This is a genomic window from Tenacibaculum agarivorans (assembly GCF_001936575.1).
Taxonomy (GTDB): domain Bacteria; phylum Bacteroidota; class Bacteroidia; order Flavobacteriales; family Flavobacteriaceae; genus Polaribacter; species Polaribacter agarivorans.
Genome location: NZ_MSMP01000040.1, coordinates 1 through 43,835 on the forward strand (window position 1 = coordinate 1; position 43,835 = coordinate 43,835).

Sequence of the window (43,835 nt, forward strand, 5' to 3'; positions counted from 1 at the left end):
CCCAGCCATAGCTGGTGCTAAGTTTGTCGTATCAGACATTGGTGACATTTTATCTCCAAAGTAAGCTCCAGAAATTACTGCTCCTGCTATCATTCCTGCAGGAATTCCTAATGCGCTTCCAATTCCTACTAATGCTATTCCCACCGTAGCAGATGTAGTCCAAGAACTACCTGTAGCTATAGAAATTATTGCTGCAATAATTACTGATGCTGGTAGAAAAATAGATGGACTCAATACTTGTAAACCATAATATACCATAGCTGGTATTACACCGCTCACTAACCAAGTACCAGCTAACGCTCCAACTAAAAATAAAATCATAATAGGTACAAAAACACTCTTCCAGTTTTCCCAAACTTCCATAACCATTTTCTGAGCTGAAGTTTTATTATAAAATCCTACAACTGCTGCTACTACACCTCCCATCAATAGAATATATTGATTTGAATAATCTCCCAACCAAGCTCCATCTTTCGCAAAAATATTATAGGCTAATAACCCTACTAAAATGATAACAGGAATTAAAGCTTCCCATATACTCAATTCTTTATTTTGTTGGATTTTTTGATCTTTTATTTTTATCTCAGAAGAATTGTTAGTTTCTTTCATTATTTGATTTTTTCGGAGTGTAATGTTACGATTTTGTTAAGAATCCTACAAGTTAAATACGCTATAAAAGCATAAGGTGTAGCCATATGAAGCTACACCTTACTGTAAAAAAAGACAAATTGGGGGAAAATTATATGGTTTCTGCTTCTTGCATCATAATCCCAACTTCTTCCATACATGATTTCATCATGTTATATGTTCTTTCTATATCATTGTCTAAACCAATAGAGAAACGTATTAATCCATCTGTTAATCCCATTTCTTCTTGCTCTTCTTCAGGAATTTCAGAAGATGTTGATGTTCCAGGTGCTGAAAATAAAGTTTTATAAAAACCTAAACTTACTGCTAAATATCCTAAGTTCTTATGCTGCATTAACTCCATCAGTTCATTTGCTTTCTCTAATGAACCTACATCAATAGTTAACATTCCTCCATAACCATATTCTTCATTCATCATTGAAGAAAATAATTCATGAGAAGGATGAGATGCCAAACCAGGGTATACTGTTTTTAATCCATCAGCTTCAAACTTCTCTGCTAAATACATCGCATTCATACTATGTTGTTTCATACGAATATGTAATGTTCTCATATTCTTTAATATCGATGATGCACGTAAACTATCCATAGTGGAACCTAACAACATACACGCTCCATCATTCACATTTCTAAGATCATCTATAAATTGTTGTGTACCACAAACTACTCCACCTACAGTGTCTGAAGATCCGTTAATGAATTTTGTTAAACTATGAATAACAACATCTGCTCCTAATTGTGCTGGAGATATTGACAATGGTGAGAACGTATTATCTACAACTAATTTTAAGTTATATTTTTTGGCTAGAGATGCCAAACCTTTAATATCTGCTACTTCTAATAAAGGATTACTTACTGACTCACAATATAGTACTTTTGTATTTTCTGTAATTGCTTTTTCGACTACATCTAGTTTTGTGATATCAACAAATGATGTTGAAATATCCAATTTCGGTGTAAAATTCTTTAAAAAAGCGTATGTTCCTCCATAAATTGTTCTACTAGACACGATATGGTCTCCTGACTTACATAACTGTAATAAAACAGGTGTGATAGCACCCATACCTGATCCAGTAACGTTAGCTGTTTCTGTACCCTCCATTTCCGCCAATGCTTCTCCTAAATATAAATTTGAAGGTGACGTATGTCTTGAATATAAATAACAACCATCAGTATTTCCTTCAAAAGTATCAAACATTGTTTTTGCTGAAAGAAAAGTATATGTTGATGAATCTGAGATTGATGGATTCACTCCTCCAAACTCTCCGAAATATTGTAAATCTTGAATTTTATTAGCTGGCTTAAATTTCATTAGAACTAGTATTTGTTTCTTCAAAAAAACACAAAAACTAAATATTATTCAATACCTATAGATTATTATAGATTTTAAATCTAAAAAATACATATTTTAAAATAAAAAAATCTAAATCAAAATAAAAACAAATAACTTTACTGAAATTTTTTCAAAATGAAATTAGATCATATTGACACCAAACTAATTAACCTTTTACAGGAGGATAGTAAACGTACTAACAAACAGCTTTCTTTACTTTTAAATTTATCAGTTACCGCAGTTTATGAACGAATTAAAAAGTTAGAGAAAGAACAAATTATAACAAACTACAGTGCAAAGATTGATCCTCAAAAAGTAGATAAATCATTTTTAGTTTTTTGCCATGTAAAATTAATACAGCACTCTAGAGAATATCTATCAGTTTTTGAAAGTAAAATTTTAAAACTAGATGAAGTTTCGGAATGCTTTCACGTTAGTGGAGACTACGATTATATTTTAAAAATATATGTGAAAGATATGGAGGAGTATAGAGAGTTTATGGTTAACAAATTAACTTCAATCAAATATATTGGTAGTACTCAAAGTTCATTTATGATAGGAACTATAAAAAATTCAACTAAAATTGTTGTATAAAAAAAGCCACTGCATAGAGCAATGGCTTATCATTTATAAAGTACTATTCTTTATCTGTTATGGGTACTAATTCTTTGGTCTTACTATCATTGATCGCCACTGAAGCTTTAGGTTTTTCGATTTTCATTTCTTTTTTCACTTCAGTATCACCATGTTTTTTTGAAGAGTGTCCTCCTAGAATTGGAGCAATTACTAATCCAACTAAACAGGTAAGTTTAATTAAAATATTCATTGAAGGTCCAGAAGTATCTTTAAATGGATCTCCAACTGTATCTCCTGTTACCGCTGCTTTATGTGCATCAGAACCTTTAAATGTCATTTCACCGTTAATCTCTACTCCTGCTTCAAATGACTTTTTTGCATTATCCCAAGCTCCTCCTGCATTATTTTGGAAAATAGCCCACATAACTCCACTCACACAAACACCAGCCATATAACCTCCTAAAGGTTCGGCTCCAAATAAAAGACCAATAATGATTGGAGTAATAATAGTAATTAATCCTGGTAAAATCATTTCTTTTAAAGCTGCTTTTGTTGAGATATCTACACATTTTGCATAATCAGGAGTTCCAGTACCTTCCATGATTCCTGGAATTTCTTTAAACTGACGACGTACCTCTTGTACCATTTCCATAGCTGCTTTACCTACAGATTCCATTGCTAATGCAGAAAAAATTACTGGAATCATACCTCCAACAAATAACATAGCTAGAACATTCGCTTTGAAAATATTGATTCCGTCAATTCCTGTAAATGTAACGTAAGCAGCAAATAATGCTAAAGCTGTTAAAGCTGCAGAAGCAATTGCAAAACCTTTACCTACAGCAGCGGTAGTATTTCCTACTGAATCTAAAATATCAGTACGTTCACGTACATGATCTTCCAACTCACTCATTTCTGCTACTCCTCCTGCATTATCAGCAATAGGGCCAAACGCATCTATCGCTAATTGCATTGCCGTTGTAGCCATCATTGCTGACGCTGCCAGTGCTACACCATAAAAACCTGCTAAAGCATAAGAACCATAAATTGCAGCTGCAAATAAAATAACGGATAAAAATGTAGATTTCATTCCCACTGCTAATCCGGCTATGATATTAGTTGCTGCTCCTGTAGAACTATTTTGTACAATATCTAATACTGGTTTTTTTCCTAAACTCGTATAATAAGCCGTTACTGTAGAAATTAATGCTCCAACTGCTAATCCGATCATACAAGCATAAAATACGTGACGAGAAGGCACTTCTTTTAACCCTTCTCCAAAGTAATTCATTTGTAAAGTTTCTGGTAACATCCAACGAATTAAAAACCAACTTGCGATTAATGTTATTAATATTGAGGTCCAATTTCCTAAATCTAACGCTTTTTGAACCTGAGCTTCTTTAGCTGTATTATCTTTTATTTTCACTAAAAATGTTCCTACAATAGAAGCCACAATACCAACACCAGCAATAACTAATGGTAACAAGATTGGTCCCATTCCGTTAAAAGCATCAGTAAATTGTGATACTGAAGACATATCTCTTATTAAATAATTTCCTAAAACCATAGCAGCCAATACTGTCGCTACATAAGATCCGAATAAATCGGCTCCCATACCTGCAACATCACCTACATTATCTCCAACATTATCTGCTATAGTAGCTGGGTTTCTTGGATCATCTTCAGGAATTCCTGCTTCAACTTTCCCAACTAAATCTGCACCTACATCTGCTGCTTTAGTATAAATTCCACCTCCTACTCTAGCAAATAAAGCAATACTTTCAGCTCCCAAAGAAAATCCAGCTAATGCCTCTAAAGCTACTGTCATTTCATTATAAAAACTTCCTTCTCCAGTAACAAACATCGAAACGAATAACAAAAAGAAAAGACTTAATCCTAAAACTGCTAATCCTGCAACTCCTAGTCCCATTACGGTTCCTCCTCCAAAAGACACTTGCAATGCTTTTGGTAAACTCGTTTTTGCAGCTTCTGTAGTTCTTGCATTCGCATCAGTAGCAATACGCATACCTATATTTCCTGCCAATGCTGAAAAAATTGCACCTATAATAAAGGCAATTACAATAATCCAATGGGTGGTTTCTACAATTTGAGATATAATAAAGAGTGCTATTGATGCTATTATTGAAAATATTAAAAGGAGCTTGTATTCTGCATTTAAAAACGCTAAAGCTCCTTCTTTAATACTTTTTGAAATTGATTTCATTTTATCATCTCCTGCATCTTGTTTCTTCACCCAAGACATTTTGATGAACATAAAAATCAATCCTAAGATAGCCAGTATAACTGGTAAAAACACTGTGTTTGATTTCATAATAGTTAATAATTTGATTAATTTGATGCATTAAATATAACAAAATCAAACTCTAAATAAAAAAAGCTCACCACATAAGTGATGAGCTTAAAAATTATATATTATTAAGAATATTAAATCTTAAAACTTCCTTTTTCGTTGTGTTCACTACTTTGGTAGCGCTCTATACATTTATCAAGAATTGAGTATGCTTCATCTGCATCTCCCCAACCTCCAACATCAACTTTCTTTTTTTCTAAATCTTTATATACCTGAAAGAAGTGTGTTATTTCTTCTTTTCTATGTGGATTTAAATCAGATAAATCATTGTATTTATTCCAAATTGGATCAGAGATTGGTACACATACTAATTTCTCATCTGGACCTTTTTCATCTGCCATATGGAAAACACCTATAGGTTTTACTTCCATAACGCACATTGGAAAACATGGCTCTGCTCCTAAAACTAAAACATCTAAAGGATCTCCATCTAAAGCTAAAGTTTCCGGAATAAATCCATAATCTCCAGGATACATCATTGATGAGAATAACATTCTATCAAAACGAATCTTTTTTAAATCGAAATCGTATTCATATTTATTTCTACTTCCTTTAGGTATTTCTATTAATACATCAACAGTTTGTTTCTCTTTTGCTGTCATATTTATTTCTTTTCTAAAAATCAGGTTGCAAAACTAGGTATAAATTATAGTTTTTGGGTAAAGTTTATAAGTTATTTTTAGGTTAAATTACATTTATAGCCCCGGCTTAATACCAATTCTAATTGCAAATTTTGGCGTAGGTAATGCAATACTATTAGTAGGAGGAGTATAATTACTTCTCCAAATAGCATCTACACGTAAAAAACGAAGATTTCCATAACCTATATTTTCTAACCCAAAACCATATTCATAGTATCCATTAGTTGGCACATTATATCGAATATTTTGAGTTCCTAAAGCATTTACAACAGGATCATTTATATCCCTATTCTTTTGTGAAATGCTTCCAAAGGTAGCTCTAAATGTAAGTAAACTTCTTAGGTTTAGTTTTTTTACAAATGGAATCCTATTTAGTAAAAAACCATTAAAATGATGCTCTAAATGAGTAGAAAAATAAGAGTCTGTTACAAAATCATAAAAATTTAATAACGAGAATGTATTAGGTACTAACGAAAACGACTGGTTGGCAGGAATCGCACTTAATAATGAAGATGGTACTGTACCAAAAACTTTACCTCCTTCTACTGTAGTATCTAATAACCCAAATTTTCCTAATAAAATAGGTTGGTTGTATCTTACTTGGATTTTATCATAATCATGTGTACCATTAAAGAAACCTTTATATCCGTGACGGAAATTAACTACTATAGAAGGAAAAACATTTCTTCCGAAACGTTGTTCTACTCCTAAACCATACACAAATCTTCCTGGTGTAAAAGCTACATAAAAATCTGAAGCAACATCCACAATACTTGATTGACGATTTCCTAAATCATCTAAGTAACTAACAGAGAAGTTTTCTGGACTTGCTGATTTAATTGTAGACCTAGATAAGTTCACTCCTATGTGAAAGTTATTATGAATAGCATAATCAAAATTACTTGCTATTCTTTCCACTCTAGATAGAAAGAAGTTATTACCTCTCGAAAATAATGCTGTAGATCCAAATGTTGATCCTAATAATTGGGTTGTATTTAATAAAGCACTTCCTAATTGTTCTATATCATTTTGATACGCTAAACTCATAGAGATTCTAGGTTGATAAGAAAGTAAATATCGAGCTTCTACTCCATATTTTAAATCCTTATCTTTAAAACCATAGGCTAAGTGTCCAGACATTCTAAAGCGATCATCTTTAGTTTTAAAAGTTCTAAAACCTAATCTAGTTCTTAAACCTTCAACTTCGTTACTTGCAAGTGCCGTCCAGAAAGGCCCAAATTGAGCATTGATGAATGGTAAATTTATATACCCACTAGAAATCGTATTTATAAAACCAGTAAGTCTTTTAATTTCTTTCTTCTTTTTTACGCTACCTATAAGCTTGTAAGTATCTTTATTCTCTTGATCGTTAAACTCCTCCCAGTACTGTTCTGATTTAGTATACTGATCAGGTCGTATCTTTTTAGCTTCAATATCATAAAACTCATCAGAAAAAGACCTTTCCAAGACATAGTCCTTGTAACTTATTGTCTTTTTTATAGCTAACCCTTTATTAGACTCACTTTTATCTAAAAAAGTAAAATCTCCCTCATAAGCATTCTTTACAGGTAAATAAATACTATCTTTTTTAACTTGAAATTCCTTCTCAAAAGTTAATCCTCTAACAAAATTCAAATTAGCTTTTTTTACTACTTCCATTCTTATTTTTCGAAGTGTAAATGCCTTATCAGCAACCCAGAAATTACCTTTAAAAGCTAAATCTTGATCTCTAATAGGAAAGAAATAAATATTGTATAATTTCTTATTGTTATCTACTATACTGTCGTATAAAACATAATCGTATGTAGCAAAACCATCAGTAGATAAAGGACTTACAAAAGATTTATTTAACAATGTAATATTATTCTTAAATACATCTATATTTTGAAATGTTCGAGACATTCTATCAAAAACAAAACCTTGAGCCCCTAATCCTTCGTCTTTTTCCGCTTCAATATCTTCTTTTTCTTTACCTATTTTATTGTTACCATATACCTTAGAAACTTGCTGACTTAAGTAGATAGGCATATAATAATTTACACCATTACTATCATAATCAATTTCTCCTATAGCATCCTCATATTGATCTTTAAATAAACGTTTGATAAAAACCGTATCCAAGTTATTTAAACCTATTTCTATAGTGGTTTGCTTCTTATATTGATAATAATCAACTAACTCAACTCCATTTTTACGTTTACGTTTCCAAATTTCCTGTAAAATTTTATAGGCTGGATTTTCTTTCTTTTTTAGTCTCTTTTTAGGCTTTGTAACAATAATTACTTCTTCTAAAACATTAGAACCTTCTTTTAGCACAATGTTTAAAAATTTTGCTTTGGAAGTGATATTGATTGTTTGTGTTTGGAAACCAACAAATGATACTTCTAGTATTCCTCTCTTCTTTTTCATTTGAAAAGCGAATCTTCCATCATCATCTGTAGTTGTTCCGTTTGTGGTACCTTTAATGTAAACATTTACAAAAGGCATCGGGTTTTCAAACTCATCAACCACTCTTCCTTTCACTACTGTTTGCGCACTAGCAAATAAACTTAGCAAAACTAGTAGTGTAAAAATTCTAATCTTCATAGTTATTTAATAATTAAAATTCTTTTAGCTTGATTAAAGAGCTAAAAGAATTTTAAATCTACTTTGTTAATTTTATAATTTACTTAACGTACATAACGTCTTTCACAGCTTGTATTACATCATTTGCGTTAGGCAACCATTTTTCTAATAATACAGGCGAATATGGTGCTGGCGTATCTGCTGTTGTTATTCTTTTTATTGGAGCATCTAAATAATCAAATGCTTCATCTTGTACCCTAAATGTAATTTCTGAAGCTACACTTCCAAAAGGCCAAGCTTCTTCTAAAATTACTAATCTATTTGTTTTTCTAACAGAAGTAAGAATTGCTTCATGATCCATTGGACGTACTGTCCTTAAATCAATAACTTCTACTGAAATACCTTCTTCTGCTAACTGATCTGCTGCTTTGTATGCTTCTTTAATGATTTTTCCAAAGGAAACTAAAGTGACATCTGATCCTTCTCTTTTTATATCTGCAACACCTATTGGTAACACATACTCTCCTTCAGGAATTTCCATTTTATCACCGTACATCTGTTCTGACTCCATAAAAATAACCGGATCATCATCTCTAATTGCAGCTTTTAATAATCCTTTAGCATCATAAGGGTTTGATGGTACGATAACTTTTAACCCAGGACAATTTGCATACCAACTTTCAAAAGCTTGTGAGTGTGTTGCTGCTAACTGACCAGCAGAAGCTGTAGGTCCTCTAAATACAATTGGACAATTGAATTGTCCTCCACTCATTTGGCGAATTTTAGCTGCATTATTAATAATTTGATCGATTCCTACTAAAGAGAAGTTAAATGTCATATACTCAACGATAGGTCTATTTCCATTCATAGCAGAACCTACTGCTATTCCTCCAAAACCTAATTCCGCTATTGGTGTATCTATTACCCTTTTCTCACCAAACTCATCTAGCATTCCCTTACTAGCCTTATAAGCTCCATTGTATTCCGCTACTTCCTCCCCCATTAAATAAATACTCTCATCACGACGCATTTCTTCACTCATCGCTTCGCAAATAGCCTCTCTAAATTGAACTGTTTTCATATGTTTTATTAAAAGTAGTTGTTTATCAATTGACAAAAGTAAAAAATTAGTGGTAAATAAATACTTTTAAAAACTATAAAAACATACATACTTATAATAATGTAAGACTTTAGATATAAAACTACAGGTGTTATTTTAATTAACTCAGCAAAATTCTAGCTATTTTACCTGTAAATGTCTTCAATTTTTAACTCTCGAGACAGAATAAATTTATTATGCATGCATAATAAATCAAAAAAAATACGTAAATTCGTGCCACAAATTAAGCGTTTAAAATTAACAACATATGAAAATATTAGTTTGTATCAGTCATGTCCCTGATACCACTTCAAAAATTAATTTTACGGACAACGATACCAAGTTTGATACTAATGGTGTTCAGTTTGTCATCAATCCATATGACGAATTCAGTTTAACACGTGCAATGTGGTTTAAAGAAAAACAAGGAGCTTCTGTAACCGTAGTTAATGTAGGTGGTGCTGAAACTGAGCCTACCTTACGTAAGGCTTTAGCTATTGGTGCAGATGATGCTATTCGTGTTAATGCGGTTCCAACTGATGGAATGTTAGTAGCTAAAGAGTTAGCTGAAGTTGTAAAAAACGGAGGGTACGATTTAGTGTTAGCAGGAAAAGAATCTGCTGATTATAACGGACAAATGGTTCCTGGTATGTTAGCTTCTTTATTAGATTTTAACTTTGTTAATGGTTGTGTTGGTTTAGAAGTAGAAGGTACTTCAGCAACATTAGAAAGAGAAATTGATGGTGGTGAAGAGAAAGTATCATCAACATTACCTTTAGTTGTAGCTGGTCAGAAGGGAATAGTTGAGGAAAAAGATTTGAGAATTCCTAACATGAGAGGTATCATGATGGCTCGTAAGAAACCATTAAACGTAGTTGAACCTACAAGTAGTTCTGCTGCAACAAGTACTCAAAGTTTTGAAAAGCCTGCTCCTAAAGGAGATGTAAAATTAGTGGATAATGTAGATGATTTAATCAATCTTTTACATAACGAAGCTAAAGCAATTTAAAGTTTAAAAAATCAATTCATTTTGATAGGTATTATCATAATACACTATCAAATATTAAAAAATTAAAAATATGTCTGTATTAGTTTTTGCCGATTCTTCGGAAGGAAAATTTAAAAAAACAGCTTATGAAGTTGTTTCGTACGGGAAAAAAGTAGCTGAACAGTTAGGAACTAATGTAGTTGCTTTAACAGTGAACGGTGGTGATGCTTCTGAATTATATACTTATGGTGCTGAAAAAGTTGTTGAAGTAAAAAATGACTTAACTTCTTTTAATGCTAAAGGATATGCAGCTATTATTAAGCAAGTAGCAGAAGCTCAAAGTGCTAATGTTGTTGTTATCGATTCTAGTGTTGATGGCTTAACTGTAGCTCCTTTAGTAGCTGTAGGTTTAGAAGCTGGATATGCTTCTAATGTAGTAGAGGCTCCAAGTAGCACTAATCCTTTTGTAGTTAAGCGTAAAGCGTTTTCTAACAAAGGGTTTAATAACACTGAAATTCTAACTGATAAAAAAGTTATTGGAGTGGCTAAAAATTCTTATGGTGCTCATGAAAATCCAGTTTCTGGTACTAGTGAGGCTTTCGATGCTTCATTACCAGAATTAGGTGTTTCTTCTGTTTCTATTGATAAAGCAACAGGAAAAGTTACTATTGCTGATGCTGATGTGGTAGTTTCTGCCGGACGTGGATTAAAAGGTCCTGAAAATTGGGGAATGGTTGAAGAATTAGCTGATGTTTTAGGTGCTGCAACTGCATGCTCTAAACCTGTATCTGATTTAGGATGGAGACCACACAGTGAACACGTAGGACAAACTGGTAAGCCAGTAGCTTCAAATCTATATATCGCTATTGGAATTTCTGGAGCAATTCAGCACTTAGCAGGAGTTAATGCTTCTAAAGTGAAAGTAGTAATTAATAATGACCCTGAAGCTCCTTTCTTTAAGGCTGCTGATTATGGTATTGTTGGAGACGCTTTTGAAGTTGTTCCTCAATTAATTGAGAAACTGAAAGCTTTTAAACAAAGCTAAAAACGATTAAATATATATTGAAAACTCTAGAAACCAATTGGTTTTCTAGAGTTTTTATTTTTTAACATTTAATCTTTCCGTAGTCATATTTTTTATTAAATTGTGGCACCCTAAAGTCAGTCTAATGAAAGACGGCTTTTTTTGTATGAAGACAGATACATGAGCTTAGTAAGATTAACCATTAAAGGAATTTCATATAGCCAAACTCAGAGCGGAGCTTACGCGTTAGTGCTTAGTGAAATGGAAGGAACACGAACTTTACCAATTATTATCGGAGCATTTGAAGCACAATCAATTGCCATTGCTCTAGAAAAAGAGATAAGACCCCCAAGACCTCTTACTCACGATTTATTTAAATCTTTTGCTGAACGATTTTCTATTGGAGTAAAACAGATTATCATACATAAATTAGTAGATGGTGTCTTTTTTTCAAGTTTAATTTGTGAACGTGACGGTATAGAAGAAATTATAGACACAAGAACATCAGATGCAATAGCGCTAGCTGTACGTTTTCAAGCTCCAATTTTTACTTATGAGAATATATTAGATAAAGCTGGAATCTACCTAAAGACTGAAGAAGAATTAGAAATCAGCGAAGAAAGTGATGCTGATGAATATGAGCTGGAAACTGAAATTGAAATTATTAATGAAAATGATTTTTCTTCATTATCTTTAAATGATTTAGAACAACAACTTTCTGAAGCTGTAAATAATGAAGATTATGAGTTAGCTGCTAAGATCAGAGATGAAATTAGTAAACGTTCTTAAAAACACTTAGAAATGAAAAATATATTTGTAGTACTTCTCTCTTTATTATCATTTATTGGTGTTGCTCAAAACTTAGAAAAAAACTGGAAGTTCAAATCTATCGAACAAAATTCTGGTGAATCTATTATTGAAATTAAAGAAGGAGATTATTTTAATCTTAATAAAGGAAAATTCTCTTATTTTTTAACTTCAAAAGATAGCTTATTAGCTAAAGGAAGTTATATTCATCAAAATAACTTATTAATATTTAACTATAACTTACCTAAAGATACTGTTAGGTATTATAACATTGTAGAATTAAACGATAGTATATTAACTATCTCTGAAAAAAATATTAATTATAAGTTTTCTACTAATACAAGCAATACTACTACTGTTGTTAATGCTGAAATAGAGAATAGTTCTAAACAAAATGATCAGTTAATTCCAAGTAAAGGTTTTTCATTGCAAAGTTTATGGAGAGGTATACTAGGTATGATTGTATTAATCGTCATTGCTTTCCTTTTTAGCTCTAATAAAAAAGCAATTGACTGGAAAACTGTTGGTTTAGGTTTAACTTTTCAACTATTAATAGCGTTTGGAGTACTTAAAGTATCTTTGATTCAAAAAATATTTAATGCTATTGGTCAACTTTTTGTTAGTGTTTTAGACTTTACAAGAGCTGGAAGCAAGTTCCTATTTGAAGGCTTAGTTGTAGATATGGATACCTTTGGATTCATTTTCGCTTTCCAAGTACTACCTACAATTATATTTTTCTCCGCTTTAACTTCTTTATTATTCTATCTTGGAATAATTCAAAAAGTAGTAAAAGTAATGGCCTGGACGCTATCTAAAATTTTAAAAATTTCTGGTGCTGAAAGCTTATCTGTTGCAGGTAATATTTTCTTAGGTCAAACAGAAGCTCCTTTGCTGATTAAAGCGTATCTAGAAAAAATGAATCGCTCAGAAATGTTATTGGTAATGATTGGTGGAATGGCTACAGTTGCTGGTGCTGTTTTAGCTGCTTACATTGGCTTTTTAGGAGGAGATGATCCAGTTTTACGACTGCAATTTGCTAAACATTTACTAGCGGCCTCAGTTATGGCTGCGCCTGGTGCTATTGTTATTTCAAAAATTTTATACCCACAAACCGAAGAAATAAATACTGATGTAAAAGTATCTTCAGAAAAAATAGGTTCTAATATTCTAGATGCGATTGCAAATGGAACTACAGAAGGCTTACAATTGGCTATGAATGTAGGAGCTATGTTATTAGTTTTTGTTGCTTTTATAGCAATGATTAATGGAATACTAGGTTGGGTTGGAGATGTTACTAGTCTAAACGAATGGATGGCTGTGCACACTCCTTATGAAAAATTCTCTTTAGAAGCCATTTTAGGTTACATTTTTGCTCCGCTAATGTGGTTGATTGGTGTAGCTAGTGAAGATACAGCTTTAATGGGACAATTGTTAGGAATTAAACTTGCTGCGAGTGAATTTGTAGGTTATATTCAACTTGCAGAATTAAAGAATGTTGCTAGTGCAACTCACCTCACATACAATAAATCTGTAATTATGGCTACGTATATGTTGTGTGGATTTGCTAACTTTGCATCAATTGGTATACAAATCGGAGGTATTGGATCATTAGCCCCAGGTCAGCGTAAAACATTATCCGAATTTGGTATTAAAGCATTAATAGGAGGAACTATTGCCTCATTAATGTCTGCTACAATAGCTGGTATGATTATCGGTTAGAATTAAATAGAAGTGTAAATAAATGTTGGAATCAATAATTGTAATTCTTATTGGCTTTGCTGTCATTGCCATTTTCGATATTATAGGCTCTATACTATCCAGAATATTGGATTTTGAATATGTATGGTTTGCTTTTGGTTCCTTTATTATTTATGGTTTTATCGCCCTATACTTACAACTTTACGGAAGCTTTGTTTCTGCCATAATAGGTTCTTTTATTGTTGGTGCTTTTGATTCAACAGTTGGATTATACATAGCTAAAATTTTCAAAGCAAAAATCTTAGAAAGTGATAAAGAAATTATAAAAATCACACCCAAATTAATAGTACATATGGGAACACTAGCTTCTATTATAGGTGCTCTAACCATTGTAGTATTTAAATAATTTTTATAACAGCTAAAACAACAACATTTTTGTTTTTTCATTATATTTAAAGAACCCGAAAAACCAAATATGATGAAAAGCTATCTACACTATCAAATACCACCTTTCTTCTCAACTAAATTGAATAATGTTTACTTGTTAATTAATTTTCACAGTGAACCAATGAGCACAACATTTTAAACTAAGTGTTTTCAACACATAGCAAGTAACATAAGCTTTCATTAATAAACATCTAAAGTTAGATGTAAACAGTAATGTAAATTAACCTTTAAATATTCATAAAATGAAAACAATTAAAAACCTTAATGGAGTAAAAATCTTATCTAAAAAAGAATTAAACGAAATACATGGTTCTCTTACAGTGTACAGACCTTATTGTAAAGGAACTAACATGTGTTGTGTACGAACTTCTCAGGGAGAGGAATTCTGCGATTTTGGATATTGTATCAATCGTAGATGTATTTGGGCATAACCAATAATTGTAATACTAAATAGAAAACATCAATACTTTGCCAAGTATTGATGTTTTTTATTTTTTATCCTCATCATAAGATCGAAACACCACATAGTGGAGTCAAAACTCCACTTTAAAACAATTACTATTGAACTTTTGTCTAAATTTCTCGTAAACTCTTTAAAACTAAATTAATCATGAAAAATCTAGAAAACTTAAACGGAATTAAAATTCTATCGAAAAAAGAGCAGAGTGAAATTAATGGGACATTTAACTTCAACGGGTATTGTAGAGGTACAGTATGCTATGTTTCTTTACCAAATGTAGGAGAAGTAGCAGTAGGAACTTGCTTACCTCCTCTGTACACTTGTAGATGGCATTAAAAATCTAAAATACACTATTAAATCGAGTTAAATATTATCGTGTTAACAGTTGTTTTATGCTCAGCATAGAGAACAATAAAACTAGTTAGTTAATAACTTACTGAAAACAATTTTAAAAGCATTAATGATAAAAGTTGATGCTTTTTTATTTTTACCAAAATTTTTAAAGGGAATATGCAGCAGTATTTAGATTTAGTAAAACATGTTTTAGCCAACGGTAATGAGAAAGGTGATAGAACTGGTACAGGAACTAAGAGTGTTTTTGGTTATCAAATGCGTTTTGATTTAAGTGAGGGTTTTCCTATGGTAACCACTAAAAAATTACATTTAAAGTCGATAATTTATGAATTATTATGGTTTATAAAAGGAGATACAAATGTTAACTACTTACAAGAAAACGGAGTTCGTATTTGGAATGAATGGGCAGATGATAATGGTGACTTAGGACCTGTTTATGGACACCAATGGAGAAATTGGAATAGTGAAGAAATAGATCAGCTTAAGGAAGTTATAGACACGTTAAAAAATAATCCTAATAGCAGACGTATGTTAGTTTCTGCTTGGAATCCTAGTGTACTACCAGATACTTCTATCTCTTTTGCAGAAAATGTAGCTAATGGTAAAGCAGCATTACCTCCTTGTCATGCTTTCTTTCAGTTTTATGTAGCAGATGGGAAATTATCTTGTCAATTATACCAACGTAGTGCAGATATCTTTTTAGGAGTTCCTTTTAACATTGCTAGTTATGCTTTATTTACAATGATGGTAGCCCAAGTTTGTGGATATGAAGCGGGTGAATTTATTCATACTTTTGGTGATGCACATATATACAACAATCATCTAGAGCAATTGGAATTACAACTTACACGAGATCCAAGACCATTGCCTACCATGAAAATTAATCCTGAAATACAAAACATAGAAGATTTTACATTTGACGATTTTGAATTATTAAATTATAATCCTCATCCACATATAAAAGGGACTGTAGCTGTTTAATTTTTAACGTCGTTTTTGTAAAAGTTTATCTTTTTATTTCTAATAATCTAGTAAATTAGTAGTCAAAACAAATTCACTAAAAATGATCGCAGAAATTGATACTATAAAAGAAGATATTTACGACATTGTTGCAGAAATTGATGACGAAAATGTGTTACTCGCTATAAAGACAATTATTCAAAATATACACTCAAATACTATTGATGAAGACGTTACTGACAAAAGAGATTTAGTCGGTTACATTAAAGAATGGGTTAAAAATATGTAATTTTGTTCTTTTTAATATAATTTATGATAGTTATTATTGCCGCCATTGGTAAAGAAAATGAATTAGGAAAGGATAATGATTTAATTTGGCATTTACCAGCAGATTTAAAGCGTTTTAAAAAAGTTACTTCAGGACACCATATTATTATGGGTAGAAATACTTTTGAAAGTATCGGTAAACCTCTTCCTAATAGAACTAGCATAATTATTACTAGAAATAACAACTATTTCCAAGATGGATGTTTGATAGCTAATAGTCTAGAACAAGCTATTGAGCTAACAAATGGGAATGATGCTTTTATTATAGGTGGTGCACAAATTTATAAAGAAGCCTTAGCTAAAGGATTAGCTGACCGTTTAGATATTACTTTAGTACATCAAAGTTTCGATGCTGACGTGTTCTTTCCTGAAATTGACCAGAGTATTTGGAAAGAAGTAGCGCGTGAAGATTGTATAGCTGATGAAAAAAATAAATACGACTATAGTTTCGTTTCTTATATAAAGAAAAATTAAAAGAGATCTTTTCTATAGATATTCTTTAATTTTAAAAACAATATACATGTCAATCCAACTTACATCTGTCACAAAAACTTATGGCACTCAAAAAGCTGTGAATAATATTTCTTTTGCTGCTCAAAAAGGAGAGATTGTTGGCTTTTTAGGTCCTAATGGTGCAGGAAAATCTACTACAATGAAAATATTAACAGGTTTTATCGATCCTGATGATGGAACTGTTATTGTAGATGATATAGATGTAAAAACAGATACGATTGCTACTCAAAAAAAAATAGGTTATCTACCTGAACATAACCCATTATATACAGACATGTATGTAAAAGAATATTTACAGTTTCATGCTGATATACATCAAACCGAAAAAACTAAAATAACTGAGGTTATTACTAAAGTTGGATTGGAAAAAGAAGCACATAAAAAGATCCGTCAGTTGTCTAAAGGATATCGTCAACGTGTAGGCTTGGCTGCTGCTATTTTACATGATCCTGCAGTATTAATTTTAGACGAACCTACTACGGGATTAGATCCTAATCAACTTATTGAAATTCGTAGTTTAATTAAAGAATTAGGTAAAGATAAAACTGTACTACTTTCTACGCATATTATGCAAGAAGTGGAAGCTGTTTGTGATCGAGTTATTATTATTAATAACGGAGAATTGGTATTAGATAAAAAGTTAGCCGATTTAAAAGACGATAATCTTCAAACCATAAAAGTAACATTCGATTATAAAATAGAAGAACAGTTTCTACAAAGACTAGCTAATATTAAAGAAATTAAAAATAACTATGATAATTCTTGGACATTGGTTTTTGAAAGTCAGGAAGACATGAGACCTAAGTTATTTGACTTTGCTCAAGAATACGAATTAAAAATCCTAGAATTGAACTCTGAAAATAAAAATTTAGAAAGCTTATTTATAGAATTAACGAAATAGCTAAAATTTAAATAACCACTACAACTTTTAACTATAAAAAAAAGCATCTGAATTATCAGATGCTTCGTGTTTTGATAAGAATTGTTTTATTAACAAAAACTAATTCTTAGCTTTCTTCATCATTTTCAATTAAACTAAACATTAATCCCCCAATTCGTGTTTGTCTAATATTTTCTAGATTCAACTAAATGACTAGTCTAAAATTACAGAAATATTAATCATAACACTTTTAAAAATGTTACCTCTTCAAAAAAAACACAAATCACTTAAATACAGTAAATTAAAAATATTTATTATACTAATGTTACTTAAAAACCAATTCAATATTTAAAAAAGTTGATTACTGATTTACTTTCTGTATTTCGTGTTATAAAAAACTAAATTTAATAAGCATCTTTGATATGTAATTAAAACTGATATAAGTGATGATTTTCCCCCAAGTTAATCCTTAGCTTAGTTTTACGATTCTATTGCTGGATTTCCATCCTCATTTATATCAGTTTTGAATATTTCATAAAGTACAAGAGACTAAAAGTTAGTGTTATCAGAAAATCTTATATTTCCCCCAACACTTAGAATGTTTCCCAGCTAATTTTTAGCCTAAAGTTTAAACACCTCTCTCTACAAAGGAGGTGTTTTCAATATAAAGGCTTTTAAAAACTGAAATGAAAAAATATTATTTTAAAACTTTGTCTAAACTATAGAAGTAAAAATTTTTGTTGTCGTTCATAGCAACAAAAAGTCCTTTTGAAAATTTATCTCCTAAATTAGCTGTAACAACATCACATCCGTCTGTTTCAACGGTACTAAGATTAACTGCCTTAACAAATGAATTATCTTTTCTATCAAAAATATTAAACTGTCCTTTTTGTTGATCAGAAACTAAAATATAGCCTGTTCCATCTCCTGTATTTGCTATAGCTATACCTTCAATGTCTTCGTAAAAATAATCTCCTCCAAAACAAGATAGTTCTTCATTACCTTGATCAGGCTCTGCATAGTATTTTCTTACACAAACGCCTTCATCAGAATAATAAACCACACCATAATTATCATCTACAGCAATAGCTTCTATCTCCTTATTCCCACTAAATTTACCAAAGCTTCTAACTAATTTACTCTTTACTCCAATACTATCTACAGTAAATTCGTATTGATGTAAATAATTATCCCTTGGACCAATTTTTCTACTCACAATAGCATATACCTTGCTATTTTTAGGAGACTTATACAAACTTACTCCCATTGGTAAATTATATTCTGGCTTTATTTCTCCTTCAAAAACTTTAAAACCTCCCTGATCTAGTGGCTTCATATCTGGAACTGAAAACATTCTTATTTGTTGCTTTTCACGTTCCGTAAACACCATTATATCTACCTCAGTAGAATCATTTAATTTAAATCCATATTCAATATCAACATTATTAGGACGTCTAATATTGCGGATTGTTTTTTCGTGAATGATTTTACCTCCAAGATCAAATGCATAAATAGCTCCATTTGTTTCTTTATCAGTACCGAAAACAATACTTTTAGATGGATCTTTATGATTAATCCATATTGCAGGATCATCAGTATCATTTAAAGTACTTTCTGTAATTATATCTGGAGTAATTGGTGTTAGTTTACTTTTCTGATTACATCCAGAAAAAACAATACTAAATACAGTAATTACTATCATTTTAATCTTCATCATGATCTCTCTTCTATTTTTTACTCTTGAATAGATCATATTTTAGTCCAATCGCTAACCTTCTACCATAAAATTCAACTTGCTGTGTACGGTTACTTACACTCTGAAAATAACGTAGAGGTTGATCTGTAATATTGGTTACGTCGGCATAAACTCTTAAATTATCATTAATTGCATATCCTACATTGAAATCTAAGAAAAATTGCTCATCATAATATCTATCTTCAAAAGCACTACCTCCTATTTCATCTATGTAAGCATCCGAATAATTTGCTGATAAACGTGCAGTAAACTTTTTATCTGCATAACTTAAAGATCCATTAAACATATATGGCGCTGTATTTGGTAAATCTAAATCTTCTCTTACATCTCCATCTTCATTTCTAATTCCATCTGCGTTAGATGTTAAATAAGTATAATTTAAATACAGGCTGAAGTTTTTTGCAAATCCTGGTAAAAAATCTAACTGACGTTGAAAAGCTATCTCTGTACCAAATATAGAAGCATCATCTCCATTCAAAGGTTGAAAAATATCAAAGTCTGTAGTCCCCACTCCAAAGGTATCATCTGTAGTTTTTGTTTGGAACACATAGGTGAAATCTTGAATTTTTTTGAAGAAAATTCCTGCAGAAATAATCCCAACATTTTTAAAATAATGTTCTCCTAGCAGATCAAAATTCATAGAAGTTGCAGGATCCAAATCTGGATTTCCTAAATAAATTTCTTCATCTCCAGTAACTACATCAGTAAAAGGTACTAAATCTGCATAATTTGGTCTAGCAATAGTATTTGTCCATGCAAAGCGCACAACTGTTTTATCTGTCGCATCATATTTTAGGTGTATTGCCGGAAGTATATTTGTGTAGCTATTAGATCGTGTGATATCTCCTTCATCTTCGTCTTCATCTAAAATATTATTTCCAGTTGCTTCAATATTAGTCGCTTCTAATCTTACTCCTGCTAAAACACTAAGCTTATTCGATAATTTTTGATTAGCCATTACATATCCAGCCCAAACATCTTCTGAAACATTAAAATTATCACGTAAAAACTCATCTGGTACAGTATCACCTCCATTAAGATCTAAACTACCTAACCAAGTTTCATCGGCATAAAAACCTGCTTGATACTGGCTTCCTGCTAAATAATTTCCATCTGTATAATCCTTAGTAGGAATAGATGCTAGTGTAGGAAAAGTACTTTCTAGATCAAACTCAAAGAAGTTATTATCTCTAAGTTTCTTTTTTAAACGACCTCTTGCACCAAATTTTACAGTTCCCTCTCCTTTATTAAAAAAGTCAGCTGGTAGTTCGAAATTAACAAATAGGTTAATATCTTCTTCTTCTGTATACTGATTTTCATTAGTAATTTCACCAAATTCAAAATTAGCTAGATCATTAGCTTCTTGTGCATTTACAGCTGTAAATAATGGAAACTCAGAATTTGAAATATCATTATTAATAATGTATTCTGACTCATACTCTGCATAACGCTCATCTAAACGTTCTTCTGATGCTTTTGCATAAGATGTCATCCAATCCATTTTTAAATTTCCGAATACGTGATCTCCACCTAACGTATAGTTCTGCATACGTTGATCTTCAAGTCTTCTGTTTTTATTTCTACCATTATCAATTCCTCCTTTAGTTTGGCGCTTTACTTCTACTGGAAACCTTGTAGGGGTTCCGTTAGTAATTGTAAAATCTCCTACTTCTATATCTTCAGCATCTAATATTTCATGCTCTAATCGTAAACGATTTTCACGATCATCTCTCCAATTATACATTGTTTTCAAGTATAGATTGTTGTTAGCATTAATCTGGTAATCTAAATTTGCAGAAAAACTACGTCTTACACGCTGTACTAAATATGTTCTTTGTTCAAGGACATTAGTATATGGATTTACCTCAATCTCTTCTTCATCTGTACCATTAAAAAATCCAAACTCGTTTGACCATTCTGCTTCTACATTATCTGATCCAAAATCGTTATCATTTATAGAGGCAGCAAACATCCATCCAAACTTCTTATCCTTTGTTCTATCACCTACTAAAAAAGATCCATTTAAAATTCTTCTATTGGTAATAAAACTAATTCCTGAGCCTAAAGTAGCTGCAACTCTAAATCCTTGAGGAGCTGTTCTAGTCACTAAGTTTACAGAACCACCAAGGGCATCTGCGTCCATGTCTGGTGTTACTGCTTTATTTACTTCTATAGTTTGAATCATATCCGAAGGGATTAAATCCATTTGAATATTTCTGTTGTCTCCTTCTGCTGAAGGAATTCTACTTCCATTAAGCGTTACCGAATTTAACTGTGGAGATAAACCTCTTACAATAATATTTCTGGCTTCTCCTTGATCTACTTGCATGGTGATACCTGGAATTCGTTTTACTGCATCTCCAATATTAGCATCTGGAAATTTACCAATCTGGTCTGTAGACACCACATTAGTAATATTCATATTATTTTTTTGTGTATTTAATGCTCTTGCTTGACCGCTTAAACCAAATGCTGTGATTTCTACCTCATTTAATTGAAATGCATCAGGAGTTAAAGTTAATGCAACTGAAGTAGTCTGATTTTCCGTTACTGAAATTTCTTGCTCTATGTCTTTATATCCTAGATATGAAATCTTTAGTTTATAATTTCCTTGGGGTATAGCAACAAAAGTAAAACGACCATCAAAGTTAGATACTGCTCCTTTTTTTAAAAAAGGTAATAATACATTTGCTCCTGGAACATAAATTCCATTTTCATCAGTAATTATACCTTGAATTGTTCCACTTTGTGCAATAATATTTGCACTGAAGAATAGTGATAGTAGCGTTACAACACTACAAACTAGTTGTTTTTTTAGTTTCATAATAATACATGTTGATTTATCAACAAATTTAGATTTGACAGGGGTTACAGTATCTTAAAACAAGGCAATAAAATAGCTACGAAACGTTTTTTTTTGTATACAACAAGGCAACATTAACTTGGACTTTACTTTCAGATAACAGAGAAGAAATCTCACTTCCTTTTTCTATAAATCTAGCATGAAATTGACTAATTCTTTCTTTGAATTTATAGGAAGTTTTTTTCGTAATCTATATCGAGCTACTCGAACGCTATCAGGAGTTACTCTTAATATAGATGCTATTTCTTTAGATGACATATTTAAACGTAAAAGCATTCCTAATTTGAGTTCTGATGGTGTTAAATTCTCATTAGAAATTGTAGATAGTTTTCTTATAAAATCTGGATGTACTTCACTAAAAATACTATTGAATTCAGTCCATTCGTTTTCTTGATTTAAATTAAAATCAATATCCTTAGCTAAAGATTTAATTGTAGTTCTTTGATCAATATCTTTTCTAGCAACTATGTTTTTTAAATCTTTAGAAACTTGTTCTAAAATTTTATTCTTTTGTGCTACGTGAAGACTATATTTAGACAATGCTGCTGTTTTTAGCTGTACTGCTTTTTGTAAATCTTTTTCTTCTATAGCTTTTTTATCTAACTGAGCTTTCAGCATCCTTTGTTTATACTCCTGAATTTTGAGATTTGCTCTTCTCTTTTTGTAGTAATAAAACATGAATACAACTACTAGAAATAATATAAATAGAAATAAAATCATTAGAATTCTCTGATTTGCTCTACTCACCTTATTTTGTTCTAATAGCAATTGTATTTGAGCTTCCTTTTTCTTACTATCATATTCAGCCTGTAGTACGCTTAGCTGTCCTTGATTTTGATCGACTAAAGCTTTTTGCCCATACTCTTCAGATAACACTCTGTTTGCATATGCTTTTTCAAAATCGTTAGTCAGTGCATATATTTTTGATAGATCTTTATAAGCACTTTCTATTAAATGACTGTCTTTTAATTCTAAAGATAAATCAATGGCTTTTTGTGTAAAAAGAATTGCTTTGGTATAATCTTCCTTTTTTCTATAAATATCTCCTATATTATTAAGTACATTAACTTCAGATTTAGAATTTGTACCTTTAAAAAAAACATATGCCTTTATGAAATATGTATATGCCTTGTCATATTGTATTAAATCTTCATAAATACTTCCTATATTTTCATTTACGGTGGCAACTCCAATATGGTCTTTCAATTGTTCGAAAAGCTGTAAACTCTCTTGTTGATATTTTAAGGCCTCTAAATATTCTCCTTGTTTTTCATGATAATGTCCTAAAAATGACTTTGAGGTAGCTACTCCTTGTATATCATTCATAATTTCGGCATTTTTCCATGCTTCCTCAAAAAAAGTTTTAGCTGAGTTATAATTATTCATGGCTAAATAAGCCTGCCCTAGTTTATTATGTAAAGCCACATAAAAACGTTGTTTTTTTAAACTGTTAGCATGTATAAGTGCATTGTTATAATAAGCTATAGCTTGGGTAAATAAGCCCGCAGAAAAATAATAATTTCCAAATTCAAAGTTACTTTGGGCTATTAGTTTAGAAGAAGAAATTACTTTAGCTTTTTTTAAATTTTCAGTAAGTGTATTGTATAACGCATCATTATTTTGATCAAAGTTTTGCGTATTTACTTTTAAAAAAGATAGTAGTAAAAAACTTACTAAGTATATATTTTTTGCTCCCCACATACATTCACAAATAAATATATTTTGTTGTTAAGTTTTTAAATTAAGCGTTTTATTAAATCGTTATAATTTAATGTTTCTATGATATTAAAAATAGCTTAGGTTCTCCAACCTAAGCTATTTACATCGAATTAAACTTATATTTACATCTGCTCACGCAGATATTCATGAAAAAATTACAATAGCTTCCAATAGTGGAATCGGAAGCCATCATATTAATTTTACTCTATAATAATTTGTTTAACAACTGTTTCTTTTCCAGCTGTAAAATTAAATAGATATTTTCCTTTTGGTAAATTAGTTTGGAAGTTGTAGTCTGACGACTTCTCTTTACCTTCCATATTTTCAATAGTCTTAACCAAAGTTCCTTCAATAGTAAAAATCTGTAATGTAATATTTGATGGATCTTTTACAGTTAACTTAACGTTTACCTCTCCTCTACTAGGGTTCGGATATACCACTACTTGTTCTTTAGTTAATTGTATATCGATATCGTCATTCACTAATATAGGATAATGACATAATTGTTTAGAAACTGAAGACTTAGTTCCATCTGCACATACTGCTATCACTTGCCAAGCAAAACAGCTTCCTTGCAATCCGTTAGATAATAAAACATTAGTATTTGTAGTGTATATTGGAGCTATAGAAATACTCACTTTACAACATTTAACTTCTATATTTCCTGGTGAACTTATAATATAAGAAACCGCTCCTGGTACAGGGTCCCAACTTAACGAATTTCCGTGATCTTTTAAATTGATTGGTGCTGTTAAACCTTCACAGTCTTTTTCACATTCATAAATGATTTCATCTTTATAGGTACATGTATCTTTACCATTTGACGAAGGGGTAACTACAGTGACATCATAAGTGGTGTTTACATTACCCCAACGAATGTTTTGATTCGCATATAAGCCATCACTCCAAGTAATAGAGTTAAAATTTGTTACTAAATTACCAGAACCGTCTACCACTCTAATGATAAACAATCCCGTATCACAAGGATCACAATTTTCTGCTCCTGATCTATAATTATTTAAGAAATCAACATGCTTTTCATAGTTTTCTCTATCTACTTTTAGTTCTCTATCCTCTAATTGTGATTTCAATACATCAACATCACTATCAGTAGGACACTTATATGCTTTTAGTTGAATATCATCATTACAACATACCACATCAAACTCTAAATTATAAATACAACCATCAGGCATGGTTAAAGTTAATTTCCAATGATCTGCATCTGTTGCTACCACAATATCATTAGTACTAGTATCTCCTGTAACAGTATTTGTCCAGCTGAATGTAGCTCCATTTAAAATAGTGATGATATTTCCATACTTATCTTTCACTTTTAGAGGGAAAGAATCTAATGCACATGGATCTTCACAATATGGAAAAATCTCAGGATTATCTACACAACAATCACGTTCTAAAGCAATTCTTGTTTCTTGCCACGGACAGTTATTCGTCCAAACCCCATGCTTAACATAATATGATTTATTAGGATCTAAATTGGTAAACGTAAAACTTGTTCCTCCCTGAATGGCTCCTACAGCTCCAATAGTATCAGCATCTGAAGTAGAACCTTGTACATTTGTTTCTAATAATAACCACCATTGATTAGGGTCTGAATCTGTTGCTGTTACTGTAACATCATATACTCCATCATGACAATAATAATCTAATGTAAAACCAGAGGACATGGAAGCTTCTTTATATGTGAATCGATGCGTTTCAAAAGACCAACCACATTGTGGATGATTAATAGCCAACTTTACCTCATAAGTAGTTCCTGCTTGGAAGGTAACATTTGGTACTCCATTATTCTTAAAGACATCAGTAATATTAATCGGAGCGTTTAAACTTCCTGTTGCCCAACCATTAACTGGCTGTTGAGAAATCCACGATAATGTACCATTACCATTAACTTCCCATAAATCCATAAAATAACTTCCTGTATTTAGGGTAGCTGAAGCATCTAAAAACACATCTTCACACAAGTTAAATTCAGTATCTTGAGTTCCATTTTCATGTTCAAAATGAAAAGCAACATCTTGATTGTCATCACAAGTAATGTGACAAATATTAACCTCTGAAATTCTTACCTCTATTTGAGGATTGGGTGCTGCTGGGTTACTTGGATAAAACCACAGATTGTTGAAGTTACTTCCTGCAATAAATGTAAACTGATACGTAGTACTATTGTTTCCTCCACTCCAGATATTTTGTCCCATAATCTGTTGATTAGGGTTTGTAATTGCTGGTATTGGATTACCTCCTCCTACACTTTGTGCTCCTACAATTGCAGCTTGAGTTAAAAATACATTCATAGAACAATTTTGATTAGGAGCCGGTGTAGCAGCATTGGTTCCTGCATCTAACGTAAATGAAACACAGTACTCTTCACCTTGCACAAAATTATATCCCGAATAATTTACTCCTTCACCAATTATATTACCTGATCTGTAAGACCAAAGCCATACAGAATTACTACCCCAACTTGGAGATCCATGCGAATTACTCCAACCCTGAGTTCTACTTACAGGAATATTTTGACAATCCCCATCAGTACATTGTTGTCCGTAGGTAGTTACAAAGCCTACTAGGAACATTACTATTAGTATTATTTTTTTCATTCTATTGAATTTACATAGTTATTCACCTACTCTATTTTCGCTTTTCGGTTTGCGCGATCATTGGATTTTGATTGTAAAACATTAGGAGGATCAACCCTAAAAGCAATTGCTTATTTACCCTAAGGAGTTTATAAAAAAGAAAAGGTTACCCAAAAATTTTCAGTTTTCGGTGATCAGTTAACAATGATCAATTTGTGTAACTGGTATTCATTTATTTATCGCTAGCAAGGAACTTGATCCAATCATGATCATTGTTTATTGATTACTGAACTAGTTATAGGAAGCCATAAAAAAAGTCCTGAAATATCAGGACTTTTTTACTCGTTATTATTTACTTTATTAGTTAATCACCCAAACTCCTAAATCTGTACAGCCATTAGGATTCAAGGTTACTGTGGATAAATCGATAGTAGTACAATGCATATACGGAGAGCTTCCTATAGAACATGATCCAGAATTCCCTCCTGTTGGTGTTAAAAGACATGCTAACAATTTGAAAACACTATTCGGGCACACATCAAACTCAATATAACCATTAGCATCAGGAGTCTTATGTCCATCTGTACCGTTATACGTTAATCCTTGTGCTATAACATTACAATAACTAAATGGTGTACCATCTGGATTTTCCATTTTTATACGTACACAAACCAACTGATCTGCACATGGATCATCTGCATTCCAAGAACTGTTTACTGTATTTATTTGTCCTAATAATTGATTCCCTCTACGAATAAATTCTCCTTGTAATGCCCAATATCCAGTTTCTTCATCTAACACATATAAGTTTGTGACATCTGGCGTTTCATCTACTGTTACTGGTAATGCCACATCAATAACGCTATCTTCATTTAAGGTTAAAGGAATATCTTCTCCTGCTACACTTGCTGTTACTTCAACCATTCCAAAAGATGTTAATGGATATAGAGTTCCTCCTCTTCTATCTTGTGCAATAAAACTTGCAGGCGCACTCTGTAAATCATCTAAATCAGTAACATCTATATGACTCGCTTGCAATGCTACTTTACCAGTATAAGGTTTACCATTTAAATTGAATGAGTTTGGCGATATTGCTAACATAAGGTGATCTTCAAATACAAATTTCCCTCCTTCTCTAGCATCAAAGAATTGACTTCTATTTCTTTCAGATAAAAAGAATATAAAAGCATCATTTTTATCTACTCTTTTAATAGCGGTAACATAATCTTTATGTTCTATTTTTAAGACACTTCCAGGCTCTAAAACACCTTTTCTAAAATCTACATACCCTTTTTTATCACTAACGGCAACAATTTTATCATTCAATTTTAGTGTTGCATTGGCTACAGGTTCTCCTTTAGGATTTAATACTCTTCCTGATTGTTCTCCAAGGTTTTCTCTTACTACTATTGTTTCTGTGCTGTTTTCTTCTTGATTGCTAGTAATCTCCTCGTCCTTACATGAATTGAATACTAATAAAGACATGACTAACAATACCAAAATAAGATTTAGTTTTTTCATTTTTTTAAATTTTGATTAGTGTACCTACTCTCTTTTTCGCTTTTCGGTATTCGCGATTGTATGTATTGGGAGATCAACCCCAAAAGCAATTGCTTGTTTGTTGTAAGGAGTCATGAGAATTAGAAAGGTTACCCGTTAAATTTTCAGTTTTCGGGGATCATTTAATAGTGATCAATTCTTTTCATATGTAGGCGGAGATGCCGTAGTATTTTAAACTCTTATCATTCCGGTCTTGATTTTTGTGAAGTCTGTCTTAAGCTTATCGAAGGTTTTGTTAAGCTAACAACAGAAGGATTTTGAAAGGTTTTTTTAAATAATTGAATATATTATAAATCGATTAAAAGCAGCGCTTTTGAATCTTCTTCGCAGAATAAAATTTCATTTCGTTAAGAAATCTCGAAGCCTTGGAGAGATTTTAGGAATGAAATTTGGTTTTTAGCATTTGCTAAAAAATTCATTGAAAAAGTGTCCTTTTTTTGGTTCGTTTTTTTGGACAAGCAAAAAAATGAACAGGAAACATAATAAAAGTACGAATCTTCATAACTTCGTTATATAATGGACAAGGGAGAGGAAATACAGTTCATCAACAAACCAAATAAATCAATTTATTTCAGCGTTTTAAAAAAATCATAGTACCGACTTTAGAGAAACATAATAGAGAGCTATTTGACGCCTCTATAATTCTACTAAACTTGATTCAGCACAACTTTACTTTTGATTTCGATAAACTCAATCACCAGTAAAATTACTTGAGTGAAAAAATTTCTTACTGAAAACTAGCATTACATAAAAATTTACAGAACTTTAACTTGTAAACCTCCATCAATACCTATACTTTTAGAAAAAAATTAATTATCATGAAAAAAATTGTATGTATCCTAGTTGCTGTAATATCATTTACTTTACAAAGTTGTACCGACACATCTGTAGTAGAAGCAGAAACTACTGCTAAAATTGAAGATGATGATACCTTAACTCAACTACAAAATGCACAAGCGGATTTAGTAACAAAATTATCAAATAATACTAGTGAAGGTGGAGTAGAGTAACTTATTCCTTCATTTTCTTTTTTAATTTTAAAAAGAACCAACTAATCCATACAATTAGTAGTAATACACCTAGTATGGCTACTAATTGTAGTTTTTCACTAAAAAAAGAATTGGTTAAATTAATACTGGCTATATCGCCTACCAAAATATTTCCTCCCCAATACAAAGGAGAGGCTTCTGTACCTTGATGTGTTTTTAAATAGTGTAGCTTTGCTTGTCGTAATGCTTTGGATTTTGAAACTCCTTCTTTGAGTTGTTTATAGAAAGACACCATAATTTGTTGATTGGCTTTATCATTGGTGGCCCATAAACTAGAGACTACACTTTTTGCTCCTCCATAGAAAAAACCTCTAGTTAAACTCATAACGCCTTCTCCTAATTTCAGCTCTCCTAAAGATGTTTTACACGCACTTAAGGTTACTAAATCATGTTGGTTTTTATAACCGTATAATTCCTGTAAGGAAAGTTTATGATCATGAAAAGCAATCCAAGGATCGATACTATTTCCAACCTCAGCATGAGTGGCTAAGTGTAATGCTTTATAATTACCTCCTTGATCTAAAAAACTCGTTTTAGTCGCTTGATTATTTAACAATAGATTCCCTGAGAAAATAGTTGCTAACGCATTCGCTTCTGTATTTGTGTAGTGTAATGAAGGTAACTGTAAGCTTTCAAAATCCACAGGAGCAACAGCTAAAAATGAGTCTTTTGCATTTCTTGTAAGATTATTATTATTCTCCAAATACGATATAGAGTATGCATAACTGATCTCAGCTTCTTTTAATAGATAATCAGTAGTATTTTTTAACGTAGTTAAGGTTTCAAAAGACAATTCCTGTAGCCTATAATCAGGTATGATAATCACCTGTTTGTCCTTGAGCTCTTCATAAATTGCTTGAGGAATCAATTTTTGAAACAGTCTATTTGCTGTTGTACAAAAAGCTTGTTGTTGTTCCGTTGTTACAAATTTTTGAGTCACTATATTTTGATAATCTTCTAAATCTTTAGGTAATGTATTGGCGTTGGTGATTTCAAATACTAAAGGTTTTGTTCCTCCTATCAACATTCCATATCCTTTTGCATCCGTTGTAATGTATTGTAGAAAAAGAGTATTTTGAGTGTTGGCCGTTGTCTCCGCTTTTTCATAGGAAATAATTGGTATTTGTTTTTTATACTTCCCATACTCTGGATAGGCTACCACCAAAGAATCTACAAAAGTTGCATAAGCTCGTTTGGAAAGGTATAACTGACGTTGCAAACTATCTTTACGGTTTTCTTTTTTAGCCATTACCTGTTGCAATTGACTTTCTACAGTATTGATATGAGTTTTTAGCTGTACTTCTTTATTCGCTAAGGTTAGAGGCAGTTTGGCATTTTCAATAGCTTGATAATTGGAAATATCTTCTAGCAATAAAATGGCTTTATTCTTCTCCATAAAATAGAAGGCTTCTTCAGGTTTATTTAAAAGAAAACAAACTTCTACTGCTCCTACATATAAAGACGCTCCTTGTTCTCGCCAATATAATTTTGATTTATATTCTGAACTTTCAAAACGAATAATATCAATAAGTTGATCAGCCGTTTTAAACGTTTCCAATGCATATCTCAAATACTCTAATTTTTTCTCTGCCTTGTAGTACTGTATCCATCCTTTTGCTTTTTGCGTTAGATGATGTAATAAGAAATACTTTTGCTGAACTAGTCCTAATATTTTTTTCGAAAGTTTCTGTTTTGGGTTAAAATTGGTTTTAGTAAGTATATTAATTGCCTTTTGGAATTGTTTTAATCCTAATTGATACTCTTTTTGTGCTATATAAATATCCCCAATATTTTCATATACAGGTGAGTACATTGGGTCATAGAGAATTGCTTTATTAAAATTTAAAAAAGCGCTTTTGTAGTTACCATTTTTAGAATATGATTGCCCTAAACTATTATAGGTTCTAGCTACATTAATAGACTTTTTTTTATTAATTACTTTCAATATTTTTTCAAAAAAAATAATCGCTTTCTCATAATTTCCATTTTCTAACAATCTATTTCCTTCTATCTGATCTAAACGATTATGGTATCTTGTCCTCTTTTTAGTTAAAAGATTTAATAAAGAATCTGCTTTTCGAACATCTTCTTTAATGTTTTTTGAAAACCTTTTAAGCCCCATAAAAGAATATACCATCGCTCTATATTGATATGCTTGTATTGTTTTCTCTCTCCAAAGAGTATCTTTATACGATAAACGTATAAGAGTATTTAAATTATTTAAGGTCTTATAAAAATCACCTGTTTTCATATATATATTTGAAAGCTCTCTTAAAGATTTTAGAGTATTAGAATCTACTTCACTTATTTCTTTAATTTGTTCGAAATAATCAATTGCTTTAAAATAATTCTTTTGCTTAGCATAAAAGTACCCCAGATTATATAAAGTTCCTTTTATTGATTTCGAATTCACATTGTGTTCCTTTTTTAGCTTAAGAGCTTTCTCTGTATAAGAAATAGCTTTTTCTAAATATGCTCTATTTTTCATATCTAATAAAAAGAACCACTTTCCATATTCTTGGTAACAATTAGCTAAATCTTCTGGAATTAAACGAGATTTATTATTTTTTATAAACTCTTCAACTTTCTTTTCTTTTGTATTATTGGATAATTTGGAATTAAGAATATTTTTTAAACTATCTAAACTTTTTTGGGAAAATCCTGAGAAAGGTAGTATCAGAAAAATACTTAATATAAATATTAGAGCTCTAAATTTCATACTCTAAAAATATAAAATTCAAAACTCTAATTTTTATTTTTTATTTCTAAACTTATCTATTAAGCCAAGGAAAAGGTCCGATTGGATCTGGAACTCTATAATTCCCTATTATCATTACATTACTATTATTAATTTTATCTCTTAAACTATGATCTTTATAACAGCTTGCTATTACTTCAGATTTTAATAGTCTTGGAGCAGTATTAGCTCGATGATATAATGCTGCCGCTCTAGCCGTTACCACAGGACAAGAAAAAGAAGTCCCTCGTAATGGTATATCATAAATTATTTGATTCGATTTTCTCCCTTTTATCAAAGTTAAATCATAATCAAATGCAGCAACTATATCTATACTTGTATTTCCATAATTTGATTCTGGTGCTAAATTATATCCTGATATATATAGTGCACCTAAATAAGGAACTGAGGATAATTCACTATTTACTATATAACCGCCTACAGCTAATAAATTATCGGATTTATATCCTGAAGGAAAATGTTCGTTTCCATCAGAATCAGTATTTTTTTCATCATTTCCAGCTGAAGCCATTAGCAATAAATTATTTGAATTTTCCTCCACAATTTTCTCAAAAATTATTTGGCTTTTAAGATTATAAAATCCAAAACTACAATTTACCATAAACGGCTTCTTTTTTGAGGCTATATATTGTAAACTACATAATATATTAAAATAAGTACCTTTTCCATCTTGATCAAATGCTTTTACTGGTAATATTTGATACGGTATATTTTCTTGTGTTAAGATATCTCTAATAATTGCAGATACAAATGTTCCATGTCCATGGTCATCTCTTACATCATGATCATTATTTACAAAATCCCAACCAGAAACTTCATTTCCTAAACAATTTGAAGTGTCATTAGCTCCATTGTATAAAAATGGGGTATCAAAATAATCATAATTAACTCCAGTATCAATAACTGCTATGTTTACCCTATCTTCTGTAGTATTTGGATGTACCATTTGCTCTAATTGATGCATATAACCATTCATAATACTTTGATCTTTTTCTTTAATAAAAAAAGAGAATTGAAAGTCTGCATTTAAATCTGCAACACCATCTTCATCTACATCGTGTGGCCCCACTAAATCTTCAACCCCCCCATTAGGATTAAGAAAATTTACAGTCCATAATTCAATATTAGAATTATCACAATTACATTTTTCGACCTTCTTTATCTTAAAGTTATACCTATCTTCTAATATTTCTTTTATTTTATCTTTTTTTATCTTTGTTATCTTTTTATCGGTATACTCAACAACTATTTGATCTTTTACAATATCTGGTGCCAATGGATTTTTTTTAACCATTTTTTGGTTTGAAATCATTATTGCTGATTTCTCAGTAGTTTCTTCATTATACAATAGTTCATCTTCAGCACATGCTCCTAAGCCTATTATTAGTGTTAGTATTGCTATTACTTTAGTAAAATTTTTCATAATCATTCTGTTTTTTAATTCTATTATTATGTCATTGTTTGCTAAAAGGAAGGCAAACATATAAAAAGGTTACCCCTTTTTTTTCATTAGTTGTGGGATTTAGTGAAACTCCTCAATACAGCTAAGGATTTACCCTTATGTTAAAAAGTTCATTTCCTTTGTTGTATACTATTTAATATCCGTTAATTTTGCGGGTGAAATCAGAATCAACTACTTTTAAGCCTATATGAATACTGACTATTTTTTACAAAGCTTGGTTAATGGAGATAATGTAGGAATTGGCAAAATTTATACCACACTATTCCCTAAAGTTAGAGCCTATATTATGAAAAGAGATGGTAGTGAGGATGATGCTAAAGATATTATGCAAAAAGCATTGATTCAACTTTCTGCTAGAGCTCAAGACAAAAACTTCAAATTAACCTCTAGTTTTGAGGGCTATTTTATCACCATTTGTAAAAATTTATGGATTAGAGAAGTAAAAAAATCAAAACTTAGGGTAACCAATCCTACCGTAATTGATCTAGTAAGTGATGATATGGAGATAGCAATGAGCATTTACGAGCAAGAAAAGTGGGATCTTTTCCAAGAAAAATTACATGCGGTTTCAGAAAATTGTAGAGAATTACTCAAACTATTCTTTACGAAAGTATCGTATAAAAAAATAGCGGAACTCAAAGATTATGCTTCTGTAAATACAGTAAAGCAACGCATATTTAAATGTAAGTCGAAGCTTAAAGATGCTATTCAGTCAGATCGTCGTTATCAACATTTAAAGCACCTCTAAAATTAATCACATGGATTATACTAACAAAATAGAGAAATTTCTTACTAAGGAAATGGATGAACAGGAACGACTGGAATTCCTAAAAGAGCTAGAGACGAATGCAGAATTGAAAGATGCAATTGCTATATATTCATCAATGCGTTCTATTTATGATGATGAAGATTGGGAACTTTCTACTTTAGATAAAAAAGATCCTAGACTCACTACATCTTTAGATTTTTTACAAAGTGAAAAAGGAAAACAAATTGCAGCTGTTATTCAACAAGAAAAGGATACATATTTTGCTGAAATTCCTAAACAACAAAAGGGTATTCGAAAAATGATTATAACCTTTGGTTCTATCGCTGCTATTTTTATTATAGGTTTTTTCCTAAGTAAAAACTTTACTACTGCTAGTAATTTTGAATTGTATAGTGACTATAAAAATAATTGGGAAGAATTACCGTCTTTAACTGTTAGAGGCAATGCTGATACCTTAACTGAAGTGGAAACATTATTTAAACAACAAAATTATGCTAAAGCTTCTGAGCTTTTAGAGCACTATTTAAAAAACAACACCAATTCTTTAGACCCGCAATTGTTATTGTATTCTGGTATTTTACAATTGGAGTTGAATAAAAATGAAGAAGCTATAGAAACATTTACAACGCTTTTACAAAGTAATACCTTAGATGCTTATAAAGCACATTGGTATCTTGCTCTTTCTTATCTAAAATTAGACAATACTGCTTCAGCTAAACAAGAGTTACAAAAGATAGTGTCTACTAATTCAAACTTTAAGTACAAAGAAGCGCAGGAGTTATTGGAGGAAATTGAGTAGTAAATAGAGAGATGTTTATTATTTTAATTAACGTAAGTACTATGTAATTTCACCTTGAATTCCTTATAAACACAAGGAGGTCTTTGCGAAGCAGTGCAACGGATGAAGCAATCTTTGTCTTAAAAACGATATTTTCGTTATTAAAGTAATAGATTACTTCTTCATTTCACTATGTTTCATTCATCGTAAAGACGTGATTGACTGATTTACATGTTTAAAAATGTATTCTTACATCGAACTCAAAACTCAAAAGTTATGAATTGACAAAGATGAATTTACAACGATGCTAATAAACTAGAAAAGTCTTTTGTCTTCTATATTTTTATTAAAAAAGATGAAAAGTGGAAGTTTATAAAGCTTTGTATGACTATCTATGCTTATTACGCTAAAAATAGAAAGCGACGATGTAATCTCATGTTTGGAGTTGACCATTTTTAGTACAAAGTCAGTATAAATTTTAACTGAGTTTCAAATACTGCTTACTGCCTAAAATAATGTATCAAATGCTTCTTTAAGATTTTTAAACACCTTACTACTCCCTGCTGCTTTCATTTCTACTGCTGAATATTTAGATATAATACCAATGGGTTGCATACCCGCAGATTTTGCTGCTGTAATTCCAGTTAAACTATCTTCAAAAACCCATAAATCTTTAAAATCTTCTTTAACAAAACCCAAAGTTCTAGCTAAAGTAATATAAGCTTCTGGTGCTGGTTTTGGCTTTTTATAGTCTTCTACTCCAAAAACCACTGGAAAGTTTAACTTTAAATGTTGTATAGATTGTTTTAAAAATAATTTTGTGGCATTACTTGCTATTCCATAGGGGATTTGATTCGTAGATAGATAGTCTGTAAATTCTATAACACCAGACAATAAATTCGGAACCTTGAAATACAGTTCTAAATGTTTATCCTTTAAATAAAATAACTCTTCAGATTGTTCTCCTTTACCTATTTGCTCACAAAAATACGCTGCAATTTTTCTTGGCGATTTCCCTACATGACTTTTAGGATAAGGTGCAATCTCCTTATTAAATAACTCATTAAATGCTGATGACCAAGCGGAATAATGACTTTCAAAACTATCTACTACCACTCCATCAAAATCAAATAAAACTCCTTTAGGCATATACATGTTTCTTTTCTTTCTCATTAAATAAATCTGTTAAGTACGGATTCAAAAATTTATTCGTAGGATCAAACGAACTACGTAAGTTTTTGAAATCTTCCCATTTTTCATATACTTGAGAAAGCTCCTCATCTTTTGCTTTGAAACGTTTTCCCCAATGTGGTCTTCCTCCATACTTTAGAAAAATTCTTTCTACACTTTTAAAAGCCTCATAAGAATCGGCAGTAGCAGCATTTCTAGATACACATCCCATAGTTACAGTATCTTGTTTATATGCATAACTTAACCAAGAATTATCTTTATATAGAAAACGAACATCCATAGGAATATGTATAAACGACCTGTTAGACCATTTATTAATTTCTTCTTTTAGTTCTTCAAATACTTTTGGAAACATATCTAAACCAATAGTCCACTCTGCTAATTCTAACGTAGATCCTCTAGATTTGGTAACGGTTGCCTGATACAAAGAGCCTTTATGCTCTTTAGTAGCTCTAAAGAAACCTCTATATAGTAATTTGTTTGCCACTGCTGTAAACCAAGGAAAAATATGTGTGTATTTATATAGAATTTTAGATGCTTTTCTTCGATGCTTTAAATATTTTGGCCCTAAGTCTTCTTCTATTGCTGTATCTGGGTCTATTTTATCTCCAGTAATTACATAACCTTTATTAGTGTGTGGTAACCATAATACTCTTAAAAAATCATGCTTTTGTAAGCGTTCATTAATTTTCGCTAGCCACTGTGAATCACTTTCAGGATGTTCTTTAACATGCAATGTATATATATCTTCACATGAAAAAGTTATAGTAGAAAATACACCTAGTACTCCTAATGATACCCGAACAGCATCCATTAATTCTTCCCCTTCATGAATCTCTTTTATACTACCATCTGCTAGTACTAATCTGCATTGCGTTACATATTCACTTAATAATTTACCACTAGTTCCATGTGTTCCTGTTGTTAACGCACCACCAACAGTAACCGTGTTAATATCTGGTAAACAAGGAATACACCAACCTTTAGCTTCTACGGCTTCTAACAAATCTTTCAATAATACTCCTGACTGTACTGTTATGGTTTTAGCTGCATCATCAAACGCAAGTATTTTATTGTAAGCTGTAATATCCAATAAGGTTTCTGTTCCTGCGGCTATATCTGCTGAAGATTGTTTGCTACCAAAAAAACGTATCTTTTCACTTTTAGCAATCACTTCTTGTAACTCTTGTTCTGTTTTTATGGTGTATAATGACTTATAATTATACTTTAAGTTTTCATTCCAACTAACCCAAACTCCGTTTTTACTTTGTTTCATGAATATTAAATAATGCTAAACAAAAATACAGTGTTTTTATTTAATTAACACAAAATTATTGTAAAACATAAGACTGACTAAACAAGGAGAAATTTCACCTCAAGCCTATGACAAAACCGCACATAATTCTCTTATCTGATAAGGATCGTGTTATACAATTAAATTGATGAAAATAGTACAATGATAGAACATAGTTGGGTGTTGAAATTTCATTCTCTTTAACCATTTACTCTATCAAAAATCCTTTTTTACGATTTTTGGAATATAATTTCACATAAGTATTTTGTCGAGGATTTATCATTGACATCTTTTTTAAACACCTGAAAAAAAATATTTAAATAAAAAAACTATATTTCCTCTCCTTTGCCTTGATGCAAAGGAGCAAAAATCAAGACTGGAATAATAAGAATTTTAAAATACTACGGTACCTTCAGCTACAGATGAAAAGAACTCGCTATCGCTCAAACAGCTTTTCATCTTTAAACCAACCTGCTACCTTGATTTTTAAAAATTCTTATCAATAGGTCGTTTTTTTAGTAATATTTCATTAAAATCGTTTCTTAATTTTTTTATCAAGGGTCTTGAATTAATGTATACAAAAAATTAATCGTAAATTGTATTAAATCGTTTGTGTCGATTCAATGTTCATTTAACCAGTTTTCTTTGGAAATACAATATTACTCTTGGAAGTTCTCACGTCACATACCTTCCATAGTAATGGATAATATTCCATATTTTTCGTTCTACCAGTGTTGGTATATCTTATAATCTTAAAGAACTTTTTAGGTAAACGTTCTTCTTTTTCTAATTTTTCTAATTCAACTTATAATTAATATGCTGATTGTCTAATGTTGCTAAAAATTCGTTCGTAATATTAACTTTAGTAGTCCTACTTGGTACATCTATCTCTATTTTTTCTTCTACATCATATACCACAAAACGTAAAGAATGAGAACCTGAATTGGTAACAAACAAATGTTGTAAGTCTTTTATCATATTCTCTTTTATATCTTTTAAGGCAAGCTTAATCGTAATCTTCTTACACATTTTTTCCATAATATCATGCAAGAGTAAAAACTCATTAAACCCAACTCTTGGATCACCTTTTACACCTTCTTTATTGGTCCAACCTGGTTTTACTATCGTTCTAATATATAAAAACGAATTTGGCACCAAAAAGTGTTTAAACTTTAAATAATCTTCTCCAAAAATTCGGAACTCAAAACTATCATTATAATCTTCCACGATAAAAGAAGCCCACCCTTTTCCTGCTTTAGAAACTCGGTGTTGTACATCAGTAACAATTCCGCCAAAGGAAATTCCCATTCCTTCATACTTTGCTAAATCTTTAAAATAGCTTACTTGTCCGTTACAGAATCTTAATTCATTTTTAAAATCGTCTAGTGGATGCGCAGAAATATACATTCCTACCATTTCCTTTTCTTTGGCTAATAACTCCATGGTTCCCCAAGTATCACATTGTGGAATTTCTGGTTCTGGTAATTCCACTTCACTTGCTTCTCCAAACAACGATACTTGAGAGGAATTTAAATTCTCTTGATACTTATTTCCAAAACGAATAGCTTTTTCTAAAAAAGTTTGTTCTTTTTCATCTTTAACATAATATTGTGCTCTGTGTGTATCTTCAAACGAATCAAAACCACCAGCTAATACCAAACCTTCAAATGCTTTTTTATTCGCTACACGTAAATCTACACGTTTCGCTACATCAAATACGGAAGTATAGGGGCCGTTTTCTTTTCGTTCATCTATAATTGCTTTTACTGCAGACGCTCCTACCCCTTTAATTGCAGCCATACCAAAACGAACGGCTCCTTCTTTATTTACTGAAAATTTAGAATAGGATTCGTTTACATCTGGCCCCAATACTTCTAAGCCCATACGCTTACATTCTTCCATAAAAAATGATACTGTTTTAATATCATTCATGTTATTGGAAAGTACTGCAGCCATATATTCTGCTGGATAATGTGCTTTTAAATAAGCTGTTTGATAGGCAATCCAAGCATAACAAGTTGAATGCGATTTGTTAAATGCGTACGATGCAAATGCTTCCCAGTCTTTCCAAATCTTTTCTAATGCTTTCTCATCATGTCCATTGGCCTTTGCCTGATCTACAAACTTCGGTTTCATTTTAGCCAATACCGCCGCTTGTTTTTTACCCATGGCTTTACGTAATACATCGGCCTCACCTTTGGTAAAATCAGCTAGTTTTTGTGACAGTAGCATTACTTGCTCCTGATATACTGTAATCCCATAGGTTTCAGCCAGATATTCTTCCATTGCAGGAAGGTCATATGCAATTTCTTCGTCTCCATGTTTTCTTCGGATGAATGAAGGAATATATTCTAACGGTCCTGGTCGATATAATGCGTTCATGGCAATAAGATCGGCAAATACTGTAGGTTTTAATTCTCGCATGTATTTTTGCATCCCAGGAGATTCGTATTGGAATATTCCGACTGTTTCTCCTCTTTGAAATAATGCATAGGTTTCTTGATCATCTATAGGAAAATTCTCAGGATCGAGATCTACGTTATGACGTGCTTTTACAATCTTTACCGTGTCTTTAATCAGGGTTAATGTCTTTAACCCCAAGAAATCCATTTTTAGTAATCCCGCACTTTCTACTACCGAGTTATCGAACTGTGTAACATACATATCAGAGTCCTTTGCAACCGATACGGGTACGAATTTGGTAATATCATCAGGCGTAATAATTACCCCACAGGCATGGATTCCTGTATTCCGAACAGATCCTTCTAATACTACGGCTTGGTTAATAGTATTGGCTTCTAAACCTGCACCTTGAGCAATGGCTCTTAATTCATTTACATTTTCTTTTTCTTCGGAACGTAGGCCTGCAACTTTTCCTTTACTTTTTTCATCCTCTCCAAAAATATTTTTCAGCTTAATTCCGGGAACAAGTTTGGCAATTCTATCGGCTTCAAATAACGGTAAATCTAGTACTCTAGCTGTATCACGTAATGATGACTTTGCCGCCATGGTACCATAGGTAATAATTTGTGCTACCTGATTGGCTCCATATTTTTCAATTACATAATCCATTACACGACCACGACCTTCATCATCAAAGTCAATATCGATATCGGGCATCGATACACGCTCAGGATTTAAGAAACGCTCAAAAAGTAAATCATACTTAATCGGGTCGATGTTAGTAATCCATAAACAATAGGCTACTACCGAACCTGCTGCAGAACCACGACCTGGACCTACAGATACATCCATTTTTCTTGCCGCCCTAATAAAGTCTTCTACAATTAAAAAATACCCTGGGTATCCTGTTTTTGCAATTACATCAAGCTCAAAATCTAATCGTTCAGTGATTTCATCTGTCAGCTCACCATATCTTTTTTTAGCTCCTTCATAGGTGATATGACGTAAATAATTATTTTCTCCTCGTTTTCCTCCATCAACTTCATCTTGTGGATCTTGAAACTGTTCTCCTATTTCAAAGGCAGGTAATAATACATCACGAGCTAATGTAAATCCTTCTATTTTATCTACAATCTCTTGAATATTACTAATTGCTTCAGGAATATCAGCAAAAAGCTTTTTCATTTCTTCAGTAGACTTGAAATAGTATTCATCATTAGGTAAACCATAACGATACCCTCTACCTCTACCTTTCGGGGTAGCTTGTTTTTCACCATCTTTTACACATAATAAAATATCATGTGCATTTGCTTCTTCTTTTCCTAAGTAATATGTGTTATTGGTTGCAACAATTTTAATATCATGTTTTTTAGAAAACTCTAATAGCGTTCGGTTTACAGCATCTTCATCTTCCTGTCCATGTCGCATTAACTCTATATACAAATCATCTCCAAACTCTTCTTTCCACCACAATAAAGCTTCTTCTGCTTGTTTTTCTCCAACATTTAAGATCTTATTAGGTACTTCACCATATAAGTTTCCTGTTAAAACAATAACATCTTCTTTATACTGCTTTACAATCTCTTTATCAATTCTAGGCACATAGTAAAATCCATCGACAAATGCTGTAGAAGACATTTTTGCTAAATTGTGATACCCTCTTTTATTTTTAGCTAATAGTACTACCTGATATCCGTTATCTTTTCTTGATTTATCTGTATGATTTTCACAAATAAAGAACTCACATCCTACAATAGGTTTTAATGGAGTTTCTGCAGATTTATTATGATTAGCAACCGCAGATGTAAAGTGGAATGCCGCCATCATATTTCCCGTATCGGTTAATGCTACTGCACTCATATTATCTTTTGCAGCCGCACTAACTAAAGCGTTGATCTGAATGGTGGATTGTAATACCGAAAATTGCGAATGGTTATGTAAATGTGCAAACTGAACACCTTCTAATTGTGCTAATCCTTCTGATGTTGATTTTGCATTGGCTTCACCAGATTCAGCAGCTTTTCGTTTACGTATTTTATCACTTTCAGCTTTTAAGTTTAAGTGTTTTAAACCTATTAACTGAATTGGCATCGGATTACTTTCCGAATACTTTGCGTAGTAATCTTCTGCTACATCTAATTTTTCAAGTGGATAATGCTTTAGACGTAATAATTCTAAAAAGCATCGTGTAGTGGCTTCTACATCTGCCGTTGCGTTATGCGCTTCATTAAAACCAACACTAAATAAATGTTGATGTAATTCTGTTAGCGTAGGTAACTTAAATTTTCCTCCTCTACCCCCAGGAATTTTACACATAGAAGCGGTTAACTCCGTACAGGTATCTAGAACGGGTAGTTCTGTTAGATTATTTTCTACACCTAATCTATGGAACTCACATCCCATAATATTCACATCAAAACCTACGTTTTGTCCTACAACAAATTTTGTCTTTTTTAAAGCTTCGTTAAATAACTCTAATCCTTCAGCTAGTGTTATCCCTTGTTCATTAGCTAAATCGGTAGAAATTCCGTGAACTCGCTCCGCATCAAAAGGAATATTAAAGCCATCTGCTTGGATTAGAAAGTCGTTATGTTCTATTAAATTTCCCATTTCATCATGTAACTGCCAAGCAATTTGTATAGCTCTTGGCCAGTTATCCGTATCTGTAATAGGAGCATTCCAACTCTTAGGTAAACCTGTAGTTTCGGTATCAAAAATTAAATACATTCCGCAAAAATTGATGTGAGTTTTGAGTTTGTAAATTTACGATTTATTCATCAAATAATCTCATGAGGATACTTAAACTCAAAAAGAAAACAGCGTATTAATTTTTTCTATTATTTTTACAAGTATAAAATAACCCATAAAATGAAAAAAGTAATTTACTTATTCTCTGCGATTTCCCTATTCTTTTCGTGTAAAAAAAATGATTACGTTGACTTCTCAGGTACGATCACTAATAAGAATTCCGATTCTTTAGTTATTGCTAATCCGCAAAATGGATTTAATAGAGTGATAAAGGTTAATGAAGATGGTACTTTTAAAGATACTCTAAAAGTAGATAATGGATTTTTCTCTTTATTTGACGGTAAAAATTATGCTACTGTATATTTTAGAAATGGTGATGAGATTACCATGAGCTTAGATGGTAAAGAACCCAGAAAATCTATCTTATTTGCTGGTAAAGGAGCTGCTGAGAGTAATTTCTTATCGATTACAGCTCAAAATCAAGTAGCTTTTAACACGGAGGTTAAAAATATTTTAGAATTACCTAAAGAAGCTTTTGATGAGAAGATCAATGCTTATGTTGGTGACTTTAAATCGAGATTAACTAACAAAGCACTGGATACTGCTTTTGTAAACATGCAAACTACAAATATTGACCGTTTACAGTCTCAATTAGTTAAAATGCATGGTGAGAAAATGTATGTAAAAACTAAGTTGGCTAAAGGAAAGGCTTCACCAAAATTTGTAGATTACGAAAAACCTGATAGAGAAACCGTTTCTTTAGATGATTTAAAAGGAAAGTTTGTTTATATAGATGTTTGGGCTACTTGGTGTAAGCCATGTACTGCTCAAATTCCTTTTTTAAAGAAGGTTGAAGAAGAATACAAAGATAAAAACATTGAATTTGTTGGTATCTCTATTGATTCTAGAAATGATTATTTTGAATGGAATGATATGGTTGAGCAGCAAGAATTAGCAGGACTTCAATTATATGCAAATGAAGATAAAGCTTTTACGGATGCGTATAAAATTAATGAAATTCCTCGCTTTATTTTAATTGATCCTGAAGGAAACATTGTGGATGCAAATGCACCAAGACCTTCTGACCCTAAATTAGTAGAATTATTTACTGAGTTAGGAATATAAAGCTGTAGGCTGTAGGCTGTAGGCTGTAGGCTGTAGGCTGTAGGCTGTAGGCTGTAGGCTGTAGGCTGT

Annotated in this window: 32 protein-coding genes; 16 read left to right on the top strand and 16 right to left on the bottom strand. The window is 31.6% G+C overall.

What is annotated here, in order from left to right:
- The coding region (locus BVC87_RS20195; protein ID WP_317041743.1) for a Na+/H+ antiporter NhaC family protein at positions 1-609 on the bottom strand (609 nt) is incomplete at its 3' end.
- 130 nt (positions 610-739) lie between these two features.
- Positions 740-1,960 carry an aminotransferase class I/II-fold pyridoxal phosphate-dependent enzyme gene (locus tag BVC87_RS20200; protein ID WP_075344222.1) on the bottom strand — a complete coding sequence of 407 codons (1,221 nt, stop codon included), beginning with the start codon at positions 1,958-1,960 and terminating at the stop codon, positions 740-742.
- A gap of 156 nt (positions 1,961-2,116) precedes the next feature.
- Between BVC87_RS20200 and BVC87_RS20205 the strand changes: the two genes are divergently transcribed.
- Complete coding sequence (locus BVC87_RS20205; protein ID WP_075344223.1) at positions 2,117-2,575, top strand: Lrp/AsnC family transcriptional regulator; 459 nt, start codon at positions 2,117-2,119, stop codon at positions 2,573-2,575.
- A gap of 43 nt (positions 2,576-2,618) precedes the next feature.
- Here the strand turns inward: BVC87_RS20205 and BVC87_RS20210 are convergent, their stop codons facing one another.
- The 4 genes from BVC87_RS20210 to BVC87_RS20225 all read right to left on the bottom strand — a co-directional run bounded on the left by BVC87_RS20210 (position 2,619) and on the right by BVC87_RS20225 (position 9,215).
- Positions 2,619-4,889 (bottom strand): sodium-translocating pyrophosphatase, encoded by a 2,271-nt coding sequence (locus BVC87_RS20210; protein WP_075344224.1) that lies wholly within the window; start codon positions 4,887-4,889, stop codon positions 2,619-2,621.
- A 113-nt stretch (positions 4,890-5,002) separates the two neighbouring features.
- Entirely contained in the window at positions 5,003-5,530 is a 528-nt protein-coding gene (locus BVC87_RS20215) for an inorganic diphosphatase (RefSeq protein ID WP_075344225.1), read from the bottom strand.
- Between the two features lie 93 nt (positions 5,531-5,623).
- Positions 5,624-8,155, bottom strand: a complete 2,532-nt coding sequence (locus BVC87_RS20220; protein ID WP_075344226.1) for a DUF5686 family protein — start codon at positions 8,153-8,155, stop codon at positions 5,624-5,626.
- Positions 8,156-8,234: 79 nt separating this feature from the next.
- Positions 8,235-9,215, bottom strand: a complete 981-nt coding sequence (locus BVC87_RS20225; RefSeq protein ID WP_075344227.1) for a pyruvate dehydrogenase complex E1 component subunit beta — start codon at positions 9,213-9,215, stop codon at positions 8,235-8,237.
- 286 nt (positions 9,216-9,501) lie between these two features.
- Between BVC87_RS20225 and BVC87_RS20230 the strand changes: the two genes are divergently transcribed.
- From BVC87_RS20230 to gldA, 11 genes are all read left to right on the top strand, one after another.
- Positions 9,502-10,242 carry an electron transfer flavoprotein subunit beta/FixA family protein gene (locus BVC87_RS20230; protein WP_075344228.1) on the top strand — a complete coding sequence of 247 codons (741 nt, stop codon included), beginning with the start codon at positions 9,502-9,504 and terminating at the stop codon, positions 10,240-10,242.
- Between the two features lie 70 nt (positions 10,243-10,312).
- The gene (locus BVC87_RS20235) at positions 10,313-11,266 is read left to right on the top strand and encodes an electron transfer flavoprotein subunit alpha/FixB family protein (RefSeq protein ID WP_075344229.1); all 954 of its coding nucleotides are present in this window, start codon (positions 10,313-10,315) and stop codon (positions 11,264-11,266) included.
- Positions 11,267-11,425: 159 nt separating this feature from the next.
- Positions 11,426-12,034 carry a bifunctional nuclease family protein gene (locus BVC87_RS20240; protein ID WP_075344230.1) on the top strand — a complete coding sequence of 203 codons (609 nt, stop codon included), beginning with the start codon at positions 11,426-11,428 and terminating at the stop codon, positions 12,032-12,034.
- A gap of 12 nt (positions 12,035-12,046) precedes the next feature.
- Positions 12,047-13,771, top strand: coding sequence for a NupC/NupG family nucleoside CNT transporter (locus BVC87_RS20245; RefSeq protein WP_075344231.1), 1,725 nt, complete (start codon positions 12,047-12,049; stop codon positions 13,769-13,771).
- 22 nt (positions 13,772-13,793) lie between these two features.
- The gene (locus BVC87_RS20250) at positions 13,794-14,156 is read left to right on the top strand and encodes a hypothetical protein (protein WP_143569861.1); all 363 of its coding nucleotides are present in this window, start codon (positions 13,794-13,796) and stop codon (positions 14,154-14,156) included.
- Between the two features lie 283 nt (positions 14,157-14,439).
- Complete coding sequence (locus tag BVC87_RS23260) at positions 14,440-14,628, top strand: hypothetical protein (RefSeq protein ID WP_143569862.1); 189 nt, start codon at positions 14,440-14,442, stop codon at positions 14,626-14,628.
- 179 nt (positions 14,629-14,807) lie between these two features.
- On the top strand, positions 14,808-14,993 hold the full coding sequence (locus tag BVC87_RS20255; protein ID WP_075344233.1) for a hypothetical protein: 186 nt from the start codon (positions 14,808-14,810) through the stop codon (positions 14,991-14,993).
- 174 nt (positions 14,994-15,167) lie between these two features.
- The gene (locus tag BVC87_RS20260) at positions 15,168-15,992 is read left to right on the top strand and encodes a thymidylate synthase (RefSeq protein WP_075344234.1); all 825 of its coding nucleotides are present in this window, start codon (positions 15,168-15,170) and stop codon (positions 15,990-15,992) included.
- An 82-nt stretch (positions 15,993-16,074) separates the two neighbouring features.
- Positions 16,075-16,260 (top strand): hypothetical protein, encoded by a 186-nt coding sequence (locus BVC87_RS20265; protein ID WP_075344235.1) that lies wholly within the window; start codon positions 16,075-16,077, stop codon positions 16,258-16,260.
- Between the two features lie 23 nt (positions 16,261-16,283).
- On the top strand, positions 16,284-16,772 hold the full coding sequence (locus BVC87_RS20270) for a dihydrofolate reductase (protein ID WP_075344236.1): 489 nt from the start codon (positions 16,284-16,286) through the stop codon (positions 16,770-16,772).
- A gap of 46 nt (positions 16,773-16,818) precedes the next feature.
- Positions 16,819-17,712 (top strand): gliding motility-associated ABC transporter ATP-binding subunit GldA, encoded by an 894-nt coding sequence (gene gldA / locus BVC87_RS20275; RefSeq protein ID WP_075344237.1) that lies wholly within the window; start codon positions 16,819-16,821, stop codon positions 17,710-17,712.
- Between the two features lie 676 nt (positions 17,713-18,388).
- Here gldA and BVC87_RS20280 read toward each other — a convergent pair.
- From BVC87_RS20280 to BVC87_RS20300, 5 genes are all read right to left on the bottom strand, one after another.
- Positions 18,389-19,444: a phytase gene (locus BVC87_RS20280; protein WP_075344238.1), complete on the bottom strand. Its 1,056-nt coding sequence runs from the start codon at positions 19,442-19,444 to the stop codon at positions 18,389-18,391.
- Entirely contained in the window at positions 19,419-22,271 is a 2,853-nt protein-coding gene (locus BVC87_RS20285) for a TonB-dependent receptor (protein WP_083629660.1), read from the bottom strand. The genes BVC87_RS20280 and BVC87_RS20285 overlap by 26 nt, the downstream gene beginning before the upstream one ends.
- Positions 22,272-22,436: 165 nt before the next feature.
- Entirely contained in the window at positions 22,437-24,011 is a 1,575-nt protein-coding gene (locus BVC87_RS20290; protein ID WP_075344239.1) for a tetratricopeptide repeat protein, read from the bottom strand.
- Between the two features lie 218 nt (positions 24,012-24,229).
- On the bottom strand, positions 24,230-26,650 hold the full coding sequence (locus BVC87_RS20295) for a T9SS type A sorting domain-containing protein (protein ID WP_083629661.1): 2,421 nt from the start codon (positions 26,648-26,650) through the stop codon (positions 24,230-24,232).
- 339 nt (positions 26,651-26,989) lie between these two features.
- Positions 26,990-28,150 (bottom strand): carboxypeptidase-like regulatory domain-containing protein, encoded by a 1,161-nt coding sequence (locus BVC87_RS20300; RefSeq protein WP_143569863.1) that lies wholly within the window; start codon positions 28,148-28,150, stop codon positions 26,990-26,992.
- Between the two features lie 857 nt (positions 28,151-29,007).
- Here BVC87_RS20300 and BVC87_RS20305 point away from each other — a divergent pair.
- A complete protein-coding gene (locus BVC87_RS20305) occupies positions 29,008-29,199 on the top strand; it encodes a hypothetical protein (RefSeq protein ID WP_075344242.1) in 192 nt (63 codons plus the stop codon).
- 1 nt (position 29,200) lies between these two features.
- Here the strand turns inward: BVC87_RS20305 and BVC87_RS20310 are convergent, their stop codons facing one another.
- Both BVC87_RS20310 and BVC87_RS20315 read right to left on the bottom strand, forming a co-directional pair.
- Complete coding sequence (locus BVC87_RS20310; RefSeq protein WP_075344243.1) at positions 29,201-31,957, bottom strand: CHAT domain-containing protein; 2,757 nt, start codon at positions 31,955-31,957, stop codon at positions 29,201-29,203.
- A gap of 52 nt (positions 31,958-32,009) precedes the next feature.
- Entirely contained in the window at positions 32,010-33,419 is a 1,410-nt protein-coding gene (locus tag BVC87_RS20315; protein ID WP_159439398.1) for a S8 family serine peptidase, read from the bottom strand.
- Positions 33,420-33,645: 226 nt separating this feature from the next.
- Between BVC87_RS20315 and BVC87_RS20320 the strand changes: the two genes are divergently transcribed.
- Complete coding sequence (locus BVC87_RS20320) at positions 33,646-34,206, top strand: RNA polymerase sigma factor (protein ID WP_075344245.1); 561 nt, start codon at positions 33,646-33,648, stop codon at positions 34,204-34,206.
- Positions 34,207-34,216: 10 nt separating this feature from the next.
- Complete coding sequence (locus BVC87_RS20325; RefSeq protein ID WP_075344246.1) at positions 34,217-35,026, top strand: tetratricopeptide repeat protein; 810 nt, start codon at positions 34,217-34,219, stop codon at positions 35,024-35,026.
- Positions 35,027-35,512: 486 nt separating this feature from the next.
- On the opposite strand, the gene BVC87_RS20330 is transcribed toward BVC87_RS20325, so the two are convergent.
- From BVC87_RS20330 to dnaE, 3 genes are all read right to left on the bottom strand, one after another.
- Positions 35,513-36,178 (bottom strand): HAD family hydrolase, encoded by a 666-nt coding sequence (locus BVC87_RS20330; RefSeq protein ID WP_234974701.1) that lies wholly within the window; start codon positions 36,176-36,178, stop codon positions 35,513-35,515.
- Positions 36,147-37,472 carry a D-arabinono-1,4-lactone oxidase gene (locus BVC87_RS20335; protein ID WP_075344247.1) on the bottom strand — a complete coding sequence of 442 codons (1,326 nt, stop codon included), beginning with the start codon at positions 37,470-37,472 and terminating at the stop codon, positions 36,147-36,149. Before BVC87_RS20335 ends, BVC87_RS20330 begins: the two co-directional genes overlap by 32 nt.
- 813 nt (positions 37,473-38,285) lie before the next feature.
- Positions 38,286-42,620 (bottom strand): DNA polymerase III subunit alpha, encoded by a 4,335-nt coding sequence (gene dnaE / locus BVC87_RS20340; protein ID WP_075344248.1) that lies wholly within the window; start codon positions 42,618-42,620, stop codon positions 38,286-38,288.
- 141 nt (positions 42,621-42,761) lie between these two features.
- On the opposite strand from dnaE, the gene BVC87_RS20345 reads away from it, so the two are divergent.
- Entirely contained in the window at positions 42,762-43,766 is a 1,005-nt protein-coding gene (locus BVC87_RS20345) for a TlpA family protein disulfide reductase (RefSeq protein WP_075344249.1), read from the top strand.
- Positions 43,767-43,835 lie beyond the last annotated feature (69 nt).

Excerpts from the sequence above, each read along its gene's own strand:
- BVC87_RS20205 (WP_075344223.1), top strand. The coding sequence starts at position 2,117 with ATGAAATTAGATCATATTGACACCAAACTAATTAACCTTTTACAGGAG.
- BVC87_RS20250 (WP_143569861.1), top strand. The coding sequence starts at position 13,794 with ATGTTGGAATCAATAATTGTAATTCTTATTGGCTTTGCTGTCATTGCC.
- BVC87_RS20230 (WP_075344228.1), top strand. The coding sequence starts at position 9,502 with ATGAAAATATTAGTTTGTATCAGTCATGTCCCTGATACCACTTCAAAA.
- BVC87_RS20280 (WP_075344238.1), bottom strand. The coding sequence starts at position 19,444 with ATGATCTATTCAAGAGTAAAAAATAGAAGAGAGATCATGATGAAGATT.
- BVC87_RS20235 (WP_075344229.1), top strand. The coding sequence starts at position 10,313 with ATGTCTGTATTAGTTTTTGCCGATTCTTCGGAAGGAAAATTTAAAAAA.
- BVC87_RS20245 (WP_075344231.1), top strand. The coding sequence starts at position 12,047 with ATGAAAAATATATTTGTAGTACTTCTCTCTTTATTATCATTTATTGGT.
- BVC87_RS20265 (WP_075344235.1), top strand. The coding sequence starts at position 16,075 with ATGATCGCAGAAATTGATACTATAAAAGAAGATATTTACGACATTGTT.
- BVC87_RS20200 (WP_075344222.1), bottom strand. The coding sequence starts at position 1,960 with ATGAAATTTAAGCCAGCTAATAAAATTCAAGATTTACAATATTTCGGA.
- BVC87_RS23260 (WP_143569862.1), top strand. The coding sequence starts at position 14,440 with ATGAAAACAATTAAAAACCTTAATGGAGTAAAAATCTTATCTAAAAAA.
- dnaE (WP_075344248.1), bottom strand. The coding sequence starts at position 42,620 with ATGTATTTAATTTTTGATACCGAAACTACAGGTTTACCTAAGAGTTGG.
- BVC87_RS20335 (WP_075344247.1), bottom strand. The coding sequence starts at position 37,472 with ATGAAACAAAGTAAAAACGGAGTTTGGGTTAGTTGGAATGAAAACTTA.
- BVC87_RS20320 (WP_075344245.1), top strand. The coding sequence starts at position 33,646 with ATGAATACTGACTATTTTTTACAAAGCTTGGTTAATGGAGATAATGTA.
- BVC87_RS20240 (WP_075344230.1), top strand. The coding sequence starts at position 11,426 with ATGAGCTTAGTAAGATTAACCATTAAAGGAATTTCATATAGCCAAACT.
- BVC87_RS20290 (WP_075344239.1), bottom strand. The coding sequence starts at position 24,011 with ATGTGGGGAGCAAAAAATATATACTTAGTAAGTTTTTTACTACTATCT.
- BVC87_RS20220 (WP_075344226.1), bottom strand. The coding sequence starts at position 8,155 with ATGAAGATTAGAATTTTTACACTACTAGTTTTGCTAAGTTTATTTGCT.
- BVC87_RS20310 (WP_075344243.1), bottom strand. The coding sequence starts at position 31,957 with ATGAAATTTAGAGCTCTAATATTTATATTAAGTATTTTTCTGATACTA.
- BVC87_RS20295 (WP_083629661.1), bottom strand. The coding sequence starts at position 26,650 with ATGAAAAAAATAATACTAATAGTAATGTTCCTAGTAGGCTTTGTAACT.
- BVC87_RS20255 (WP_075344233.1), top strand. The coding sequence starts at position 14,808 with ATGAAAAATCTAGAAAACTTAAACGGAATTAAAATTCTATCGAAAAAA.
- BVC87_RS20315 (WP_159439398.1), bottom strand. The coding sequence starts at position 33,419 with ATGAAAAATTTTACTAAAGTAATAGCAATACTAACACTAATAATAGGC.
- BVC87_RS20345 (WP_075344249.1), top strand. The coding sequence starts at position 42,762 with ATGAAAAAAGTAATTTACTTATTCTCTGCGATTTCCCTATTCTTTTCG.
- BVC87_RS20300 (WP_143569863.1), bottom strand. The coding sequence starts at position 28,150 with ATGAAAAAACTAAATCTTATTTTGGTATTGTTAGTCATGTCTTTATTA.
- BVC87_RS20325 (WP_075344246.1), top strand. The coding sequence starts at position 34,217 with ATGGATTATACTAACAAAATAGAGAAATTTCTTACTAAGGAAATGGAT.
- BVC87_RS20270 (WP_075344236.1), top strand. The coding sequence starts at position 16,284 with ATGATAGTTATTATTGCCGCCATTGGTAAAGAAAATGAATTAGGAAAG.
- BVC87_RS20285 (WP_083629660.1), bottom strand. The coding sequence starts at position 22,271 with ATGAAACTAAAAAAACAACTAGTTTGTAGTGTTGTAACGCTACTATCA.
- BVC87_RS20215 (WP_075344225.1), bottom strand. The coding sequence starts at position 5,530 with ATGACAGCAAAAGAGAAACAAACTGTTGATGTATTAATAGAAATACCT.
- BVC87_RS20225 (WP_075344227.1), bottom strand. The coding sequence starts at position 9,215 with ATGAAAACAGTTCAATTTAGAGAGGCTATTTGCGAAGCGATGAGTGAA.
- BVC87_RS20330 (WP_234974701.1), bottom strand. The coding sequence starts at position 36,178 with ATGAGAAAGAAAAGAAACATGTATATGCCTAAAGGAGTTTTATTTGAT.
- BVC87_RS20210 (WP_075344224.1), bottom strand. The coding sequence starts at position 4,889 with ATGAAATCAAACACAGTGTTTTTACCAGTTATACTGGCTATCTTAGGA.
- gldA (WP_075344237.1), top strand. The coding sequence starts at position 16,819 with ATGTCAATCCAACTTACATCTGTCACAAAAACTTATGGCACTCAAAAA.
- BVC87_RS20305 (WP_075344242.1), top strand. The coding sequence starts at position 29,008 with ATGAAAAAAATTGTATGTATCCTAGTTGCTGTAATATCATTTACTTTA.
- BVC87_RS20260 (WP_075344234.1), top strand. The coding sequence starts at position 15,168 with ATGCAGCAGTATTTAGATTTAGTAAAACATGTTTTAGCCAACGGTAAT.